General features: G+C 60.1%; 56 protein-coding genes (1 of these 56 only partly in view). 36 read left to right on the top strand and 20 right to left on the bottom strand.

The annotated features are described in order from the left end of the window. The 3 genes in view from GAL01_RS03270 to GAL01_RS03260 are tightly spaced (at most 40 nt apart) and all read right to left on the bottom strand, a layout consistent with a single transcriptional unit that may run on beyond the window. Positions 1–1,056 carry the 5' portion of a M20 family metallopeptidase gene (locus GAL01_RS03270; RefSeq protein WP_062029724.1) on the bottom strand. The gene continues 81 nt to the left of window position 1, outside the view, so 1,056 of the gene's 1,137 nt are visible here — the first part of the coding sequence; the start codon lies at positions 1,054–1,056; its stop codon lies off the left edge, out of view. Between the two features lie 27 nt (positions 1,057–1,083). Next, complete coding sequence (locus tag GAL01_RS03265; protein ID WP_062029726.1) at positions 1,084–2,370, bottom strand: MFS transporter; 1,287 nt, start codon at positions 2,368–2,370, stop codon at positions 1,084–1,086. 40 nt (positions 2,371–2,410) lie between these two features. Further along, positions 2,411–4,744 carry a TonB-dependent receptor gene (locus GAL01_RS03260; RefSeq protein WP_099253079.1) on the bottom strand — a complete coding sequence of 778 codons (2,334 nt, stop codon included), beginning with the start codon at positions 4,742–4,744 and terminating at the stop codon, positions 2,411–2,413. Between the two features lie 168 nt (positions 4,745–4,912). On the opposite strand from GAL01_RS03260, the gene GAL01_RS03255 reads away from it, so the two are divergent. From GAL01_RS03255 to GAL01_RS03230, 6 genes are all read left to right on the top strand, one after another. After that, entirely contained in the window at positions 4,913–5,839 is a 927-nt protein-coding gene (locus GAL01_RS03255) for a LysR family transcriptional regulator (RefSeq protein WP_099253077.1), read from the top strand. Between the two features lie 137 nt (positions 5,840–5,976). After that, complete coding sequence (locus tag GAL01_RS03250) at positions 5,977–6,528, top strand: sorbitol dehydrogenase family protein (RefSeq protein ID WP_062029733.1); 552 nt, start codon at positions 5,977–5,979, stop codon at positions 6,526–6,528. Positions 6,529–6,547: 19 nt separating this feature from the next. Further along, positions 6,548–8,011: a c-type cytochrome gene (locus tag GAL01_RS03245; RefSeq protein ID WP_062029735.1), complete on the top strand. Its 1,464-nt coding sequence runs from the start codon at positions 6,548–6,550 to the stop codon at positions 8,009–8,011. Positions 8,012–8,028: 17 nt separating this feature from the next. Continuing rightward, positions 8,029–9,663 (top strand): GMC family oxidoreductase, encoded by a 1,635-nt coding sequence (locus GAL01_RS03240; protein WP_062029737.1) that lies wholly within the window; start codon positions 8,029–8,031, stop codon positions 9,661–9,663. 14 nt (positions 9,664–9,677) lie between these two features. Then, complete coding sequence (locus GAL01_RS03235; protein ID WP_231865312.1) at positions 9,678–10,178, top strand: GlcG/HbpS family heme-binding protein; 501 nt, start codon at positions 9,678–9,680, stop codon at positions 10,176–10,178. Next, the gene (locus GAL01_RS03230; protein WP_099253073.1) at positions 10,175–11,632 is read left to right on the top strand and encodes a carbohydrate porin; all 1,458 of its coding nucleotides are present in this window, start codon (positions 10,175–10,177) and stop codon (positions 11,630–11,632) included. The genes GAL01_RS03235 and GAL01_RS03230 overlap by 4 nt, the downstream gene beginning before the upstream one ends. 34 nt (positions 11,633–11,666) lie before the next feature. On the opposite strand, the gene GAL01_RS03225 is transcribed toward GAL01_RS03230, so the two are convergent. The 8 genes from GAL01_RS03225 to GAL01_RS03190 all read right to left on the bottom strand — a co-directional run bounded on the left by GAL01_RS03225 (position 11,667) and on the right by GAL01_RS03190 (position 20,004). Continuing rightward, complete coding sequence (locus tag GAL01_RS03225; protein WP_231865313.1) at positions 11,667–13,001, bottom strand: cytochrome-c peroxidase; 1,335 nt, start codon at positions 12,999–13,001, stop codon at positions 11,667–11,669. Between the two features lie 5 nt (positions 13,002–13,006). Then, the gene (locus GAL01_RS03220) at positions 13,007–14,683 is read right to left on the bottom strand and encodes a phospholipase C (protein ID WP_231865316.1); all 1,677 of its coding nucleotides are present in this window, start codon (positions 14,681–14,683) and stop codon (positions 13,007–13,009) included. A gap of 349 nt (positions 14,684–15,032) precedes the next feature. Then, a complete protein-coding gene (locus GAL01_RS03215; RefSeq protein WP_145995601.1) occupies positions 15,033–15,554 on the bottom strand; it encodes a hypothetical protein in 522 nt (173 codons plus the stop codon). Between the two features lie 49 nt (positions 15,555–15,603). Continuing rightward, positions 15,604–16,215 carry a prepilin-type N-terminal cleavage/methylation domain-containing protein gene (locus GAL01_RS03210; RefSeq protein WP_062029741.1) on the bottom strand — a complete coding sequence of 204 codons (612 nt, stop codon included), beginning with the start codon at positions 16,213–16,215 and terminating at the stop codon, positions 15,604–15,606. Then, on the bottom strand, positions 16,212–16,625 hold the full coding sequence (locus GAL01_RS03205; RefSeq protein WP_062029743.1) for a type IV pilus modification PilV family protein: 414 nt from the start codon (positions 16,623–16,625) through the stop codon (positions 16,212–16,214). Before GAL01_RS03205 ends, GAL01_RS03210 begins: the two co-directional genes overlap by 4 nt. After that, the gene (locus GAL01_RS03200) at positions 16,615–17,082 is read right to left on the bottom strand and encodes a pilus assembly FimT family protein (protein WP_062029745.1); all 468 of its coding nucleotides are present in this window, start codon (positions 17,080–17,082) and stop codon (positions 16,615–16,617) included. The genes GAL01_RS03205 and GAL01_RS03200 overlap by 11 nt, the downstream gene beginning before the upstream one ends. Further along, the gene (locus tag GAL01_RS03195; RefSeq protein ID WP_062029748.1) at positions 17,066–18,316 is read right to left on the bottom strand and encodes a type II secretion system F family protein; all 1,251 of its coding nucleotides are present in this window, start codon (positions 18,314–18,316) and stop codon (positions 17,066–17,068) included. The genes GAL01_RS03200 and GAL01_RS03195 overlap by 17 nt, the downstream gene beginning before the upstream one ends. Next, positions 18,313–20,004, bottom strand: a complete 1,692-nt coding sequence (locus tag GAL01_RS03190; protein ID WP_062029750.1) for a GspE/PulE family protein — start codon at positions 20,002–20,004, stop codon at positions 18,313–18,315. Before GAL01_RS03190 ends, GAL01_RS03195 begins: the two co-directional genes overlap by 4 nt. 85 nt (positions 20,005–20,089) lie before the next feature. On the opposite strand from GAL01_RS03190, the gene GAL01_RS03185 reads away from it, so the two are divergent. The 5 genes from GAL01_RS03185 (at position 20,090) to GAL01_RS03165 (ending at position 25,908) form a co-directional block, all read left to right on the top strand. After that, positions 20,090–20,884 carry a prepilin peptidase gene (locus GAL01_RS03185; RefSeq protein ID WP_082790712.1) on the top strand — a complete coding sequence of 265 codons (795 nt, stop codon included), beginning with the start codon at positions 20,090–20,092 and terminating at the stop codon, positions 20,882–20,884. A 204-nt stretch (positions 20,885–21,088) separates the two neighbouring features. Continuing rightward, a complete protein-coding gene (locus GAL01_RS03180) occupies positions 21,089–22,069 on the top strand; it encodes a PilN domain-containing protein (RefSeq protein ID WP_145995600.1) in 981 nt (326 codons plus the stop codon). Positions 22,070–22,074: 5 nt separating this feature from the next. Beyond that, positions 22,075–22,704 carry a type II secretion system protein GspM gene (gspM, locus tag GAL01_RS03175; RefSeq protein ID WP_062029756.1) on the top strand — a complete coding sequence of 210 codons (630 nt, stop codon included), beginning with the start codon at positions 22,075–22,077 and terminating at the stop codon, positions 22,702–22,704. 35 nt (positions 22,705–22,739) lie between these two features. After that, positions 22,740–25,049 (top strand): type II secretion system secretin GspD, encoded by a 2,310-nt coding sequence (gspD, locus tag GAL01_RS03170; protein ID WP_062029758.1) that lies wholly within the window; start codon positions 22,740–22,742, stop codon positions 25,047–25,049. A 1-nt stretch (position 25,050) separates the two neighbouring features. Then, on the top strand, positions 25,051–25,908 hold the full coding sequence (locus tag GAL01_RS03165; protein ID WP_062029760.1) for a type II secretion system protein GspK: 858 nt from the start codon (positions 25,051–25,053) through the stop codon (positions 25,906–25,908). On the opposite strand, the gene gspG is transcribed toward GAL01_RS03165, so the two are convergent. Further along, positions 25,885–26,328 (bottom strand): type II secretion system major pseudopilin GspG, encoded by a 444-nt coding sequence (gene gspG, locus GAL01_RS03160; protein WP_062029762.1) that lies wholly within the window; start codon positions 26,326–26,328, stop codon positions 25,885–25,887. The genes GAL01_RS03165 and gspG overlap by 24 nt on opposite strands. A 137-nt stretch (positions 26,329–26,465) precedes the next feature. Here gspG and GAL01_RS03155 point away from each other — a divergent pair, with 137 nt between their 5' ends. The 10 genes from GAL01_RS03155 (at position 26,466) to GAL01_RS03110 (ending at position 35,024) form a co-directional block, all read left to right on the top strand. Beyond that, the gene (locus tag GAL01_RS03155; protein WP_062029764.1) at positions 26,466–26,885 is read left to right on the top strand and encodes a lytic transglycosylase domain-containing protein; all 420 of its coding nucleotides are present in this window, start codon (positions 26,466–26,468) and stop codon (positions 26,883–26,885) included. 261 nt (positions 26,886–27,146) lie between these two features. Continuing rightward, positions 27,147–27,827: a hypothetical protein gene (locus tag GAL01_RS03150; RefSeq protein ID WP_062029766.1), complete on the top strand. Its 681-nt coding sequence runs from the start codon at positions 27,147–27,149 to the stop codon at positions 27,825–27,827. 166 nt (positions 27,828–27,993) lie between these two features. Next, on the top strand, positions 27,994–28,182 hold the full coding sequence (locus GAL01_RS03145) for a hypothetical protein (protein WP_141306867.1): 189 nt from the start codon (positions 27,994–27,996) through the stop codon (positions 28,180–28,182). Between the two features lie 108 nt (positions 28,183–28,290). Beyond that, positions 28,291–29,196 (top strand): SctD/MshK family protein, encoded by a 906-nt coding sequence (locus GAL01_RS03140; protein ID WP_062029770.1) that lies wholly within the window; start codon positions 28,291–28,293, stop codon positions 29,194–29,196. A 37-nt stretch (positions 29,197–29,233) separates the two neighbouring features. After that, entirely contained in the window at positions 29,234–29,614 is a 381-nt protein-coding gene (locus tag GAL01_RS03135) for a hypothetical protein (protein ID WP_062029772.1), read from the top strand. A gap of 4 nt (positions 29,615–29,618) precedes the next feature. Continuing rightward, entirely contained in the window at positions 29,619–29,942 is a 324-nt protein-coding gene (locus GAL01_RS03130) for a hypothetical protein (protein ID WP_062029774.1), read from the top strand. After that, complete coding sequence (gene sctV, locus GAL01_RS03125) at positions 29,939–32,080, top strand: type III secretion system export apparatus subunit SctV (protein WP_082790708.1); 2,142 nt, start codon at positions 29,939–29,941, stop codon at positions 32,078–32,080. The genes GAL01_RS03130 and sctV overlap by 4 nt, the downstream gene beginning before the upstream one ends. A 31-nt stretch (positions 32,081–32,111) precedes the next feature. Next, a complete protein-coding gene (locus GAL01_RS03120; protein WP_062029778.1) occupies positions 32,112–32,831 on the top strand; it encodes a winged helix-turn-helix domain-containing protein in 720 nt (239 codons plus the stop codon). A 22-nt stretch (positions 32,832–32,853) separates the two neighbouring features. Then, positions 32,854–34,296 carry a type II and III secretion system protein family protein gene (locus tag GAL01_RS03115; protein ID WP_062029780.1) on the top strand — a complete coding sequence of 481 codons (1,443 nt, stop codon included), beginning with the start codon at positions 32,854–32,856 and terminating at the stop codon, positions 34,294–34,296. Beyond that, entirely contained in the window at positions 34,293–35,024 is a 732-nt protein-coding gene (locus GAL01_RS03110) for a hypothetical protein (protein ID WP_062029782.1), read from the top strand. Before GAL01_RS03115 ends, GAL01_RS03110 begins: the two co-directional genes overlap by 4 nt. Here GAL01_RS03110 and GAL01_RS03105 read toward each other — a convergent pair. Further along, on the bottom strand, positions 34,985–35,830 hold the full coding sequence (locus tag GAL01_RS03105; protein ID WP_062029784.1) for a tetratricopeptide repeat protein: 846 nt from the start codon (positions 35,828–35,830) through the stop codon (positions 34,985–34,987). The genes GAL01_RS03110 and GAL01_RS03105 overlap by 40 nt on opposite strands. Positions 35,831–36,138: 308 nt before the next feature. Between GAL01_RS03105 and GAL01_RS03100 the strand changes: the two genes are divergently transcribed. Then, on the top strand, positions 36,139–36,672 hold the full coding sequence (locus tag GAL01_RS03100; RefSeq protein WP_062029786.1) for a hypothetical protein: 534 nt from the start codon (positions 36,139–36,141) through the stop codon (positions 36,670–36,672). Positions 36,673–36,752: 80 nt separating this feature from the next. On the opposite strand, the gene GAL01_RS03095 is transcribed toward GAL01_RS03100, so the two are convergent. Further along, entirely contained in the window at positions 36,753–37,376 is a 624-nt protein-coding gene (locus GAL01_RS03095; protein ID WP_062029788.1) for a hypothetical protein, read from the bottom strand. A gap of 164 nt (positions 37,377–37,540) precedes the next feature. Between GAL01_RS03095 and GAL01_RS03090 the strand changes: the two genes are divergently transcribed. From GAL01_RS03090 to GAL01_RS03035, 12 genes are all read left to right on the top strand, one after another. After that, positions 37,541–38,077 (top strand): hypothetical protein, encoded by a 537-nt coding sequence (locus tag GAL01_RS03090; RefSeq protein WP_062029790.1) that lies wholly within the window; start codon positions 37,541–37,543, stop codon positions 38,075–38,077. 4 nt (positions 38,078–38,081) lie between these two features. Further along, positions 38,082–38,840 carry a type III secretion system inner membrane ring lipoprotein SctJ gene (gene sctJ / locus GAL01_RS03085; protein ID WP_062029792.1) on the top strand — a complete coding sequence of 253 codons (759 nt, stop codon included), beginning with the start codon at positions 38,082–38,084 and terminating at the stop codon, positions 38,838–38,840. Next, positions 38,837–39,472, top strand: a complete 636-nt coding sequence (locus tag GAL01_RS03080; protein ID WP_145995598.1) for a hypothetical protein — start codon at positions 38,837–38,839, stop codon at positions 39,470–39,472. The genes sctJ and GAL01_RS03080 overlap by 4 nt, the downstream gene beginning before the upstream one ends. Beyond that, the gene (locus GAL01_RS03075; RefSeq protein ID WP_062029796.1) at positions 39,465–40,064 is read left to right on the top strand and encodes a hypothetical protein; all 600 of its coding nucleotides are present in this window, start codon (positions 39,465–39,467) and stop codon (positions 40,062–40,064) included. Before GAL01_RS03080 ends, GAL01_RS03075 begins: the two co-directional genes overlap by 8 nt. Continuing rightward, positions 40,057–41,775 carry a FliI/YscN family ATPase gene (locus GAL01_RS03070; protein WP_231865314.1) on the top strand — a complete coding sequence of 573 codons (1,719 nt, stop codon included), beginning with the start codon at positions 40,057–40,059 and terminating at the stop codon, positions 41,773–41,775. Before GAL01_RS03075 ends, GAL01_RS03070 begins: the two co-directional genes overlap by 8 nt. Further along, positions 41,751–42,302 carry a hypothetical protein gene (locus tag GAL01_RS03065; protein ID WP_145995597.1) on the top strand — a complete coding sequence of 184 codons (552 nt, stop codon included), beginning with the start codon at positions 41,751–41,753 and terminating at the stop codon, positions 42,300–42,302. The genes GAL01_RS03070 and GAL01_RS03065 overlap by 25 nt, the downstream gene beginning before the upstream one ends. Beyond that, the gene (locus tag GAL01_RS03060; protein ID WP_082790709.1) at positions 42,299–43,369 is read left to right on the top strand and encodes a FliM/FliN family flagellar motor switch protein; all 1,071 of its coding nucleotides are present in this window, start codon (positions 42,299–42,301) and stop codon (positions 43,367–43,369) included. The genes GAL01_RS03065 and GAL01_RS03060 overlap by 4 nt, the downstream gene beginning before the upstream one ends. Beyond that, the gene (gene sctR / locus GAL01_RS03055) at positions 43,366–44,016 is read left to right on the top strand and encodes a type III secretion system export apparatus subunit SctR (protein ID WP_062029803.1); all 651 of its coding nucleotides are present in this window, start codon (positions 43,366–43,368) and stop codon (positions 44,014–44,016) included. Before GAL01_RS03060 ends, sctR begins: the two co-directional genes overlap by 4 nt. Before the next feature lie 38 nt (positions 44,017–44,054). Continuing rightward, positions 44,055–44,327 (top strand): EscS/YscS/HrcS family type III secretion system export apparatus protein, encoded by a 273-nt coding sequence (locus GAL01_RS03050; protein WP_062029805.1) that lies wholly within the window; start codon positions 44,055–44,057, stop codon positions 44,325–44,327. A gap of 3 nt (positions 44,328–44,330) precedes the next feature. After that, the gene (gene sctT, locus GAL01_RS03045; protein ID WP_062029807.1) at positions 44,331–45,137 is read left to right on the top strand and encodes a type III secretion system export apparatus subunit SctT; all 807 of its coding nucleotides are present in this window, start codon (positions 44,331–44,333) and stop codon (positions 45,135–45,137) included. Continuing rightward, positions 45,134–46,174 carry an EscU/YscU/HrcU family type III secretion system export apparatus switch protein gene (locus GAL01_RS03040; protein ID WP_062029809.1) on the top strand — a complete coding sequence of 347 codons (1,041 nt, stop codon included), beginning with the start codon at positions 45,134–45,136 and terminating at the stop codon, positions 46,172–46,174. Before sctT ends, GAL01_RS03040 begins: the two co-directional genes overlap by 4 nt. 117 nt (positions 46,175–46,291) lie before the next feature. Further along, the gene (locus GAL01_RS03035; RefSeq protein WP_062029811.1) at positions 46,292–47,251 is read left to right on the top strand and encodes a hypothetical protein; all 960 of its coding nucleotides are present in this window, start codon (positions 46,292–46,294) and stop codon (positions 47,249–47,251) included. Positions 47,252–47,363: 112 nt separating this feature from the next. Here GAL01_RS03035 and GAL01_RS03030 read toward each other — a convergent pair whose 3' ends face one another. Both GAL01_RS03030 and GAL01_RS03025 read right to left on the bottom strand, forming a co-directional pair. Beyond that, positions 47,364–48,605, bottom strand: coding sequence for a hypothetical protein (locus GAL01_RS03030; protein ID WP_062029814.1), 1,242 nt, complete (start codon positions 48,603–48,605; stop codon positions 47,364–47,366). A gap of 203 nt (positions 48,606–48,808) precedes the next feature. After that, positions 48,809–49,708 (bottom strand): LysR family transcriptional regulator, encoded by a 900-nt coding sequence (locus GAL01_RS03025; RefSeq protein ID WP_062029816.1) that lies wholly within the window; start codon positions 49,706–49,708, stop codon positions 48,809–48,811. A 148-nt stretch (positions 49,709–49,856) separates the two neighbouring features. On the opposite strand from GAL01_RS03025, the gene GAL01_RS03020 reads away from it, so the two are divergent. Then, entirely contained in the window at positions 49,857–50,684 is an 828-nt protein-coding gene (locus GAL01_RS03020) for an oxidoreductase (RefSeq protein WP_062029818.1), read from the top strand. Between the two features lie 36 nt (positions 50,685–50,720). Continuing rightward, on the top strand, positions 50,721–51,719 hold the full coding sequence (locus tag GAL01_RS03015; RefSeq protein ID WP_456303471.1) for an aldo/keto reductase: 999 nt from the start codon (positions 50,721–50,723) through the stop codon (positions 51,717–51,719). A gap of 110 nt (positions 51,720–51,829) precedes the next feature. Here the strand turns inward: GAL01_RS03015 and GAL01_RS03010 are convergent, their stop codons facing one another. The 4 genes from GAL01_RS03010 to GAL01_RS02995 form a co-directional block, all read right to left on the bottom strand. Next, entirely contained in the window at positions 51,830–54,058 is a 2,229-nt protein-coding gene (locus tag GAL01_RS03010; RefSeq protein WP_231865315.1) for a TonB-dependent receptor, read from the bottom strand. 263 nt (positions 54,059–54,321) lie between these two features. Continuing rightward, entirely contained in the window at positions 54,322–55,119 is a 798-nt protein-coding gene (locus GAL01_RS03005; protein ID WP_062029824.1) for an alpha/beta fold hydrolase, read from the bottom strand. A gap of 28 nt (positions 55,120–55,147) precedes the next feature. Next, positions 55,148–55,783, bottom strand: a complete 636-nt coding sequence (locus GAL01_RS03000) for an N-carbamoylsarcosine amidohydrolase (protein ID WP_062029826.1) — start codon at positions 55,781–55,783, stop codon at positions 55,148–55,150. Beyond that, the gene (locus GAL01_RS02995) at positions 55,783–56,820 is read right to left on the bottom strand and encodes a M29 family metallopeptidase (RefSeq protein WP_062029828.1); all 1,038 of its coding nucleotides are present in this window, start codon (positions 56,818–56,820) and stop codon (positions 55,783–55,785) included. The genes GAL01_RS03000 and GAL01_RS02995 overlap by 1 nt, the downstream gene beginning before the upstream one ends. Between the last annotated feature and the right edge of the window lie 33 nt (positions 56,821–56,853).

The following is a 56,853-nucleotide window of genomic DNA, read 5'->3' as shown; positions in this document are numbered from 1 at the left end:
GGCTCCGTCCCCCACAATACCGAGTGCATCAAGGGTCGGAACTCCCATCGCGGCAGAGAAATTGCCGTCCGAACCGCCACCGGTAGACAGATCAAACAGGGTCTGGCCGTCCGCAATGGAAATGGCTTTCGCTTTTTCAACCAGCGCGGCAATTCCGTCGTTTTTCACATACCCAGGGCGGTTGATCCCGCCTTCAACAACGAAACCAACATCCGGATCCACAGCCTCAAGACCCAGAATACGCTCATTCATTTCCGTCCCGGTCGCACCATCCGGAACGCGCAGATCAACGACCGCCGAGGCGTGCTCTGCCACGACATTGGCACCTGTCCCTCCGGAAATAAGACCGACATTGACCGTGATGCCCCGGCTTTCATCCGTCATGGCTTCAAGCGCCAGAATCTGGTGAGCAAGTTCGCGGATTGCACTCCGCCCTTCGGCATGCGCCCGACCGGAATGAGCCGGACGGCCGTGACAAGACAGGAAGTACCGCCCAACGCCTTTTCGGCCGCTCACGATGCCGTTCCCCGGTCGCCCCGGTTCCGTCACGAGCACATACCGGGCTCTGGAAGCTTCGTCTTCAATCAACGACCGGGATGACGGACTACCGATTTCCTCATCCGACACAACCAGCATTCGTATTGGCAACGGCGACTGCCGGGACAGTCTGGCCAGCGCCCTGAAAGCCAGCAGAACGCCCGCTTTCATGTCAGCAATGCCCGGCCCATACAGCCTGTCCCCTTCCTGTTTCCACGGCAATCCATGGGCGAGCGTTCCGACGGGATGGACCGTATCAATATGGCAGAGCAGCAGGATACCCTTCTCATTCGACATCCGTTCGGGATCGAAAAGAACAAAATGATCCCCCAGCGCCGCCCCGCGCGTGTCCATGTTGCCGCCGTGCACCTCGGCTGCCAGCCCGGCATCCTTGGCACTGGACATGATCAGCCGCCCCAGTTCATCCACCTTGTCGGGACTGGTGGTCGGCGTTTCGATACTGACCCAGTCCTTGAGTTCCGCAAGAAACGACGACAGGTCTTCAGATGACATCTTCATAAAGAAAACTTTCAGAGAACTGGAAAATCAGGGCGTATGAAGGCCGGTGGCCAAAGAGGCAGGCGTATCGCGCAGGCGTTTTCTCATCCACAGGAACGGAACCGTGGACAGCAGGGCCATGACCACCACATAAAAACACCATGAGACAGAACTGCCTGTCCGGTTGATAATCACGGTGAAAATGGGCTGGGCCGAACCGCCAAACACAGTCACGGCCAGAGAATAGGCGCAGCCCACACCCACGGTTCTGACCGGCATCGGAAACAGCCGCGTGAGAATACCGGTACCCGTTCCCGAGGCCGCGCCATGGAAAATGGCCAGAAATCCCAGAAGCGAAAAAACAACCGGAAACCCTGCGCCATGAGAAAACAGCATGAAAACCGGAACAATCGTACAGGCCAGAATGACACGGCAGGTCACGACGATCGCCGTCTGCCCGAAAGCTGAAACCAGATACCCACTGGCAATCGCTCCGAATGCCGTACCAGCACCGATCGCAATATTCACCGACAGGGCCGGAAGCGCATGGAAATGCAGGTTTTTCCCGGCAAACAGGGCACAGTAGAGAAAGAAATACTGAAGCACCGTCCCACCCGCCGTAATCAGCATGCCTGACAGAACCTCCACAGGCATTCCGGTGAAAACGGACAGGATATGGGGCGGCTTCTGCTGCCCCGGTTCGGGAACAAGGGTTTCCTCCAGCGCACCCCGCAGCCAGAGCCCGATCGGCCCGATCATGGCCCCGATCGCAAACGGAATGCGCCACCCCCAGCTGGCAAGCTCATGATGGGTCAGCACAAGGCTCAGCAACGCCCCCAGAAGTCCGGAAGCGATAGTCGCAAAGGACTGGCTCGCAAGTTGCCAGGACGCCGCTCGCCACGAGGTTTTCGTATCCGGTGCGGACTCCACCAGAAACGCCGTGGCAGGTCCCATCTCCCCTCCGACCGAAAACCCCTGAAGCAGCCGCGCCACAAGAAGCAGGGCCGGCGCGGCAATCCCGATCGTTCTGTAGCCCGGCAGAATGGCAATCAGCAGAGACCCGATGCACATCGAAAGCAGCGTCAGAGTCATGGCGGCTTTCCGCCCGCGCGTATCGGCATAATAGCCGATCAGCAGAGCCCCCAACGGCCGTGCGACGAAACCAAGACCGAACACGGAAACCGCCTGCAAAACGCGGACGTAATCATCCGTGCTGCCGAAGAAATAATCACCAATATAGGCCGCATACGCCGTAAAGACCGTAAAGTCGAAAAACTCCAGCGCATTGCCGACAGTCGCGGCAGCGATCGTCCGGGCGGTTTTCCTGCCTGTCATGCATGCTGTCCCTTCTGGCCTGTAACGACGTTCGGCATCATCAGAAATTGTAATTCAAACGGCCACCGATAAACCGGGGCGGCCCTGAAATCGCTGTCTGCACGTTCGTGGCCTGAGAGCGCGTCAGATCATATTTCCGGTCGGCCAGATTGGTCGCATAAACCGTGGCAGACCATTTTCTCGAATTGGGCTCAAACGTCAGGAACGAGTTCAGAAGGAAATAGGCCGGGACGGTCCGGTAAGGCGGATTACCGGGAATTAGACCTTCTGCCCCACGGTAAGAATAATCAACATCGAAGAGAACATGATAATGCGGAAGCACATGAATGGTATAAACAGCAGATCCGTTCATTGAAATCTTGGGAATGCCGCTGTCAACACCATGATAGTTGCTGTAAAACGCCTGCCATATACCGGTCTTGGCGTAATAGGCATTCACCTGTGCCGCATTGATGGAATGAAACTGATCATAAACGCCCCGCTGATATCCCACGACCTGCGTGAGGGTCAGATCCCGCGTGGGATGCGCCTCCATGGAGCCTTCAACGCCCCAGATGGTCGAGCGCGGCACGCTGACATAAGACCCCACAGACCCATAACTGGGGACAACAATGTTTCCGAGCACCTGCTGGTCGCGATAATCATAATAGAAGGCCGCAGCATTCAGGCGCAGACGGTGAGAGAAGAAATCGTTCTTCGTCCCGATCTCATAGGCCAGGATTGTTTCCGGCTTGATGGGCTGTGCCTGCTGCGGCACGACCGTATTATTGGCCGTAAACCCTCCGGGCTTCATGCCTTTGCGAATATCCGCATAAAACAGACTGGTCGGCGTCGCCTGATATTCAATCCCGACCTTCCCGGTAAACTGGTTGGCGAGCGCACCATGCGTTCCAAAATTGAGGTCGTTGTGCCCGAAGTGAATTGTCGTGAGATCGACAAGCTGCCGGGAATCCGATTCATGTGAAATACTGCCGACAAAACGCAGGTTTTTCAGAACCTTGTACCCCAGCGTAACATACTGGTTGAACGTCTCCTGCGGCGAACTGAACCTCGTCTCGGACATGTACCCACGCAGGGCATAATCCGAGAAATCATAGTAGTTGTTCTGCTTCTGCATGATCCGGTTGTAATAAAGACCGGCATCCCAGCTGAATCGGCTCGCACTGTCTTTCAGGTTGTGAAAACTGACTTCCTGCGTGAAGGAATTCGCAACCTGGGTGCGATAGTCGTCTGCCGTGGCATACGGCATTCCGTCCTGATCCTGGTATTCATGAAGCTGAACGGCGTCATAGGCGCTCGAAACATCAAGCTCTCCAAACCGGAAGCGATGCGCCATGGCCAGATGAAAGCCCCAGTTCAGATCATTGAACTGGGGTTTGGTATCATGATAGCCGATCAGTTTCGCAAACGCCGGCTTGATGTCCCAGCCCGTCTGGTAATAGCCAAGATCACGTCCATACTGTCCCGCAAAGGCCGAGAGGTTGTTGTTGATCCTGAAACCCGGAGCTTCCGAGCGGTTCAGGGACCAGTATCCGGTCAGATCCACATCCGTATCTTCATCCGGCTGCCAGGCCAGCTTGCCGCGGATCGCCCCGGTATGCTGGTCCCCGAGAGACTGCCCGGTCTCACGGTTGGTATAGTACCCGCCCCCTTCAAGAAGCTCCGCCGCCAGACGGTACTGAAGATTATGCGTGATGGAGCCGGTGACGAACGCATCGGTCTTGCTCCTGTTGTACGACGCGAAATCTTCGGCAATCCCGGCATGAAACTGCTTTTCCGGCGCCTTGGTCGTAATACGGACCTCACCGCCTGTCGTGGTCTGTCCATGTGTAAAGCCGGACGGTCCGGGATCGACCCCGATACTGTCGATATCGAACAGAGGCCCGGATGTCATGGACGAAATCGGATACGCCACACCATCAATATAGGGCATGACGGAAGGCGTATTGTTCATGGTCAGATCGTTAAAACCGACGCCCCGAAGATGAAAATTCAGCGCACTCGAACCGTACTGGCTTTCAATCTGAAGGTTCGGCGCCAGCTTCTGAATATCCGTCGTGGTGATAACCGCGCGTTGCTGCAGCGTTTCCGAGCTAATCATTGTGGTCGATGAGCCCACATGCTGCTCTGTGTTGAACCGCGTCGGAAGTTTGCGCACCGAAACCTTGATGGTCTCCGCATCCGTGGCTGTCCGGGATGTTGCATGGCCCGCATTCCTGTGACGCACCGAAGCGCCCCCCAGAGGCGCCGCATGTTTGACGGAATGCGCCGAATGCGTGGGCGCAGCTTCGGCAGAACCAAGCGTTGCGCCCACCGTACCGAATGCCAGTGCCGTTGTCAGTTTACAGCTCCGGGAAAGAACGCGCAGCACCATGAAAAGCTTCCTTATAGAGGCCTGTCTATACGCAAGGGCGGATTGCAGGACGCCCCTGATGACAGCCGGAAAGCCCTACTCGTTTCTTAAATGAAATATTAAAAAAACGATTGAATCCATGCCGTAACATCGACAAGAATGTTGCGTTCAATGCAACGGAGTAACGAAATGTTTGGGGGGCATGAATTAAGCGAACGAACCCTGCAATATCTGGACGCAGTCGCGCGCTTTGGCAGCATTCGCTCCGCTGCAACGGCCATCGGCGTTAATGCGTCCACAATCAGCCGCCAGATTGCAGCCCTTGAAGACCAGCTGGCCCTCAGCCTTCTGATGAAACGCGGGCGCGTCACGGCCCTGACGGAAATGGGAGAAGTCGTCTGTAATTATGGACGCGAACGGGCCCGCCTGACCCGGCGCTTCCAGAACAGCCTCCAGGAATATCGCACGCTGGAACGCGGACATGTCACGATCGGGAGCGGCGAAGGAATTGTCAGCGTTCTGATCAAGGCCGTTCTGCACCGGTTCGTCGCCAGTCATCCCGGCATCACCATCGAAATCCGCACCGCCCCCCTGCCCCAGCTTGTCCAGATGGTGCGTGATGACGAAGTCGATGTCTGTATTTACGCTGGCACAGCGCGCGACCCCATCCTGAACGCCCGCCCGTTCCAGACCGAACCGTTATGCGCGATTTTGCCGGCCACACACCCGCTGGCTACGAGAGACACCGTGACCATGGAAGACATCGCGAGCAGCCCACTCATCTTCTTTCAGTCCCACTTTGCCGCCCAAACCTATGTCGATGCCATTCTGGAAGACCGGCAGCTCAACTGTTTCCCGGCCTACCGTTGCGACCTGTTCGGAACGGCACTCTCCCTCGTCGCGCACAATCTGGGCGTCGCCTTCATGACCAAAGGCGCGGCACAGGATTATGTCGATCTCAATCGTGTCTGCGCCGTTCCTCTGGATCATCCTATTGCGAAATCCTTCGAACGTTACGCCGCAGTTCGCGCCGGTCGGCGCCTGATGCCGGCGGCATTCGATCTGTGGCGGGACATTCTCAGTACCAATTCAGGGCTGTTCCAGACGCCTGCCTGACTCGCAGTTGTTACGGTTAAAAAACGCTCCACATCACCATTTTGTCAGAGCGAACAAGAAATAGTCATTTCCATTATTGGCGAAAAATCCGGAAGAAAGCGCATCACATATCACGCTATTCCTCAAGGAGAGCGCCATTGGACACATTATCTGATCCCAATCCGGTTTCGGCCATGCTTTCGCGCAGGCGACTCCTGGCCCTTTCCGGAGCCTGCCTGACAGCCGTCGCCGTAGGAACGGCAAAAAAAGGTTCTGCTCAAGAAATAGTGTCTTCAAACCGTGATGGCATTTCCGATTTCATGCAGCTTTCCGCCTTTGCAACCGGTCATAAAAACCTGGATCTCGGCATTGGATCTGCCCTTTTCCTGGCTTTCGAGGCGCAGAAACACGATTTCCCCGATCAGGTCGCCGCTCTTCGCGAGCGTATCGCCAAAAACGGATATCCGGATGTCGAAGCGCTGGAGGCAGCCCTCACCGGTGACCCTCTGCACGCCACGCTCCTCCAGATTATCCGCGGCTGGTACTCGGGCGTCATTGAAAGCGGAACGAATGCCAAGGTTTACGCCTTCGAAAAAGCGCTGATGTACCAGACATCCCGCGATGTCGTCGTCATCCCGACATATGCCCATAACGGGCCGAATTACTGGGTTGCAGAGCCCGCTTCCGTCGCTGTCATGCCGGAATTCTAAGGGAATTATCTCAGTGATCATGCGATATTTTCGTCCCCTGTCCGGCACGGCCCTGACGACTGTCTTCCTTCTCGCCGGAACGTCCGCCCAGGCACAACCGACAGAGCCGACACCCGCCTCAGCCCATCGTCCTTCCATCAGTCGCGGTCACTATCTCGCGATCGCCGCGGACTGCGCGGCCTGTCATACAAATGGACGCGACGGTCAGTTTCTGGCTGGCGGTTATGCCATTTCCTCTCCTATGGGAAATATTTACTCTACAAACATTACGCCATCGAAAACATACGGTATCGGGAACTATACTCTCGAGCAGTTCTCGCAGGCCCTGAGACACGGCATCCGCGCCGATGGAGCCCAGCTTTATCCAGCCATGCCGTATGACGCCTATAACCGCCTGACGGATGAAGACGTCAAATCGCTCTACGCTTACATCATGAATGAAGTGAAGCCCGTAGACGCCCCGTCGCCCAAAACGCAGCTTCCCTTCCCGTTTTCCATCCGCGCATCTCTGGGGATCTGGAAAATTGCCGCACGGATCGAAGGTAAGCCTTATGTCTTCGACCACACCCACAACGACGACTGGAACCGCGGCCGTTATCTGGTCGATGAACTGGCCCATTGCGGCGAATGCCACACGCCTCGCAATTTCCTCCTCGCGCCGGACCAGTCCGCCTATCTCGCCGGTGCGGACATAGGCTCCTGGCGCGCACCAAATATTACCAATGATCCCCAGAGCGGCATTGGCGGCTGGTCCGATCAGGACCTCTATCAGTATCTGAAAACCGGCCAGACGGCGCATGCCCGTGCTGCAGGACCAATGGCCGAGGCGGTCGAGCACAGCCTGCAATATCTGCCGGATGCGGATATTTCGGCAATCGTGACCTATCTCCGTTCCGTTCCGCCCAAGGCCGAAGCAGGAGAAACCGTCGCCAATTTCGCACATTCCGGCCGTCCGTCCAGCTACAGCGTGGCGGACGCCAATGCGCGCCGAAACAACAGCACCCTGGCCAAAACCACGGACGGCGCAGCCCTCTATGAAGCGGTTTGCGCGAGTTGCCATCAATCCAACGGCAAAGGATCGCCCGATGGATATTATCCCTCTCTCGTAGGAAACACGACGACGGGGCAACGCAATCCGAACGACCTGATCGCCAGCATCCTGTATGGCGTGGACCGTACCACGGATCATCACGAAATCCTGATGCCAGCCTTCGGTCCCGGCTCTCTGGTTCAGCCCCTGACGGATGAACAGATCGCGACAGTCGCGGATTACGTTTTGAGTCATTTTGGTAACGCACAGGCCACGGTTTCCGCAGATGCAGTCAAACAGGTCCGCATGGGCGGCAAGCAGGTTCCGCTCGCCCAGCTCGCAAATCCGGGCGTGATGCTCCTGCTCGGGGCTGGTGGTGTCCTTGGCGCCATCATCGTGGTGGGTGGCATCTGGTGGCTGGTCAGCCGTCGGAAACAGCGTGTCGCTCAATAGAATTCAAGGATCATATCATGTCTGGTGAAACGCTTTCGGCTGATGTCGTCATCATTGGAGCAGGAATCTGTGGCTCCCTGCTTGCCCATAAACTCGTCCGCAACGGGCTTTCCGTTCTACTGCTGGATGCCGGTCCACGCCGCGACCGCTCCCAGATCGTTGAGAACTGGCGGAACATGCCGCCCGACAACAAATCCCAGTACGACTACGCAACGCCTTATCCCAGCGTTCCATGGGCACCGCATACCAACTATTTTCCTGACAACAATTACCTGATCGTCAAAGGCCCGGACCAGACAGCCTACAAACAGGGCATCATCAAGGGCGTTGGCGGCACGACATGGCACTGGGCCGCGTCAAGCTGGCGCTATCTGCCCAACGATTTCAAACTGCATTCCACCTATGGCGTCGGACGCGACTACGCCGTGAGCTATGACGAACTCGAGCCCTATTATTACGAGGCCGAGTGCGAAATGGGCGTCATGGGGCCGAATGGCGAAGAAATCACGCCCTCCGCACCGCGCAAAAACCCCTGGCCCATGACCTCCATGCCTTATGGCTACGGAGACCGCACCTTTACCGAGGTGGTCAGCAAGCTCGGCTTTTCGAACACGCCCGTTCCGCAGGCCCGCAACAGCCGGCCCTATGACGGCCGCCCCCAGTGCTGCGGCAACAACAACTGCATGCCAATCTGCCCGATTGGCGCGATGTATAATGGCGTCTATGCCGCACTGAAGGCCGAAAAGCTCGGCGCAAAAATCATTCCGAACGCCGTCGTCTATGCGATGGAAACGGACGCGAAAAACAAGATCACCGCCATCCGCTTCTACGATCCCGAAAAACAGTCCCATCGTGTCGTTGCAAAAACATTCGTCGTCGCAGCCAACGGAATCGAAACCCCGAAACTGCTGCTTCTCGCCGCAAACGACCGCAATCCCAACGGCATTGCAAACTCGTCCGACCTCGTCGGCCGGAACATGATGGACCATCCGGGCATCGGCATGAGCTTCCAGTCCGCAGAACCCATCTGGGCTGGTGGCGGATCGGTCCAGATGAGCTCCATCACCAACTTCCGGGACGGCGATTTCCGTTCGGAATACGCCGCCACACAGATTGGTTACAACAATACGGCCCAGAATTCCCGCGCCGGCATGAAGGCCCTGTCCATGGGGCTGGTGGGCAAGAAGCTGGATGAGGAAATCCGCCGCCGCACGGCGCATGGCGTGGACATCTATGCCAATCATGAAGTCCTGCCCGATCCGAACAACCGCCTCGTTCTTTCAAAGGACCACAAGGACGCCCTGGGCATTCCACACCCCGAAGTGACTTATGATGTAGGCGAATATGTGCGTAAATCGGCCGTCATTTCCCGGCAGCGTCTCATGGACATTGCCAAGGCCCTTGGAGGAACGGAAATCGAGATGAGCCCGTACTTCACTCCCAACAATCACATTACCGGGGGCACCATCATGGGCCATGACCCACGCGATTCCGTCGTGGACAAGTGGCTCAGAACCCACGATCACGCCAATCTGTTTCTTGCAACAGGTGCCACAATGGCCGCCTCGGGAACGGTGAATTCGACTTTGACAATGGCCGCGCTCTCACTGCGCGCCGCAGACGCCATTCTCAATGATCTGAAACAGGGATAGGTCTTTTGAAAACAATGTCTAAACGCCGGAGCACGGGCGCCGTCCTCAGTCTTCTCATCGCCGCAACAGGCCTTACGGGGTTTGCCTCAGCGAAGGATCTGACAGTGAATCTGACAACTTCCAATACCCTGATCGAACAGGCCAAAAAACTGGCAGCCGCCAGTCATAACCGCGTCGCCATTGCCATTGTCGATGCAGGGGGGAATCTGGTGTCCTTCCAGAAAATGGACGGCACACAGCTCGGCAGCATCGAACTGGCCATCCGCAAGGCCAAGACAGCCCTGTCTTTCGCCCGCCCGACCGCAGACATGGAACATGCCCTCAATAGCGGGAACTACATGATCAGCACGCTGCCCAACGCTCTTCCCGCAGGCGGCGGATATCCGATCATGGTGAACAACCAACTCGTGGGCGCCCTTGGTCTGAGCGGCGGTGAGGGCGATACCGACGCCCATCTCGCCCAGTCCACAGTCACCACCTTCCTGCAGGCTTCAAAGGCAAAGAGCACTGAATGAAAACCCGACGTCTCCTGCACAGGAAAAAACTCGCCGGGTTTTTCCTGTGCGCGGTTCTGGGGATCATTGGCCCCGGCCGTCAGGCACTCGCACAGAGCGAGACCTCCCAGAACCTTGCGACACCTGACTCCTACAAAGCCCGCGCCTTTGCGATGGAAGGCGTGGGCACCTTCGCAGTTGGCCCGCTCGTCCCATCGCTGTACGGCAACCCTCACCTGTTCGGGGACTGGGGGGGCGCCCAGACATGGCTGACAAAGCACGGCATGTATCTCAATGTCGCGCTCAACGAAGAATACATGGCCAACGTCACCGGCGGCCGCACAAAAGACAACGTGCTAGCCGGTCAGGTGGCGGCCGAACTGGATGTGGATTGGCAGCAGCTTGCAGGCGTCAAGGGGCTGTGGACGCATCTCCTCGTGATTAACGGACACGGGCGCAGCTTCAGCCATACACTGGGTGATTCAGTTACGAATCCGGAACAGATTTATGGTGGACGTGGTAACGTCGTCGCACATCTTGTCGCGATGTATGCGGATAAATCCTTCCTGAACGACCGCATCATCCTGTCCCTTGGCGATATTCCGACAGGCAGTTTCTTCGCCTTTGATTACGTCGCCTGCTCCTTCATGAACGTTTCGGTGTGCAGTAACTTCGCTCCCGGAAAATATGTTCCCGGTGGGCGCGACTGGCCATCAGGCAACCTGGGTGGCGTACTGCGTCTGCGCCCCACAGAGCAGACCTACATCATGGCGGGCGTCTTCGCGGTCTCTCCCCACAGCTACAATGGTGGCATTTCAGGCTGGGCCATGGCCCAGAGCGGGCTCGGGAAAGTCTCGTCGCAGATCGAAATCGGCTGGATGCCCTCTTTCGGCAAAGACAAACTGCGCGGCAATTACAAGATCGGCGCCTGGTACGATAATTCGCGCTATCCGAACCTTTATGAAGACATCCACGGCAACTCCTTTCAGGCTACGGGACTGGACCGGCGCTATGAAGCCGGGATGACCTCAGCCTGGTTCATGTTCGACCAGATGCTTGTCCGCAACGGACCGGGCGTAACAGACGGGCTGATCGTGATTGGTGGCGTCGGATATGCGCAGGGCAATCTCGTTGCCATGCGGGACCACGAATGGATCGGCCTCGTCGATAGCGGAACCGCCTGGCACCGGAGCGGCGATCAGGCCGGTATCATGTTCCAGCACATGGACATGAGCCATACCGTGACCCTTCAGCAGGAATCCTCACTCGCGCTCGGACTGCCCTATCTGGCCAATCAGTGGGGGCCTGTTTACGGGGTGCAGCACTGGGAAAATGTCTATGAGGCGTTCTACAGCACCCACATCATGCGGGGCACAACCCTGCAGGCTGATTTCCAGTACCTTCAGCGTCCGGGTGCAACGACGACGTTCAAGGACGCCGCAGTTATCGGCGGGCAGTTGACGGCGAATTTCTGAGATCCTCCACCAAGGGAGGATCCAAAGAGTTCGCTCAGCGGTCCGTCAGGGTTTTGAGAAACGCAATAATGGCCTCGCGATCATGCGGGGTCATGGCGGGCTGCTCGCCGGGCTTGCGGTCAAACGGAGCGTCAGTCGTGTCCAGATTGGCGCGATACTGGACCGGGATATCGTTATACGCCTCGACATGTCCCGTCTTTGAAACCGGATAGAAGCGCTTGGGTTCGAGGTCGCGGAGGGCGTAGAAATCAAGCACGTCCTCCAGCGAACGAAAAACCCCGTTATGGAAAAAAACCTTGCGTGTGGCCACATTCCGCAGCGTCGGCGTGGTGAACATCCCGCAATAAAGGCTCAGAGCGGTTCGCCCATCCGCCTGACGGTCACAGACCCCCAGATCATAGGAATTCGGGTCATGATTCGCCTTGAGCGCCATGTTACGCGGCGCGCCCAGGGCTTCATACTGGTGATCCGTAAAAAGCGGCGGCAGGCGCGTGCTGGCGACCGTATCGACATGGCACGCCGCACAATTGCCTTTTGCGGGATCGTTAAAGGCCAGATACCCCTCCCGTTCCAGAGGGGAGAATTTTTCATGCCCTTCGAGCCAGCCATCGAATTTACTGTTGTAGCGATGAAAGGCCGGGTCTTCGATCTGATACCGGGCCATGGCAAAAATCGCTTCAGCCAGCAGAAGTGAAGAAGACGCATTGGCGCCAGCACCCGCAAGCTGTTTCAGTGTGTCCGAATAGGGCGCATGAATGACGCGCTCCGTCACCTTTTCAGGCGTCGAGGCCATTTCTGCGGGATCATAAAGCGGGCCGAGCGCCTGCTCCTGCAGGGTGTCGGCACGGCCATCCCAGAACAGCCCTCCCTGCGGCACCATATTTGCTGATGCAGCACCCGGATTGGCAGCATTTTTGCCGCCACGCTGTGTAGCCGCCGCATTGGCCACGATGGCTGGCGCGGCTTCGCTGGTCGGATTATCGGGACCGATGCTGAAATTGGGGTTCCGCTCGGCATAGGTCAGGGTCGGAATGGAGCGCCGTCCCTGAAGATCCAGATGCGCACCACCCAGAAAAACAGGTGTTGCAGCCGAGGATGCGTAATGATTTCCGGGTTCATGACACGACGCGCAGGACAGTCGTCCAGACCCGGAAATCAGAGGATCGTGAAAGATCTGTTTCCCGATTTCCGCCATCTGCGAGAGCGGATGAACATCCGGTCGCCGCAACGGCACAGGACAGGGATTGCTGCCATCCTCTGCGGGAAGGCAGGAGCCCGTCTGCTGCGCCAGGGCGCTTCCCGTCCAGAGAAGCGCCAGAAGAGTGATGCGACCCAGAACGGGCCGCATCCGATGGTGAAAATCAGGCATAAAGATCAGAGGTAGCGTGAAAACATGGAGAAGATCGAGGACAGCAGGGAGGAGAAATAACCCTGCGCGTTGTCGTTGGAAGCCGTGTCACCCGAGTGATGGCCAAACGGTGAGTCATCATGCCCGGAAGACTGATGGCCACCGCCATGGTGGGGGTGACGGGTTGCAACGATATCACCCGTGTTGTCGTCGAGTTCAAGCGTTTCCGTGTTGGGGTCATGACGGAAATCGAACAGATCGTCGATCTTGCCAGCCGTGGCGTCAAAGGACCCCTGCCCCAGACGCTTGCCGCCGAGCCAGTTGTCTTCGATGAAGCGCGCGATGGAAGCCTGGGTCGTCAGGGTATGGCTGACGAAGTTCTGCTTGGCCCAGGGTGAAATCACGATCAGCGGGATACGCGTGCCGGGTCCGCAACGACCATTGACCGGCTTTCCGCCAACGCCTGTCGGAGCCGTACCGGTACCGCAGATTCCCGCGCCACCCAGCTGGTCCGCAGCAGCATCGAAAGAGCCGTGTGTCGGCGCGACATAGGCATGGTCATACCAGCCGTCGGAGTCATCATAAGCGATCAGAATCGCCGTATCCTGCCATTCCGGTAGCTTCTGAACGGCATTGACCACATCAACCACACCAACCTGCTCGTCCAGCGGGTCGGAATAGCCGGCGTGACCGTCCTGATAGGCGGGGAGCTTCACGAAAGACACGGCAGGCAGGTTGCCGGCTTTCACGGCGGCGTAGAAATCCTTCAGATCATATTCATGATTTGCCGGTTCCTTTTTCGCCGTCCCAGGAACGTAGCTGTATCCGATGGAACTGACCGAGGCCGGGCGGGCATGGGTCGGGTTGGACGTGCTGAGGTAATACTGGAACCAGTTGTGATGCGGGATGTAGTCCGCAACGTTTTCGGACACGATGCTGGAATATGTCGTGCGCGAGCAACCCGTTGACCCATCCGTATTGGAGGCGGTGAGGTCAAAGCCTCCCATGAAGCCGCCCCAGGTGATGCCACGCTCGTTCAGCAGATCGCCGATATTACGACCCGTCATCATGCCCTGATTGGTCGTGGAGGAGCAGGCATCGTAGCCGGGGTCGATGTCATTAACCATCGTCCAGCCACCCTGTCCGTCAGCCACATAGGCGGACGACTTGGCAACGGTGGACGGCTTCTGCGTGGTCGCCAGAAGCTTCAAACCGTTCGTCTGGCCGGAAACGACTTCAAGCGCACCCGGCGTCGAAGGACCATAGGTGTCGGTATAGGCATTGTCGCTCATCGCAAAGCGCTGTGCATAACGCCAGTACGCCGTGACCGTGTTGCCATCGTAATAGCCGAGAACCTGCCCCTTGGTGCCGAAAGCGCCAACGCCGCCGGATGTTCCACGACCGGTATAAAGCGGGAAAAGGTCCGCCTTGCCGTTGTCATAGGCCATCTGTTCGGCCGTATAGGCATGATTCTGGTCAGCCGTGCTGGCCTGCGTGCGATCCAGACGGAACGGAAGCGCTGCGTCAGATCCGTTGGCCGCATTGGTGTTGGGGTTCTGCTCCAGCAGTCCCTGCGAAAGCAGGTTGTTGACCGTCGGCGTACCGGGGCGCGCCCTGAAGCCCGGCTCTCCCGTAGGGTTCGCAGCCTTCGGATAGGTGGCGAAGTAATGATCGAAGGAGACGTTCTCCTGATAGATCACCACCAGATGGCGAATGGGCGTCCGCGTCTCGGACCCATGCTGGAATGAACCCTGATTCTGGTTCTGTCCCTGATCATTCCAGGGATTCCAGCCACGGGCCTGGCTGAGGGCAGGAGCGGCAACGGACAGGGAGAGAAGAACAGACAGTGCAATTTTGGTGCGCTTCGCAGACACGTCGCGGAATCTTTCATGATGCACGGCATGACCGGAGCAGGGTGCCAGAGGTTCAGGTGAACACCGCCTTGACCGGCTCACGCCAACACAGTGGATGAGACAGTGCGTTAACTAAATGAAAGCCTTTGAAAGAAGTGTTATGGTTTCGTGAAAAACGATATCCTTTGACACATCAGTGTCACGGAGCCTCTCCCGACGCCGGATCGAAATGAAACGTCGGCTTTAACTGGCCCGAAACAGGGGCCGCCGGCGGGGCAGGCACCGGCATCACCGGCGCCGTTGCCCCCTGCGGCTGGGACTGCAGCTGGGGGACAGTCTGAACAGGATGTTTTACAAAAACCGGAGCGAGACGCCGCACACTTTGCCCGCGCCGGAGAATCACCCCGGTCGCGCTGATCTCCGCAACATTCCAGTCGCCCACACGCTCTCCCACACCCACAACCCTGCCGCGACTGCCAGCGGCGCCGGTCCGGATGATCGCCCGCCATCCTCCCGGACGACCGGAAATCCCCACAACCTGCGGCTCCCCCGCCTGCACAGCGCCCCTGCCCCGGGGCTGCCGGTCAGGCTCAAACAGGGGACGCCCCAGAATAGAGTCGACATCAACCTTCTGCGGTTCCTTTGACGGTTGGGCACAGGCCTGCCCCATCAGCAGGAGGCTCGCGAACAGACCGACCTGAGACCATCGACCCAACATCATTCTGAAACGCCTCTTCTCCGAACCGGCCGCATTTTCCGCCCTCATCTCCTCACTCCCCCGCCGGAGCGGCGAGCAGCGGGCGCACCAGAATGGCGGGCCAGAGCGCCCCTCCGTCGACGCGCTCCATCCGGATGCGGACCAGCATGGGAAGCCCCCGGCTTTCCCATGTTTTCTGCCAGACATAATGTCCCTCAACGACGCCGTAATAGGAAAATTCAACGCGCCCTACGTCGCGGGCCAGCGTTTCTTCATGCGGAATTTCAGGTTGCAGAGCGCAGTCCGCCCGGCGGAACCGCCGCCAGCGCAGAACCAGCCGTTTGCCCGCATCCACGCCCAACCCCACCTGAACCTGCCTGCCATAACCGCCCTGCTCCGGCAGCCACGACACGAAACCAAGCCGCTCCGCATCACCGGAAAAAAGAGAGGCGCCCCGGCCATCAGGCGTCTCCGCACGCTCGATCAGACGACGCAGGGCCTCTTCCGCCCCCTGAAACGTCGCTTCGTCGCCATAGCGTCGCTCCGCCTGTGACCAGCCCCGCGTTCCCACACCCACACCCTGCCAGAGGGCGACGGACAGCAGCCCGAACACGACCGTCACGACCAGAATTTCCAGCAGCGTAAAACCGTCTTCTCCCGAATCAGACCCCAGACCTAGCTTCATTCCTGCACCGCAGCCCCCACTGCCCTCCCCGACAGAGACACAGACCGCGCCGCGCCGTCTTCCCACACCCGCACCTCCACCGAAAACAGCCCCAGTGACGCCCGCTCCCCCCGCGCCGGAGAAACCGCAATCTGGCGGATATCCACACTGGAATGATAATGCGGCGGGATGTCATAGGTCTGCGAACCCGGCCGGAAAGACGGCATGGCCAGCGCACCCTCCAACTGCGACCTGGCCACAGAAAGCAGACGCAGACCATGATCCGCCCGTCCCCCACCCGCCAGCCCCGCTTCGATCGAGCCTAGCATGGCAGCCAGGGCAAAACCCGCGATCATCAGGGCCACGATGACTTCCAGCAGAGTGAAGCCCTGATCCTGGCGCAAAGTGCGGACCGGTCGTTCAGCGCTCATCAATCTGGATCCGTCCCGTCACGTCGCTGAAGCGGACAAGGGCAGCATGATGCCCCAGAACAACCATCAGCGGCTCCCCCGTCACGCGCCCATCCGCCATGAACCGGTAAGACGCCCGCGCCATCATCCCGCCAGAGACCGTCGGAACAAACACCCGCGCAGGCTTGTGAATGCGCGTCGTCCGGAGTGTGTGCCCCTCAACCGTCAGGAACGTCCCCTCCGCGCTGTCCAGCAGAACCGTCACGGTTTCACCGCGGGTTTCAGACAGATCCTGCGCCTGATGCAGAAGATCCACGACCTGTCGCCGCGCCACGGAAAACGACAGTGCCTCACTCCGCAGCGGTCCCCGCTCCAGCGCAACACCCAGCAGGATTCCGGCAATGGCCAGCACCACCATGATTTCCAGAAGGGTAAAACCGGCCTCCCCCCGGCTCTGTGCGTCAATGTGCAAGATCATTGAGGCTCAGCATCGCCAGAAGCAGCGCGGAAACAATTCCAGCCACCAGAACGCCCATGATGATGGTAATCGCCGGGACGAGAATGGCCAGAAGACGCTGGATGATGACGCGGCTTGCATCCTCGTGAATATCCGCAGACCGCAGTGCAATGGCCGAAAGCTGTGCCGTTTCTTCACCCACGCGCAGAAAATGGATCATGGCTTCGGGAAAAACCTTCGTCCGCTCCAGAGAATAGGCCAGGCCCCGCCCCTCGCGCATGTCCCGCGTGGCCTCGCTCACACACGCCGCGCCCGCCGTATTGCCAATCACCCCTTCCGTGATCCTCAGAGCCCCCACAATAGGCACACCGTTCTGCATCAGCGTGCCGAGCGTGCGGGTAAACTGGGCGGCCATGATCTCCAGCAACAACGATCCGAGGATCGGAACCCGCAGCAGAAAACGGTCAAAGACAAGCCGCCGCTCAGGCTTCCGAAGCGCTGCGTGAATACTGACGCCCGCAATTCCGAAAGCGACCAGCAGCACCAGCCCCCAATGCGTCAGGAAACTGCCCGTCGCAATCACGATCCGCGTTGCAAGCGGCAGGGTGGCGCCATTTTCCTCAAACAGAGGCACGAACTGCGGCAGCACCTGCGTCAGCAGAAGCACGATCGAAAACACGGACGCCACGACCAGAACCGCCGGATAGATCATCGCGGACTGGATGGTCGCCCGCAGCTTTCTCTCCCGTTCGAGCAACTCCGAAAGATGCAGCAAAGCCTCTCCCAGCGCGCCCCCCGCTTCCCCGGCCCGGACCATGCCCACATAGAGTTTCGGAAAGACGGAGGGCATGGTCTCAAGGGCCTCGGCAAAGGCCTCACCATCCCTGACCCGGTCCCGCAACGCTCCGATGACCCGACCATTGCGCGGCCCCACGGCCGTTTCCCCCAGAAACCTGAGGGCACGGTCCAGATCGAGCCCGGCGGTCAGCATGGTTGCCAGTTTGCGGGTAAAATCCGCAACCTCCGCAGGCCGCAGCCGAAGCGTATGGCGTCGCCCCAGCAGCACCCGCACACCACCCTGCACTGCGCCCCGCCGCGTTGCGGGCGCAACCTGCACGACCATCAGTTTCTGGCGTTGCAGCCGCTGCATCACCTGCTGTTCCGTGCTGGCAAGCATATCGCCATGCACCAGCCGCCCGTCCGGACCAACCGCGCTGTAGTGCCACGTCTCGGAAGGACCCGATGCCGCACTCATCCGTCATGCCCGATGATGCGCGAAACCTCTTCAAGGGACGTCTCGCCTTCAAGCGCCAGTCTCAGGCCCGCCTGAAACAGCGTTTCCATTCCTGCCGCAACGGCTGCCTGTTCGATCTCGGAATGGTCCGCCCCAGCCATGATGAGGCGGGAGATCTCCCGCGATGTCGGAAGAAATTCCGCCACGGCACTGCGGCCGCTATAGCCGGTCTGACGACACTCCGCACAGCCGACCGGATGCCACAGCGTGTGCGACGCCCCCGGATCAAGACCCAGACGATGCGCCAGTGCCGGATCGACAGCTTCGGGACGGCGACAGTGTCCACACAGCCGCCGCACAAGCCTCTGCGCCAGAATACCGCGCAGAACGGCCGTCATGAGATAGTCTTCCAGCCCCATGTCCCGCAGTCGCGTCACCGCCGCCGCAGCCGAATTCGTATGCAGCGTGGACAGCACGAGATGCCCGGTCAAAGCTGCCTGAACGGCAATCTGGACGGTCTCGATATCGCGGATCTCGCCGACCATGATGACATCAGGGTCCTGACGCAGAATGGCGCGGAGCAGACTGGCAAATGTCAGCCCAATGGCCGGCCTGATCTGAAGCTGGTTGATCCCCGAGAGCTGATACTCCACCGGGTCCTCGACCGTCATGACATTGCGTTCGGTCGCATTGAGCCCGGCCAGCCCCGTATAAAGGGTGGTGGTCTTGCCCGAACCTGTTGGCCCCGTCACCAGAACAATCCCGTTGGGCATCTCCAGCGCAGAGCGGAACGCCGCGATGACGGAGGGCGCGAGGCCCAGACGGCTGTAGTCGAAACTGACGGTCGTCCGGTCCAGAACGCGCAGGACAACTGTCTCCCCATGCAGCGACGGAACGGTCGAGACCCGGAAATCCACCTCATGCCCGCGCACGGCCAGCTTGATGCGCCCGTCCTGCGGCAACCTGCGCTCCGCAATATCCAGCTTTGCCATGATCTTGATGCGCGACACGATCGCCGCGGCCAGACGCGGGCTCTGGCTGTCCACCTCATGCAGAACGCCGTCATAACGATACCGGACCACAAGCCGGTCCTCGAAGGGTTCGATATGAATATCCGACGCCCGCGTTTCCACCGCCTGGAAAATCAGCTGGTTCACCAGCCGGATAATCGGCGCCTCGCTGGCAAGATCCTTCAGCCGGTCCGTATCGTCCTCCGCGGCAGACCCTTCCGCATCGAAAGCACCCTGCCCTTCGGAGCCGTCCGCGCCGTCCTCAGGATAAAGCCGGTTCAAAATCGCCGAAATATCCGACGGCCGTCCCACCTCACGCCGGACCTCACAGCCCGTGGCGAGTTGAACAGCAGCCGACGTATAATCATCCAGCGGATCTGCCATGGCCAGACGCAGCGTGCCGTGTGCGCAGTCCAGCGGAACGGCCCGTGCCTGATGCAGGAACCGTGACCCCAGATCGTCGGGCAGGACCGGTTCCTGAACGGTGGCCAGATCCTCCGGCGTCAGAACCGTTACGTCCAGCGTGGCCGCATAGGTTGCGGCCAGATCGCCCTCGCTGACCAGACCGAGCTGGAGCAGAACAAGCGCCAGAGACTGTCCGGTCTCGGTCGCGACATTGCGGGCCCGCTCCAGCGCGCGACCTTCGCAGACGCCACGCTCGCTCAGCGCGGCCTCAAGGCGCGTGTCAGCCGGGAGCATGGCGAACTCCGGTTGCCGGGCCGGGCGGACGCCCGCTTCTCACGTGCTTGTCGTGCGATTGCAAATCCGCCAGTGTCCCATCGCCATGACCGTTTCCCTGCTTGTTGCCGTTTTCCTTCTGGCCCCAGTTGCGGGGAGTTTCCTGGGCGTGCTCATACGCCGGATCCCGAGGGGGGAAACCGTGGTCTCCGGCCGCTCGCATTGTGAAAGCTGCCATGTTCCGCTGTCTGCCCGCGACCTGATCCCGATCCTGTCCTATGCGGCGCAGAAGGGGCGATGCCGTCACTGCAAGAGCCGGATTACCCCAGACCATCTCTGGATCGAACTTGCAGCGCTCACCGTGCCCGCCATGGCCCTTTTGACCCGCGTGATCGCCGGTCATTTTCAGGATCTCCCCTTCCGGCTGGCCGACTGGGACGCGTTGTCCTTTGTGGGAGACTGCATCCTCGGCTGGGGGTTGCTGGCCCTCTCCGTGATCGACCTCACCTGCCTGCGGCTTCCCGACATGCTGACGCTGCCGCTGCTTCTGATGGGGCTTGTGGAAGGATATGCCACAGCCGGAACGGACGGCGTGCTCGACCGTGCGCTCGGGAGTGCGGCGGGGTGGCTGATCTTTGCACTCATTGCCGCCGGATACCGGATGATCCGTCACAGGCAGGGTCTCGGAGGTGGGGACGTCAAGCTGCTGGCCATGGGCGGAGCCTGGGTCGGGCTGGGCGCGCTGCCTGTCGTCATCGGTGCGGGTTCGGCCTTGGGTATCGTGCTGGCTCTGGCAACGGCCATGCGCTCGGGGCGCTTCAACATGACGATCCTTGTTCCCTTTGGCCCGTGCCTTGCCGCGGCGATCTGGCTGGCGCGTCTCATGCTATGCCGTTCGTGATCCTGACATGATCCTGCGATGACTTACCCGATGCCCTGATGCAGGGGCAGAGAGGTTTTCGAACTGTCATGAATTTATAATATTCCAACCCTGTCATCGTGCAGGGGTGCAATGATATTGCCTCGCGAAGCTTTTCATTGCCTTTCATGTGGACCGTTTCATCAGGTGGCCCCTCCCCGCTTTTCCCATGTTCTGTCTTAACGCATGATCCTGTCGATACCGGGGCCTGAGGCTGTTTTCCGCTGGTGGGTGAGCCGTATGGCGGAGCTCCTGCCTGCCGCCCTGAGGCGGGACCAGCGGCAGGATCTGCGCCTCCCGGTCCGGCGGGACGGAACCCTCGAGCCCGGCAGCCTGTCCCGCCTTCCGCGCCCGGCCTCCCGCAAGAAGAGCCTTCTTTCAGCCCGTCCCGCGCCGGTCTGCCTTGTCCTGCCTGCCGGTGCCATCCTTTCGCGTGAACTCACTTTACCCCGCGCAGCCGCCCCCCATGCGGTGCAGACCATCGGCTACGATCTGGACAGGCTGACCCCGTTCCGCCCCGAAGACGTCGTCTGGACTGTCACGCCAACGGGGAAAGCCTTCCCCCTGCGTAACGGTCAGGTGGGCTTCCGCCTTCTCGTGGCACCACGCCGTACCTTTGAAGCGGCGATGCAGGAACTGGCAGAGCATGCCGTTATCCCGACACATCTGCGGTGCGAAGGGATGGAAGGCGTCCTTCCACTTGGCACGCCCTCGAAAGTCAGGAAAATCCGGCCTTCCCTGCTCGTCCTGCTGGGTCTTGCCCTGATCGCAGCTCCCTTCATCCGTCAGGAGATCTCGCGTCTGCGGCTCGATCACGCCCTTTCCGCGCTGTCCACAGAAAAGCAGCAGGCCGAGGCGCTGCGACGGGACATCGCCGGTTTCACACAGGGGCCGGCCGCCATCCGCCGGGAAGAACACAGGCTGGGATCGTCCCTCCTCGTGTTGCAGACGCTCACGCAGGCCTTGCCGGAAGATACGTTCCTGACGGAACTGCATCTCCATGAGCGTCATGTCTCCCTGGAAGGACAGTCCGCACAGGCCACGCAACTGATCGGTATTCTGGAGCATCGCGCCGCGTTTTCGAACGCAGCTTTCTCGGGGCCGATCACACGCTCCGAAGACCGTCGGCAGGATCTCTTCACCCTTCATGCTGACGCTCCGGGCTGATCCTGATGTCCGCTTCAGCCTCACCCCCCATGTCCGGTCTGCCCGACGGACGAAAAGGACGTCTCCTCGCCCTCGGCATGACGTTCGTCCTGCTCGTGCTGGTCGCATCCGGCGCATCCCTTCTGCTGAACCAGTATGCCGAGGGACAGGCCGATCTGGCCGAACAGCAGGACATCCTCGCCCATACGCAGATCCTCGTGGACACCCTGCCCGATCTTGAAAAACGGGCCCGGACGGCATCGCTTCAGGCCCGTGGCAGCACGCTCCTGATCAGTGAAACCTCGCAGGAAACGGCCCTTGCCCGCCTCCAGCAGATCGTGCACGACGCCGCCCTCGAGGGGCAGGCCCTGCCGACGAGCATGGAACCGCTCCCCGTCTCGCGCACCGGAGCGTTCGAGCGGCTCGGCGTGAGGGTTTCCCTCACCACATCCTATGCCGTACTGGTCCGTCTTCTGGACGCCCTGGACCACAGTACCGCTCCGCGCCTGCTGGTCGATGATCTCCGGATCGACGTGTCCGGCAACCCGCAGGCGATTGACGAAACGGCTGAAGGGCGCGCCCTGGATGCGTCCTTCACCATCCTTGCGCTGCGCGACCCCCGTTCCATCGCGGCGTCCACCGCCCCCCGGCCATGATCCCTTTCCGCCGACAGAACAGACTGAGAGACAACGTGCCTGCTTCCCTGTCCCCTGCCATCTCCGGGATGTCCCGCCGTTTCCTCCTCATGGCAGCGCTCCCGCCGCTGGCTCTGCTGGCGGGCTGTTCGTCCACGCCACCACACCTGACACCCCTGCCGGTCTCGAAACATCTGTACGGCCAGACGGCCACGCCCCGCGTTGACGGTCCGGTCGGGAGCATGGAATCCGCCCGGGGCGGCATGCTGAGTTATGGCCGGGCCTCCGGCACCCGCCAGACGGGCGGTGGCGCCTCTGAAAATGGAACCCTGACCCTCAATTTCGTGGATGCCGATATCCAGTCGGTTACGGACGAAATTCTCGGGCGGCTGCTTCAGGCCAACTATCTCGTTGATTCAAACGTCCACGGCACCATCACCCTGCGTACGCCGCATCCGCTGCGTCAGGACCAGCTTCTGCCGGTTTTCCGGACCGCACTCGCGGGCGCAGGCGCGGCGCTGGTCGAGGAAAACGGCATTTACCGCGTGACCACCCTTGCGGGCACGGCGGGAACCGGCGGTGGAACGGCAGGCAACACGATCGTTCCGCTGCGCTACACTTCGGCTGAAAGTCTGGTGAAGGCGCTTCAGCCCATCCTCAAGGGCGGGGACCACATCGTTGCGGCCCCGGCGGGAAATGCCGTCGTGATTTCGGGCGATCCCGCCACGCGGGCCTCTCTGGAAGAACTGGTCCGGACATTCGATTCCGATGTGCTGGCCGGACAGTCCTATGCCCTGTTCCCCGCAACCAGCGGCAATGCCAGCGAAGTCTCGCAGGCCCTTCAGGCTGCTCTGGGCAGCAAAAAGGAACAGGCGCTGGCAGGCCGGATGCAGGTCGTGCCCATGCCACATATCGAAGCGGTGATGGTCATTGCCGCAACCCCCGCCCTTCTGGATCAGGCCCGTCGTGCCTTTTCCGTCATCGAGGCGCAGCGTCGCAGAACCGTGCGGAAATGGAATGTGTTCTACATCCAGAACAGTCGGGCGAACGACGTGGCCTATGTTCTGCAACAGGCCTTCACCCCAGGCCATGTCACGGCCGTCCCCACGGCAAAAGCCCAGCCCTCCTCTTCAGGCTTCCAGAGTTCCTCGTCCGGTTCCGGGAGTTCGGGAAGTTTCGGCAGCGGGATGGGCTTCGGGTCTTCAGGCGGCGGCACATCCCAGCAGGGCAACCAGCTCTCCGGTTCCGGTCAGAACAGCCCGTCTTCGGACGGCCAGTCCGGCCAGACGCAGACCGCACAGGATGGAATTTCAAATAATCCCCTGCTCGGGGGGCTGGGTCTGGGCAGTTCGGGCAACAGTTCCGAAACGTCGGAAATCCGCATCATTCCCGACAGCCAGAACAATGCCGTTCTGGTCTATGGCACGGCCAACGAGATGGAAACCGTGGCCTCCATGCTCCGCAAGGTGGACATCATGCCCCTTCAGGTTCGCGTGGATGCCACGGTCGCCGAAGTGACGCTGAATGACTCGCTCAATTACGGCACGCAGTTCTTTTTCAAGTCGGGCGGAATAAACGGTATTCTCAGCAATGCGTCCCAGTCCCTTGGAAGTGCCAATCTGGTGTCGTCGCAGCTCTCCAGTTCGTTCCCCGGTTTCGTTCTCGGCGGGTCGGGACAGGGGGGCGCGCCCTTCGTCATCAATGCGCTCCAAGCCGTCACGAAAGTGCGCGTCCTGTCCTCGCCTGAACTGATGGTCGTGGACAACCAGGCCGCCTCCCTGATGGTGGGCGACATGGTGCCGTATCTGACCGGCTCGACCACCGGGGTTCTGACGTCGAATTCCACCATCACGAATTCGATCAACTATCAGCCCACGGGCGTGATTCTTCAGGTCACCCCCCATGTCAGCAATGGCGGGACGGTCACGCTCGACATCTCCCAGCAGGTCAGCTCCGTGGCTTCCAGCACGACGACAACCGGCAGCGGGTCCATCAACAGCCCGACCTTCTCACAGCGTCAGGTCACGTCGCGCGTGGTCATCGCGGACGGTCAGACGGTCGGACTGGCCGGGCTGATCTCGGACACGTCCAACCGCAACAACAGCGGAATGCCCTGGCTGAAGGATATTCCGCTCCTTGGAATGCTGGGCGGAAACCAGACCAACACGCGAAACCGCACGGAACTCCTGATCCTCATTACGCCCCATATCATTCACAGCCAGAGCGAAGCCTACGCCCTGACGGAAGATCTGCGCGAACAGCTTCTTCACGCAGCACTCCTGCCGGCTGAAATGAACGGCATGCCCCCGACCGGCTCGGCAGATCCGCAGCACCGCATTCTCAAAGCGGTCGGACTGCACGACTGACATGCCGGCCGGCACCCCATCGCTCCCCTTGCCTCCACGCGGCCCGCTGCGCGGACGGGAGGCGGGGTTTGCGCTGCTACTGGTGCTCTGGACGCTTGCTTTTCTGGCCCTGATCGGCACGCAGGCCCTGATGCTGGGCCGCGCGTCCCTGAACCTCGAAAGCACGGCACTCTGGAAAGCGCGACTCCAGACAACGGCAGACGCCGCCATCACGACGGAACTCTACGCCGTCGCCACGGGGCGCACGCGCCCGAAGGGCCAATGGTCTTCCAGTCCTGAGGCCACCGAGTTTCAGGTCAGAACGCGCAGTCAGATCCGACGGGACAGGATCAATCCCAACATTGCCAGTCAGCCGCTGATGGCAGCGCTCCTGATGACGCAGGGTTTTTCATCCGATCAGGCCGCCTCTCTGGCAGCCACACTTCTCGGGTGGCGCAGTGAAGGGTTTCATGTGGCGGACAGAGCCTCGGGCTGTGTGTCACAGGGGCTGCCGTTTCATGATCTGGATGATCTTTCGGCCGTTCCTGGCATGACGCCCCTGTTGCTTGAGGGGCTGGAGCCGCATCTGTCCTTTGCCCAGCAGGAGTTGCCCGATCTCCACACCGGCGATCCGTCCGTCCGGAAGGCTCTGCTGAAATCCGGGATTTCAAGTGGCGCGGATCAGACGGATCCGAACAGCGAAGGAAACGGCGGCGTCCTTGTTTCCGTGGACGCCTTCGTCTTCCATGGCGCTTTCAGGATGTGGCGTCATGCCGAGGCTGTTATGCTTCCTGATGAACGCCCCATTCCCTGGCGTCTGGTCCGTCTGGAAACCATGACGCCAGACAGCACTCCCTCAGGGATTGCAGATCATTCCTGATCCCGCCTCGCCCCGGCCGTTCGGTCCGTGGGAACAGAGGTCATAGTCATGCCCCTCCCGCTCCGAAGGGGCATGGTAGACATAGGCATGGTTCCAGGGATCGGACGGAACAGCGCCGCCCTTCAGATAAGGGCCGTTCCAGTTCTCCACCGATGACGGGCGATGGACCAGCGCGTCCAGACCTTCCTCCGTGGAGGGATAATCGCCCGTATCGAGCTTATACATGTCCAGAACCGTACCGATCCGAGCGATCGACTGCTTGACGACGGACTGGCGGGCCCCCCCCAGCTGGCGCAGTGCGGCCGGTGCCACAAGCCCGACCAGCAGGCCCAGAATGGCCAGAACCACAAGAATTTCCAGAAGGGTAAAACCGGCATCATCGCGACGCTCGGCACGGGAGACCTGTCTGGGACATGACATTTTGATGACGTACCTTTTTTAACCGTTCGTCAAACGGTACTAAAGCTTCGGACCTTCTCTGCCCAGCGCATGATGGGGGTCACGGTGCTGTCTTCATAATTTCTTCATTCCGGACAGAGTGTCCCGACAGGTCTGCCATGCCCGCTCCCCTTCTGGCCTGCATGCTCGCGGCCGCCATCCGGTACGATCTTCCTCCGCGGGTTCTGCCTGCCATATGGGAAGTCGAACGCGGCGCCATTGGCCTCGTGCATCACAACACGAACGGTTCCGACGATCTGGGGCTGATGCAGATCAACACGCAGTGGGTCGGACTTCTCTCCCAGATCACCCGCATGCCGGCCACCCAGACGGCTGCGCGTCTTGTGTCGGACGGATGCTTCAATATCGCCGCTTCGGCTCTTATCCTGCGAAGTTACCTCAACGAAACGCACGGAGACCTTCTTGAGGCCGTAGGAGATTATCATTCCCACACGCCCCAGCTGAATTCCGCTTATCAGAAGCGGGTTCTCCAGCAGGCCAGGCGCCTGTTTGCGGCTGGAAACAGCCCTCAGGAATGATCTCTGCCTGAACATTCAGGCGCGGGAACCGGGACGCGCCGTTCCTGTCTCTTTGATTGCAATTCAGTGAATATTGACGTGTTTTAACCGGAAATGAGTGTTGGCGGATTTTACGTCAGGTTCCGGTCAGACTGCTCAAATATCTCTTTCTTCAGGCCGAAACGACCATGAGAACTGCAACCGCAGAGGGTGGAAAGTTCGGACAAGAGGGTAAGTAACACCTTGCTCTCTGATCGCAGATTTTCTGATGTGGAGAGCAGCATGTCCACGGTTGACAGTTACAACACAACATTTAGCCCGACGAGCACGGGCGACCTCAACACTTCAGCGACCGGCCAGAACCTGAGCATGGAAACGGCACAGGAAATGGAGCAGGCCCTGATCCAGCTCCTGCAGGAAATGGAAGCCAGCGGCAACGCCTCAGGTACGGGTTCGTCCGACACAGGGTCTTCGACGCCCACACCTGTTGGAAACACGGGCCTGTCCCTGACCGGCAATCTCAGCGATGACATGAAAACGCTGAAGACGCTCGTCGACATGAACGGCACGAACGGCAACACCCTGCAGCAGTACGCTCAGGCTGTTTCGTCGGAAGCCAGCCAGCAGGGTAACGGCCTCGATTCTTCCGTTGCGGGCAATATCGGCCGTAGCCTGTCAGATGGCACCTACGACCAAGGTGGCAGCAGCAATGCCATCAAGCAGGCTCTTCAGGGCAACAGCGTCGATGCGCTGAGCAACAACGTCGACACGATTGCGGACGCCCTGCAGTCCGGCAAGTCCGGATCGGATGAGTTCAACAATCTCAATGCCCTGGCCCGCGAAGCCTCGAACGCCGGCAACAGCAACCTTGCCGATGTCGCGAAGATGCTCGCCAGCGAAATTCAGTCCGGCACGTTCAACGGTAGCTCTGCTGCATCCGAACTGAAGTCCGCACTGGGTTGACGCCCGGCATTCTGCCCGGCGCGCCTTCGGGGCGGCGGGAGAATGCAGAGCGTGTACAGGCGTTCGTTACGAACGTCACGGTTTTCGGGAGTTCATGTGGGCTTCCGGATGGCGCCAGGAGAAAACGGCGCTGTTTTCAGTCACCAACAACGTCATGGAGAATAAAATGAGCGGTTCCATCTCTGCCAGCAGCGACTCAACCATGCAGCAGATCATGCAGGAGTCCGAAGCCATGGAAGACCAGAACCTGCAGAAGCAGGAACAGATGTCTGAAATCTCCAACGCCCAGACATTTGCAAACGACTTTGCCCAGACGATGGAAAGCAACGCGAAGTCCGCCTTCACGAAGGACTGATTTCCGCATCGTCGGACATGGCCTGCATGCCGGGGGCAGACCCCGTCGTGCAGGCCATTTTCCGTTTTTGCCACCAGGAGGATCTGTCCTCCCAAGCCGGGATGCATCATGCTGGTTGTTCAGAACGGATTGCACAGCGATGCCGTCATGACGCTTGGCACGGAGCCTGTCATCATCGGTTCCGGCCTGCAGGCGACCATGGCGCTGCTCGATGAGGGCATCGCAGCGCAGCATGTTTCGATAAAGCCGCAGCCTGAAAGCGCGTATCTGCTTCAGGCCCTCGCACCGGATGTTGTTGTGAATATGGTGCCTCTCCCGTCTGGCGAGAGCACGATCGTCACAGCCCCTGCGACGCTACGGCTTGGGCCTGTTTCCCTTCATCTGGGTTCTGATGGCACCCTCGCGTCTTCGCCAGAAACGTTTACGCACGCTGCCGAAGATATTCCCGCCACAAAACGGAAAATCAATCCCACCCTCATGGTTGTGGGGGGAATGGCAACAGCCCTGATGCTTGTTGTGATACAGGCGCTGTCGCATTCGGCGACACCCGCACGCAGGACAGACATGGCCTCCGTGTCCCACACGCCGGATCCGTCAGCAGCCCAGCCCGTCCCACAGTTGGTCAGCGATGCGGAACTGGGCCGTCTCGTCGTGCAAGAGCTGACAAAAAACAATCTTCCCGAACTGAGGGTCAGTGCCTCTTCCGGCGTCATCATCATTGACGGAAGCCTCTCGGCTCAGGAAATGAAGACGTTCCACGAGGTTGAAAAATGGTTCGATGCCTCCTTCGGAACACAGGCCGTATGGGTTTCGAACGTCTCTCCCGCCCCGGCCACACCGCCGGTTGATGTGCCCATTCAGGCCGTCTGGACGGGGAAAAATCCCAATATCGTCGTACATTCTCAGCGCTACCGGGTGGGCACTGAAATTGTCACAGGATTGTCGCTTTTCGAGATACGGAAACATACCGTAATAATGCGCAAGGGTTTACGACCTATTAACTTTAATTACTGATCTGCGGCCCCCCGCAGATGAGGCGGAGACAGGACAGATGGTTCAGAGAGTCTGGTCCGAAGGGACTGTCCGTCTCGACCGCGCTCTGCAGGACCTGTCGCTCCAGCATGATGACAGTCTGCTGAACGACGAAGTTGCCGCCCTTCGCCAGACACTGGCGCCTGAGAACGCGCTGTCTGAAACCATCGACCCACCCACCGTTATCGGCGCGGTCTATGCCCATATCATGCCGCATCTCCGTAACCCCGCGGTTCTTCTGCCGTCGCGCAGGCAGGACCTGCTGCGACGGCTGGAAGAACAGGCCTCCTCGCGCTCAAGCTCGGCTCCTGTCGTCCCCGGGGGACTGGAAACGCTCAGACATGAACTCGCGGCTCTGGAGCAGTTGCTCAAGGCGTCCAACAGTCTGATCGGCGGCTGAAATCGTGGAAAGCGATCAACGCGATCTTTTGCTGTCCCTGGCCTATCTCTACATCTGCTGCGGACGGCCCTGGCGGGCTCTGCCCATGTTGCTGCTGGTGCTCGCCCAGCGCACGGGAGACCATGAATGTCTGCGGATGCTGGCGCATGTCTATACCGTCATCCGCCGCAGTGAACTCGCCCTTGTTGTGCTCGACTGTCTCGACAGGCTTGAGACCACTCCCGATGCGGGCAATGCCCTTCTGAGAGCGCGGGCGCTGCATCAGCTTGGTCGGCTCGACGAAGCGCGCACCTGTTTTGCGCACTATACGCGGCACGCTGCGGCATGAAGCATCTCACGCCCTTTTTCCGGGTCATGAGCCAGCGGCAGGATCTGGCCCTCGTTCTGGTGCTGGTCCTGACGATCGGCATGCTCATCATGCCGCTGCCCGCGGCCTTTGCGGATGTGCTGATCGGATGCAATCTCAGCCTGTCGGTCCTGCTTCTGATGGTGGCCGTCTATCTGCGGTCGCCGCTGGATCTGACAGCGCTTCCCGGCATGATCCTCGTCTCGACCGTGTTCCGGCTGGCGCTTGAAGTCACGGTCACGCGGCTGATTCTCACGACGGCGGATGCCGGGGCGATTGTTGAAACGTTCGGCGAATTCGTCATCGGCGGAAACATCGTCGTCGGTCTCGTCGTTTTCGCCATCGTCACCACGGTCCAGTTCATCGTCGTCACAAAAGGCACCGAACGCGTTGCCGAAGTGGGCGCACGCTTTACGCTTGATGCCATGCCCGGCAAGCAGATGAGCATCGACAGCGATCTGCGGTCGGGCGATATCGACGCAATCGAGGCCCGGCGCCGTCGCACGGAACTGGCCAGCGAAAGTGCCCTGCACGGCGCAATGGATGGCGCCCTGAAATTCGTGAAGGGCGATGCGATCGCCGGGCTGATCATCATCGTGGTCAATCTGGTCGGGGGGATCGGCATCGGTGTGGCGCAGCACGGTATGGCGATCGGCCAGGCCATGCAGACCTACACGCTGCTGACGGTTGGCGATGCTCTGATCTCGCAGATTCCGGCCCTTCTGCTGTCCATCACGGCGGCCGTCGTGGTCACGCGCGTGGGCGGTCATGGCATGGATCTGGGCCGCGATATGGCGACCCAGCTGACGGCCAACAGCAGCGCCCTGCGCGTGGCGTCGGTCGTTCTTCTGGCGATGGGACTTATTCCCGGCTTTCCCAAACCCGTCTTCCTCATTTTGGCGGCAATTTTCTTCTGCGGCAGCCGCCCGGACTGGAAGGGCCTGACGAGCCGCGTTTTCCGACGCTCCGCCGAACCGCATCCCGGCGCGCAGGACGATGTCTTCTCCGACGCCTCACCGGCGGGACAGGCCAGCACGACCCTTCAGGAAAATTTCACCCCCCTGATGGCGATTACTCTCAGCCAGAAGCTGAACGCCACTCTGGACCAGGGACGTCTGACCCGTCTTCTGGCGCGCGTCAGCATGGAAATCGGCAACGATCTGGGCTTCCAGTTTCCCCCGCCCACCCTCCGTCAGCACGACGGCAGCGGGGAGCTGCGGTTTTCAATTGATCTGGAAGACGTTCCCATCGAGGAGCATGAACTGCGCAGGGATTTTCTACTGCTGCACGACGATCCGGTTCATCTGGACCTTGCCGGGATAGAGGGCGAGGAAGGCGTTGCTCTGCTGACCAATGATCCGTCCCTCTGGGTTCCCTCCGTCAGTGAAGGGCGGCTCCGGGCAGCGGGGATCGGGTTTTACGATCATGCCGGGATCATTGCTTTCCGCTTCCGTGCTGCGTTGCGTCGCCATGCCGGGCGTTTCCTCGGGCTTCAGGAAACGCGCCAGATCGTCCAGCGCGTGGAGGCACAATATGCCGATCTGACGCGCGAGGCCACGAAACTGGTGCCCGTCCAGCGTCTCGCCGAAGTTCTCAGGCGTCTCGTGGAAGAAGACGTGTCGCTGCGCAACATGCGCCTTATTCTGGAAACGCTCGTGGAGTGGGGCGAGACCGAAAACAAGGTGCCGATGCTGGCTGAACATGTCCGCAATGCCCTGTCCCGTCAGATCTGCCACCGTTATGCGACGAACCACAGGGCGATCCCCGCGATCGTTCTGTCGCAGGCAACGGACCAGCTTCTGCGGCAGTCCGTCCGCGAGACGCCTGCCGGCTCGTTTCTGGCGCTGGAAGTGGATGCATCCCAAAAACTTCTGGAGGCCGTCCGCGAGCGTCTGGCCAACGCGCCCGGAAAATCCGGCGCGGAAGCGGAAACCACCAAACCCATCATCGTGTGTTCGGTCGACACGCGACGGTTCGTCAGGGGATTCCTGATCCGGAACGGCTTCGACAACCCCGTTCTCTCGTATCAGGACCTTGCCGACGAATTCCCCGTCCATCCCATCGCGTCCATTGGAACGGACGTGTTCGGGGCCGATGCAGTCATTGCCAGACAGCAATGACGGATCAACGGATTTTGCAGGAGAAACGCACATGAGACTGATGATCATGTCCCCCGATAGCGGGTATGCCGACGGCCTTGCCAAAAACCTTCAGAGCGCCGGTTTCGGCGCGGATGTTTTTACGACACTCGACGATGCAAACGAGGCCCTGACGGCTTCGAATTACAGTCTTGTCCTGCTTGATTCCACAAGTGGCGATGGCGTCTACAGCGTCTGGTGGCAGGCGCGCTGTCGCTGCCGGCGACATGACGGCGACGAATTCCTCGTGCTCATCGCCAATTGTCAGGACGAGCGGATCGCAGCTCTCGAAGCGGGCGCGGATGACAGCGTAACGCGTGATGTGAGCCCGCGGGAACTGGTTGCGCGTGTTCGCACCATCATGCGTCGCCCGCGCATCCGTTCGGCAGAGCAGCACCAGTTCAGCGACCTCACCCTCTGTACCGCCACACGCGAAGTGCGGGTCGGCAATCTTGAGCTCACACTCCAGCGCCGGGAGACGCTTATCCTGGAATCACTGATGCGCCGCCGTGGTCATGTTGTGCCCCGGGCCGGGCTTGAGCACGACGTCTATGGCGCGCAGGCCGAGTACTGTCCGAACTCCCTCGAGGTGCGTGTCAGCCGGATCCGGCGGCAGCTTGCAAAGGCACGCTCTCTCGTGACGATCGAATCCGTCCGCGGGGTGGGCTACCGCCTTGCGGCAAGGCTCGACAAGGACATGGGGATGGCACAGTCGCAGGAACTCACGGCATGACGAACGGGGACAGTTTTTCAGTATGATTTCAGGCCGTTCAACACATCGCGCATGGTTCTGGCGAATTACCCGCACAGGCGCCGCATTGCAGGGATCTTTTCTGCTCATGGGCACGGCCGGCATCGGGCTGGCCACGCAAGACGCAGCCGCGCAGGTACAGGCCGCCCGGCACAGCGGGACCATGACGCTGGCTGTCGGAGGAGCGCAGCTGATCCAGCTTCCCCGTGCGGCAGGCAATGTCATGATCGCCGATCCGACGATTATGGACGTGCAGTACACCGATAATGACGGCCTGTTCATCTTCGGCAAAAAGCCCGGCCATACGACGCTCATTGTGCTGGACCAGAGCGGCCAGAAAATGATTTCCGGCGATGTGACGGTAACATTCAACATGGACGCGATGCGCACCATGATTGCAAAGGAAGGCGGCCGGAATGTTCAGGTCCAGATGTCGCCTGAAGGCGTTGTCCTGTCCGGCTCCGTTCCGGATGCCAAAGCCGCCGCCCATCTTGAAGCGCTTGCCAGGCAATACGGCGGAAACGGCGCGAAACTGATCAACCGTCTGACAATCGGCGAGCCGGTCCAGGTCAATCTTGTGGTGCGGGTCGCAGAAGTGCAACGGCAGCTCTCGCAGGATCTGGGCTTTAACTGGACAACGGTTTTCAACGGTGTGGGCTCTTTCGCCATCGGTGCCGCAACGGGCGGACTGAGTGGCGTCCCCAGCGCCATCAAGGCCCTGTCGAGCGCAACCAATGCGCTTTCGGGAAGCTATACGAGTGGAGGGTCTTCCGTGACGGGCACACTGGACGCCATGGCGACGGAGGGGCTTGCGACCATGCTGGCGGAGCCCAACCTCACCACCATGTCCGGCGAGACAGCCAAGTTCCTGTCCGGCGGGCAGTTCCCGGTTCCGATCCCGCAGGGTCTGGGTACTGTCGGGATCACCTACAAAAATTATGGTGTCAGCGTCGATTTTACGCCAACGGTCCTGTCTGACGGGACCATCAGCATGCATGTCGCACCGGAAGTCAGCTCCGTTTCTACCGAAGCGTCGGAAGGCGCGTATTCCATTTCCGGCAGCAGCGTCGTTCCCGCCATCCGCACCAACCGGGCCGATACGACCATCCAGCTTGCATCGGGTCAGAGTTTTGCCATTGGCGGCCTGATTTCAAACGACGCCAGTAATACCATCTCCAAGGTGCCGGGGCTGGCGGATATTCCGGTGCTCGGATCGCTGTTTCGCTCCACGTCGTTCCAGCGCAACGAGAGCGAACTGCTGATCGTCGTCACGGCCTATATCGTTCACCCGTCCGATCGTGTCCCGGCGCTGCCGACCGACTATATCCGTCCGACATCCGCCATCGAGGCGCTGCTGCTCCGACGCTCGGCGGCCGCGGCAACGGATGGGCCCGACCCCACACGCATGCCCCATCTTCAGGGTGCGGCCGGGTTTCTTTACGAATGAGACACGCGCTTTCCGCCCTTCTTGCACTGTCGCTGACCGGCTGCACATTCAGCGGCACCCGTTCGTCCGGCTCGCCGCCTCCGCTTCTGCTGGGCGTCAACCAGCATCGCATTCCTCTTGATGCCGCCAACGCAGACAGTGCGCTCGATACCGCGCTCAGCAGGCTGGGCGATCCCAGCACCGTCCACGCCACGATCAACGGTGCGGACCCGCAGATTACGGCTCTGGTGACGCATGCGCTTGTCCGCGCCGGGGTGGAACCGGCACGGATCCGCGTCGTTCATGATGTGTCGGACACGCTCGTCCTCAGGGCGTATGTCGTAGCCCAACCCGATTGTCGTCAGGCCATCCGACCGTCCTGGACCGGAGACACGTCCGACAGCCTTTATCCCCTTGGACAGTGCCTTCAGGCGGCAGCGCTCGCTGCGGAAATCGCCAATCCGGGAGATCTGCTGGAGCCTGCACATCTGCAACCGGCCAATGGCGCGCGGTTTGGCCGTGTTGTGGAATTGTGGGAGGCGGGGATGGATCGCAATTCGCAGAACAGAACGCCTGCGACGTCGACCTTCCCATCGGCCATGAGCAGTGGCAGCACGGGGGGGAGCACCGGGGGCAGCAGTTCCACACCGACGACCGGAAGCGACAGCCCGGCAGTCCCCTCAGACGCCACGACACAGAGCGATGCGTCTCAGTCCCCCGTTGCGGACGAGGCGGCGTCCACGCCCTGAGCGGCGTGCAGGAGCGTATAGAACCGCATGTTCTGCTGGATCTGTTCGCTGCTGAGGGCGGCCGAACGTGCGGATTGCCGCGCGTCCGACAATTTGCCTTCAAGGGCGTAAACAATCGCCAGATTTCCGTCGATCGTGGAGAGCGAGACGGCTGACGCCCCGCGCTCGACGGCCTGTGTCCGGAGGGTCAGAAGCTCGGCGCGCGCCTGCTGCGGCTGCCCTCCGAGGGCTTCCGAAAGGGCGAGATCATTGGCGGCGGCGATATTGGCGGGGTCGATCCGCAGCGCATCGCGATAACTCTGGCGGGCGCCCTGTGCATCTCCGGAAATTTCATAGGAAATTCCCAGCGCCACACGCAAAGGAGCGGAATTGGGGTTCTGCTGGATCACGGGGAGGAGAACCCCGATCGCTTCCTGTGACCGCTGTGCGGTATTGAGCAACTGGGCGAGCAGCAGCGCAAGACGCACACGCTCGGCAGACGTCGCGTTGGCCTCTGCACCATGAATGGCTTCGATTGCCTCGTTCGTCCGCCCCTGATGCATGAGCGCTTCGGCATAAGGCCCGACATAATCCGGCTGTCCGGGGCGCAGTGCAACGGCCCGGCCGTAAAAGGCTGCGGCGGTGGTCCAGTCTCCGCGTGCGCGTGCGCTGTCGCCGACTTTCATCATGGTCTCGGGGTTTCGCGCCGCCTGCCGCTCCCGCGCGACATCCTGTGCGTTATGCGAAGCGTTTGAAACACAGCCGGCAAGAGGAACCGTCAGCGTGAAAGCAAGGACCACAGCACGTGACGGAAAAGAAACCCGCATGAAAAAACTTTCGTAACGAAGCGCAGACCAGGTTTGGAGGGCGCAATTTACCAAATCTATCAGACGCTGACGATTTCAGGACACATCCTGAAATATGGATTTTTTTTGACAGGTGGCAGGAAGCGGGATTTTCGTCAGACTGTTATGGTTACGTGAAAGCGGAACCGCGCTTTGCAAATGTCAAAACCAGATCAGGATAAAGACAGACTGCTCTCTTACAGAATGAAAGCACGCCGATTTGCCCCTCTGTCCCGGTCTTTCAGCATTTCGGTGATGAGCGCAACATTGAGTTATGGAGAGAGCCAGAGATGCCCGGTAGAATCGGATCCAGCGAAATTGAGCCGCATACGCCTGTAACCCACGCGGGCGGCAGCACCTCCACCCCGCAGAGCGAAATTACGGGTTTCAACGAGACCCTTCACAACACGGCGCCCCGACCCACCAGCTCCGTTTATTCGCAGAATTCGGAAATACATCCCACATCGGTCGCGTCCGAGCATGCGCCTGCTGCGCACACCCCTCATACTGAAGCCGACACCGTTACCGCAGAACCAAAAGCAAAGCCTGCCAAATCCAAAAGCGACACGGCGAAGGATTTTGGCGATAAATTCGACAAGATCCTGAAGCCTCTCACGGTCACGCTGGGGTCTACCGCACAGATTGCCAGCCTGATTTCTTTCGGTCAGGCTCAGGAAGCCAGGAACAAGGACTCTTCCAGCAGCTCCAGCGCAACCAGCGCGAAGGACACGGGAACGAGCGGCGACGCTTCGGGAACCGATGCCTCCGGTACGACCGGACAACTGCCGGATCTGGCCCCCATTCCCTCGCAGCAGACGTCCTGAAACCTGCCCGCACTTCTCTTCCCGGTCAAAATTTCTGACTGGGAAGAGATTTCATATCCGTTCGTCAAAAATGTCCCGATCTATTTCGAGACTTCCTGAACGGCACTCCCCCGGAAAATCCTGATTGTCCGATGGCCTGCGCCCGGTCCGCTGAGGGACTGGATCGTCTGGCTGATGCGATCGCGCAGATCGGGTGGCCCGAAGACGCTGACGGAACGCCCGCGATCATCGGTGTGGACCGAATAATGGGGCTCGAGCATTTTCTTCGCGTCCACAACCCGCATCAATGCCGCATAAGACACACCACCCAGCGGAAAAGACTGTGTCGTCGTCGCGGATGATGGCGTGACGTGCAGTGTGTTGCCGTCATAGTACCAGTCCAGCCTGTATTCGGCGGACAGCGCATTCAGGAATGCCAGCGGCGTCTCGGCGGTAAAGCCGGAGCGTACATTCCCCTGAATGGACGGGTCCACGACGACGCGCAGGTTCACGTCTTCACAGAACTGGGTCAGGACATCGGGCAAAGTCTGATGGATGACAGTATAGCGTCCCTGATCGGGCAGCGGGAGCGGCTCTGCCCGGACGCTGTGCGGCAGTGCCAGCACCACAGAGGCCAGCACCGCAGAGGCCAGCAGAACGCCGGAAAGAAATCGCCGGTGCGGCATCGCCGTCTTTTCCGAACTGCAATTGGAGTTCTGCTTCATCTTTTCTTCTATAGACCGCGCGTAGAGGCCCGACAATTCTTGCCGGACGCCTGAAGACACTTTCGGACAGCCCGTTTGAAGGTCAGGTTCAGATCAGCTTTCGCCCCTAGGCTTGATCCCGATAGGTCCGGGCCTGTTGCAGGATATTGTTCGGGGTCGCAGGTATGACAGGCATTACGGGATTGGATGCGACAGCGCTGGCCCAGCGCTCCCTCACCGACCAGACAGGCGGCATGGCCGCAGGAGCGCCTGCGCCCGGCGACGATCAGGTTGCCTTCCTGCAAAGTACACCTGTCCGCCAGACATACGAGACGCAGTCCCTCTCCACGACAGACACACTGGGGGATCAGATCCTGTCCGGGCTGGGGCGGATCAGCAGCGCTTTTTCCACGCTCAATACGCTGGCGCCGACTGTTATTCCCACGACGGGAACGGAACACCTGGCTCTCCCGCAAGGCAGCGTCGGAACAGCGGGACTTTCAGGCGCTTCCAGTGTCGCTTCCGCAGGCAAGACGGATGGAAAAACCGCCCCTTTGAACAGTCTGTTCGAGAAAGTCGAGCAGGAGGGGATTGCGATGTACAACGAGGCCCTGACGCGACAGATGGCATTCACCAACTCCGAATTCGAAACCCATATCATCACCGTGTCGTCACAGAACATGACCTCCACGCTGAAGAGCCTCCTCACACAGGGAGGCTGAGATCATGTTCCGTATCCGGCGTCTGTTTCTCACCCTTCCCGCCCTGCTCCTTCTCCTCTCCCTCACTGCGTGTCAGACCGTGCTCTACACGGAGCTTTCGGAACGTGATGCGATGGAGATGATCGCCATCCTTCTGCAGCATGGGATTTCCGCCACCCGTCTGATCGCCAAGGACGGCAGTTCCACTGTGGAAGTGTCGGAACGGCATGTGGCGGATGCCGTCTCCATCCTGCGCAGCAGTCATTATCCCCGCAACGGATATGACAGCATGGACAAGATCTTCCAGCAGCAGGGCATGATCAGCACCCCAACGGCCGAGCGCGCCAAGCTGTATTACGGCATCAGTCAGGAGCTTGGGCACACGCTCAATGACATTGATGGCGTGATTGATGCGCGTGTTCATATTGCGCCTGCCGCGAGCGATCCGGTGACGGGTGTGGACAAACCGGCGACGGCATCGGTTGTCATCCGGTACGATTCCGGAACGGCTGTATCGGGGCTGCTGCCCAAGATCAAGCTGATGGTCGCCAATGCCGTTCAGGATCTGGCCTATGACCGGGTGTCCGTCATTCTTCTGCCGGTCGCGGTTCCCCATCTTGCGCCGGTTCAGACGGAATGGATGAGTCCGCTCGGCTGGACCGGATGGTTTTTCGCTTTCGCCTTCCCTGCCGGATATGGCGCCAGCCTCCTGTGGCGACGCTTTCGCAGGAAAGCGGTTCCGACCACGACGGAACTGGCCATCGTGCCGCGTGAGGCTGCGTGAGTACACCACACGGCACGGGCGCGTCTTCTGGGCCAGACTACAGTCAGATGCTGGCGAGTATTCATCCGTCCCATCTGCAATTGCGCCTGCCGATGCTGCAACGTGATACGGTCCGGAAACTCCAGACCTGTTCAAGGCTTTCGAACCGCCTGCTTGAGATGCTGGACTGTCAGGACCTGTCGCCGGCTCATCCGCCCCAGGACGCGCTGGAAGCCCTGGCGCTTCAACCCGATGACGTCCTGCAGAAAGCGGGACGACGTATGGGGGCTGTCGTTCACTGGCGCAGTCTGTCCAAACAGGTGGACCGGCAGGCGATTACGGTCCTTGATGCCACGTTGGGCGAAGACGTCAGGCTGTTTGGTATCCGTAACGGCGCTCACTGGGCGCAGGCCGGTCTGTCAATCCCGTCCGCAGGAACACCGACCGACCCCGACACGGACCTTCCCGGCCTCGCAAGAGCCGTCACCGACTGCGGCTGGTCCTGCCTGATCCGCTGGCGCGACAGTCTGGCCGGCGATTACGGGCGCTTCGCCGCGCTGAAACTGCCCGCAAGGACCCTTCTGCCCGCGGCATCCGGCACGTACGACCCGATCATCCTGAAGGTCGCGGAAGGGATTGCCACGCATGTCTGAGCGGATGTTTTCGCGGATGCGACCCTCCACGACGGTCTTGCGCCCCGAGGAAATGAGCGCCTGGTGCGACGCGTCCCTGGCCTATGACACCGCCATCCGAAACGCCACGATGCTGCTCTGCGCCACGCGGAACGCCTATGATGCGGAATGTCGGCGTGGCTATCAGACCGGGCATGACAAAGCCTCCGCAGAAATGGCGCGTCGTCTTCTCGTGACCGATGAGGCAGTCGCAAAAGTACTCAGGGATCTGGAAACGAGCCTTCCGGCCATTGTGACGGATGTCGTGACGGATCTGTTCGGTCGGCTTGATATCGGGAGCGCTCTTCCAGCCGCCATCAGGCATACATTGGGGAAAATCCGGCATGGCACGCTCGCCACGCTGCGGGTGGCGTCCGACTGCGCCGACATCCTGCGCCCGGTCGTGGAAGACCTGACGGTCCATAATCCCGGCCTGCGTCTTGAGATCGACCCGATGCTGTCGCCCGGACGGTGTGTGCTGGAGAGCGAACTGGGCGTGGCGGAACTGGGCGTGGACGCCCAGCTTGCCGTGCTACGGGAGCATCTCAGCGCACAGTGGATGCAGCATGACTGACATCCCGCTCATGCCGTCCTCTCAGGCTCCAGACGACACGGTTTCCGCGGACGGCCTCATGGATGTCGCGCGTCCGGCTGTGTCTCTCGCCAGTGCGCTGGAAGCAGATTTCGTCCGCCTGCACATGTTTCAGCGGACGGACAACACGCAACCCGAGCAGGACCTGCCTCCCGAAGACGCGGAACAGGCCGCCTCCCGTCCCAGTCCCGAAACACAAGACGCCCGGACCGATCAGTCCGGAGCGTCTCTCATCAAACGCGATCCGGCTTCTGAAAACCCGGCCCCGAAAGACATGTCCCGTCTTTCCGGCGCGCCCGTGACGCAGAACCGGCAGGCTGACCCTCTGTCCCGGATGCAGGTGAGCCGCGATCCGTCGCAGACAGCCGATCATGTCATCGCGCGGATGAAAACCCTTCTGCCCATGCTTCGCTCACGGGCGGCGGGGATCGACACACATCCGATGCAGGGACGCGTCGTGAGCGCCACCGGAACCATCATCCGTGCCATTCTGCCGAATGTGGCCGTGGGCGATCTGTGCCGGTTGCAGAACCGCGATCGCGACTGGTCCCTGAATGCCGAGGTGGTGGGGCTGGACGGAAACGAAGTCCTCATGACGCCTATGGGCGGTCTCGAAGGGGTTTCGGCGGACACGGAAGTCGTCACAACCGGAGGGCGACGCAGCTTCCCGGTCGGCGAACGGCTGCTGGGCCGGGTGCTCGATGCACTCGGCACGCCGATTGATGGTCTGGGACCATTGCCAGCCGGACCATCACGCTCCGTCCAGGCTGCACCGCCCCCCGCGATGGAACGTCAGCCGATCGCCCGGCCGCTGCCCGTCGGGCTGCGTGCTCTGGACGGGTTGCTGACCTGTGGCGAAGGGCAGAGGCTCGGGGTGTATGGCGAGGCCGGGGCGGGCAAATCCACGCTGATGTCCGCCATCGTCAAGGGCAGTTCCGCCGATGTCGCAGTCGTGGCGCTGGTGGGCGAACGTGGCCGCGAAGTGCGCGAGTTCGTCGAGCATAATCTGGGGGCGGACGGGCTGAAAAATGCTGTCCTGATCGTCGCCACCTCCGACCGGCCCGCTGCCGAGCGCGTCGTCTGTGCACAGGCTGCCACGACAGTTGCGGAATATTTCCGCGACCAGGGGCTTAAGGTTCTGCTCTTCGTGGACAATGTCACCCGATATGCCCGCGCCCTGCGCGAGATCGGGCTGGCTGCCGGGGAACCGCCCACGCGCCGCGGCTTTCCCCCTTCGGTTTTCGCAGCCCTGCCCCAGCTCATGGAGCGCGCGGGCATGGGCGTAAGGGGGTCGATCACAGCGTTTTATACGGTGCTGGTCGAGGACGGAATGGATGATCCGATTGCTGAAGAAACACGCGGCATTCTGGACGGCCATGTCATTCTGTCGCGCGCACTGGCGGCGGCGGGGCACTATCCGGCGATTGACGTCCTGACCAGCCGGTCGCGCGTGATGTGTCTCGTGACCGATCCCCGACATCAGGCGGCGGCCACGAAAATCCGGAGCCTGTGGGCGAAATATCAGGAGGTCGAATTTCTGTTACAGGTCGGCGAATACAAGCCCGGCGGTGACGCACTGGCGGATGAGGCGATTGCCAAAATCGGCGCGCTGCGGGGTTTCCTGCGTCAGGGCAACGACGAGCGTACGTCCTTTGCGGAGATGCTGGAATGGCTGAACCGTCTTTGCGCCTGAGCCCGCAGGCAGCGAAACAGCTTGTGACGCTGCGCCAGCGCCGTGCCGCAGAGGCGCGGCAGCTTCTGTCGGCGGCAACGTCGCAGGCCGATCAGCGTCTGACGCGTCTCAACCACGCCAGCCAGACCCTGTCCGACCATCAAACACATCAGCTTCGGGTTCAGACGGAGATTGCCGTACGCGCACAGAATGCGCCGGTCAGCGCCGTGCTCCTGCGTCGGGATCATGAGCATATCGAAGAGCTCGCCCGTCACGAAAAGCGCCTGAAAGACGGGATCGCTCAGGCCGAACGGGACGTCGAAAAAGCCCGGCAGCTCGCCGCCGCCACACGTCGCCTCCTGATGCAGTACGAACAGCGCGAAAAACAGGCGCGCGACCTGCTGGAGCGCGTTCTGACCGAACAACGCACGGCGCAGGAGCAGCGCGAGGAGCAGGACATTGCAGAGATCGCCATGATGCGCCAGAGCAACGCGCGACTCACACGCCTGCGCCAGCGCGGCACGACATCGCGGTTCAGCGTTCCATGACGCTGTCTCTACCGCGCGCGATACATCGCCTTACACCGAGACCGCTGGGCTATGACGCTGCGACGGCAGGTCTGCTCGGGCGGCACGACTTCGTCCTGCCCGTGGGCGAAGAGCGACTTTCGGTGCGCTTTACGCCGCCGGTCGTCGTCACAGGACAGCGGGCCTCAGGGCAGTGGAGTGCGATCAGTTTTCGGATCGGTGACAGGGAGGGGCAATGTGTTCTCCCTCACGAGATCCTTCAAAGGCTGGTTTCGCTGGCGGAGCCGAAGCCTCGCGCCCCGATGGAAGCGCTGTCGGCCCTGCTGCTGCTTGAGATGTTGCTGGATCAGGGCCTGACCGCACTGGAAGCTGCGACAGGCGCGCCGATCCGGTTTACGCGGATCGAACCCGCGCAGCAGGCCCTGCCCCACATGCCCGCGCTTGGCGAGATCGGGTTTGAGGCCCGTTTTGGAAATTCGGACAGTTTCTGCGGCCTCGTGCGCCTGCCTTTGGCGCTGATGCCTGTGCTGCACCGTCTGGCACCGCCGCTTGTGCGCCGGTTTCCCGATCCGCCGGTGATGCTGTCGCTGAGGGTTGGCAGCGTTCTGGTCTCGCCCGCAGAACTCATGGCGCTCGGCCCCGGTTTCGGACTGGTCCTGGGGACGGCGGCACAGGTCCGGCACGTCATCGTTGCGGGCGAGGTGCTGGGCGCAGTGGTCCGCCATGACGGCAGCAGGATTGTCTTTGAGGGCGGGTTTGTGCCTCTCGCCCGGATTTGGCCAGCAGATTGGAACAGCATGACTGAAACACACCCCTCCTCCGCGACCAGCCCGCGCCCGGCCACCCCAGTTGAGGCCGAAGCCTCCGCCATCGAACAGCTTCAGATCCCCCTGACTTTTGAACTGGCGCGGATGCCGGTCTCGCTGGCCGAACTGAGGACGATCGGAGAAGGACATGTGATTGATATTGGCGCGCTCACCGAGCGTTCCGTGTCGATCATGGCCAATGGCCGCCGCATTGGTGAAGGCGAACTCGTGGATCTCGGGTCCTCCGTCGCCATCCGGGTGACGCGGATCATCACCGCATGATCGGCTCGACCAATCTCGTCACGGCCCTTGTCCTGACCCTTGGGTTCGGCGTCCTGATCCTCGCGGTCATCACCACCACGTCGTTCGTGAAAATCTCGGTCGTCCTGTTCCTGCTGCGCACCGCGCTCGGCATCCAGCAGTCTCCGCCGAATATCGTGCTCTATGCCATCTCGCTGATCCTCACGCTTTTCATTTCCGCGCCTCTTGGCCACGACATCTACAAGGCGGCCATGGAGAGCGACCAGAAATACGAGACGCTGACGGATTATGTGGATGCCTATGAACGCGTGCAGGCCCCCGTCGCCCAGCATCTGCTCCGCTTCACACAGGCTCCCGAGCGCAATTTCTTCATGAACGCCACCCAGCGCCTGTGGCCCGAGGACATGCGCGACAGCCTGACGCCGGAATCGCTCCCGATCCTTCTCCCCTCCTTCCTGACGGGAGAGCTCAAACGCGCGTTTGAAATCGGCTTCCTGATCTATCTGCCGTTCATTACCATTGACCTCGTCGTCACCACGATTCTGATCGCGATGGGCCTGTCCCAGGTGCAGCCCAACACGATTTCGGTTCCGCTCAAGCTGCTTCTGTTCGTTCTGGCCAGCGGCTGGACACGCCTGCTGCACGGGCTGGTGATGAGCTATGCATAGGCCCTCGAGGCGCACACATCTGCGGGAGAACACTGCCTGTGGATGATGCGGCCCTTACGCAGGAACTCTCTTCCGCGCTTTTCCTGTTCGCCTCGATCGCGGGACCGCCGCTGGCGATTGCGCTGGTGGTCGGGCTTCTGATCGGGCTTCTGCAGGCCGTAACGCAGCTTCAGGACCAGACGATGCCGCTGACCTTCAAGGTCGTCGCAGTCTGCGCGACGCTGGTGCTTATGGCCTCGACACTCTTTCCGCCCCTGCTGGCCTTTACCGAACACGTTCTGACCGATTTTCCGGCCATGACGCGCTTCTGAGCCGTGCCTGCCACTGACGCCCTTGTTGTCCTGCAACAGATGCTGCCCTGGCTGAGCTCCATCGCGCTTGCGATGAGCCGCCCTGCAGGGGCGGCCATCGTGTTGCCGGTCTTTACACGCATGCAACTTGGCGGCCCCATCACGGGGGCCATTGCTTTCGCGCTGGGTATTCCGGCAACCCCCATGATCCATGCCGGATTGCTCACCGAACCACGATCCCTGATGGCGCTTGGTATGCTCGGGGCCAAGGAAATGGTGATCGGCGTCATCATCGGTTTGCTCATCGGTCTGCCGATCTGGGGCGTGCAATGCGCGGGCGAACTGCTCGACACCCAGCGCAGCGCAACGCAGGGTCAGGCCGAAGATCCGGGGAGCGGCAATCAGGAGTCCACAACCGCCGGTTTTTTTGCCCTTGCCGTCACGACGCTGTTTGTCCTGTCAGGGGGGCTCAATCTTCTGGCCGATACGCTGCTGTCGTCTGAAACGCTCTGGCCTCCGCTCGCTCTGGCGCTGGCGCCGCAGCCGGGGTTCGGCATGGTCCTGCTGGGTCTGCTTGACCGGCTGGAAACCGTGAGCCTTTCAATCGGCGCTCCCGTCATGCTGGCGATGCTGCTGTGTGAGGCGAGCGTCATTCTGCTGATGCGCGCCATCCCGAAACTGCATCTTTATGATCTTGCCCCGAACCTGCGCAATCTGGTCTTCATCCTGATGATGTTCGGCTACTGCGCCTGGCTCGTGTCGTACATGAAGCATGATCTTGTCGCCTCGCGGGATGTTCTTGGCACCATGCGCCAGTTGCTGAAGCCATGAGCGGTAGCAGCGAGGAAAAATCACTCCCGGCCTCTGCCAAGAAACTCGCGGATGAACGTCGCAAAGGCCATATCGCCAAGGCTCCGGATCTTCAGTCCGGAGTGGTGACCATCATCCTGATCGGCTGGCTTCTGCTGCGGCGAAACGCGATTGCCGTTCATCTGCAAACGATGATGGATGCGGTCGGAAACGCTCTTGCGATGGATTTCAGATCCGGGGTCGCAAGCGTGGGTCAGGCCCTTAGAACCATCTGCCTCGAAGATGCCCTGACCCCTCTCGCTCTGGCCGTCGTCACGGGAATTCTCGTCAGGCTGCTGACCAATGGCGGGTTTGTTTTCGCACTCGACCCTGTGATGCCGAAATTCGAGAAGATCAATCCGGTTTCGGGGTTCGCAAACCTCTTCAAGGCCCGGACTTTCGTGGATCTGGGGATGTCACTGATGAAGGTCCTGTTTTTCGGCGGCGCACTGGCGCTTATCATTCATGGTGCGATCGGCGGTCTCGTCCGTGTGCCCGAGGCCGGGATTACTGAACTGCCCCGCATCCTTTCAGCGCTGCTGATGCCGATTTTCGGTGCCGCCTGTGTTTTCTACATGGTTGCCGGCGTGATCGACCTGCTGATCCAGCGGCAGATGTTCCTCAAGGAAATGCGGATGACGCCCACTGAGGCGAAGAACGAACGCAAGGAAAGCCAGGGCAACCCACTCATCAAGCGCCAGCAGCGTCGCCTCCAGAGCCAGGCCCGTCGCAATACCGCACCGCTTGGCCCGAAGCAGGCCAGCGTCATGATCTGCGGAGACGGGATTTGCATCGGTCTGCGCTACAAACCGCCCCAGACGCCTCTTCCGCGTATTGTCTGTCGGGCACATGGAGAACAGGCTGGGATCTATCGCACAATCGCTCAGGAGAGCCGCATTCCTGTCGTCTGGGATTATGAACTTGCGCGAAACCTTGCGGAGAAATTCAAGCCCGGCACAACGATCACGCCTGAATTCTTCCAGCCTGTTGCGCGTATCCTTCAGAATCTTCCGTCGTGACGTCATCTGGACGCAAATCAGGCTGACGTCAGCTTCCCATCGTAAACAGACCGTGCAGAAAAACGCGGCCATGAATCCGTTTGCCATGCCCGCTTTCAGCCGCACGATGAGGACGACATGAGCACTTCAATCACGCCCGACACCCAGAGCCTGATCCAGGAACTGATGGCCGCAATGCAGTCCGGAAGCCTCTCTTCCGGGACTGGAAGCGCGACCGGCGCAAGCCAGAGCAGCGGGACCCAGAATTCGCAAGAAGAGGCCAAACTTGCGGAAGTCTTTCAGGAACTCATGGCCCTGCTGAAGCAGGGAAACCAGGAAACTTCGACAAACCCCGGCTCCGATACGGCAAGCCCGGCCATTTCTCCGGCTGCCTCTCCGGCAGCTGGATCTTCGGCCTCTGCGACACCCGCCACAGGATCCACGTCGTCCGCCACTCCGGCTTCAAGCGACACGTCCAGCCCCGCAGCCACAGCCGTGACGTCCGGCACCTCGGGCGTCAGTGCGGGAGACGGTCCCAACACGACCACCATCACAAACACCAGCAATCACGACGAGAAGATCGGCCAGTTTCTCAACGGTGGGTCCACGACCCAGCCCACAGCCGAGATCGACCTCAAACCCGGCCAGACCGGCACGCTAAAATACGAGAATGGCCAGGGCGGCTATGACGCCGAAGCAGACTCGTCCGGCAATTTCCAGTCCACCGCCAGCCGCCTCGAATTCTATGCGGATGCCAAGGGCGTCAATAACGACGATGTCAGCTACATCGACGGACGCAACGCCTCCATCAAGGTTTCCGACGGCAACGGCAAAACCGCAGGCGATAGCCAGAGCATTGCCAGCGACGCCCCCTCCAATGCGGTCACGAAAGACGCAGCTGGCCGTGCGACCGTGACCGGATGGTATGACGGCTCAACGCAGGACATGAAAGACGGTGGCGCTTATATGGAGTCAAAGCTGGGCACCGGGAACGCCTATATCCACCCGGATGATGATCGCAACGCGACCAGCTCCAATCCGATGACCATGGCACAGGATACAAGCCAGCATTACACGGCAGACTTCGGAGACGCCTGATCCGGCATCAGACAAAATAGCCATGAGCCGGGGCAATATTGCCCCGGCTCATGGCTTCTGCTTTCAGAACATCAAACCGGAACGCCACCGGGGTGGCGTAAGCCGGCACCTCTCAGGCTTCGCCTGTATTTTTGTGCTGCTGCACAATCGGGTCGCCCTGCCCCATGGTGTAAAGATTATAGCCATAATCCGCTGTATCCAGGCCAGTCAGAAGCCCGTTGCCGACTTTCCCGGCAGCACTCTTGAGAATGTCGCTAATGGAGGAAGCACCCTTTTCCGCACTTTCCGCAACACCTTCGGCCGTGCGGGCCGCTGCTTCCACTCCATCCACTTCGGGCGCGATTTCGGGAACAAAGAGCAGCGCGGCATCGCTGGCGACGCCTTCAAACATTCCGCCAAGATCTTTCAGACCCTGACTTTTGTTTCCCTTGGCGAACTGGTCGATCATACCGACACCGTCCGTCAGCGGAGAGACGACAGAAGACAGGAAATGACCAACCCCCGTCTCGAATTTATCCCATCCTTTGGCGCCCTTCGTGCTGCCACGATCAATTGTGCCTTCTCCGAATTCCGCCTCGAAATCCGCGGCGTCCTTCTTTGAGACCTTGCCTGCCCCCATCTGTCCGATCTGGCTTCCGAGCGCTGCTGCGTCAGCATCGGAAAACGCCCCCCCGGAGCTGACGGCTTCCTCGCCCGCAACTTCCAGATCCTGCGCCATGGCATTGCCATTCTTCTTGCTGGCATCGGTGGAAAACTGCTGGGCCAGAGAAGGATCTGTCTGCTCCAGGTCAGACATGGCCTGCTGTGTCGCGGTCGACAAAGCACCACTTCCCGCCTGAAGAACCGTTTCCTTCCCCGGTCCATCAGACGTCGTGGATTTGATGCCCTTTACGATCTGGGCAATCGGGGACGTATCTTCAAGAAATTTGAGGATCGCATGACCGGCACGGGTCTGGCCGCCCTTGATATAGCTTCCCCCCAGAACCTCTTTCGCCTCGGCCCGCTCCTTCTTGTTGATCCGTCCGCCGCCGTTGTTGTTTGCAAGTGACTGGGCACCGGAAATCGCCGCAATCGCCTGACTTTTGGTCAGGTCGCCGTTCTTGTACGCCTGAAGCTCGTCCTTGACGAGGCTGTTGCCGTTTCCAGACTCTCCCGCAGTCATGATTTTGGAAAACAGGGCCGGATCGCTCTGCTGGAGCGTATCCATTCCCTGTTCCAGATTCTCGTTATAGGCCGCGTTCTTGTCCGACTTTTTTCCCGTTTTGGTACTGTCCGTGCCAGCCTGCTCCAGTTCAGTACCAGTAACCTGCCCTCCGGATGCCGTGCCTCCCGCCGCAATAGTCCCAGTCAGCATATCCACACTCCATCAAGACAGAGAAAAATCATTCTGTCCCGGACGCTAAAAGCAGATGCTGACGTCAACCTGTCTGTACGGAACGATAGCTGGAGAAGTGCATCAAAATCCTCCGCTACATCCCCCCTTTCCGGCGCTGGTATTTCCAGAATGATGCGCGGCTATCCTGGCAAAGAGGGAAGAGAGCCTGGCTCCGGTCATGCTCAATCCTGTTTGCCACGATAGCGAAGCCTGTCGATCAGAAGGGACAGGGCCGGCGTATGCTTCCGGCTGGGATAATACAGATGATAGCCGGAAAACATTGGGCACCATTCTTCCAGCACGCGTGTCAGCCTCTTGGCCTTGATATGTGATACCACAGCACCTTCGGGGAGATAGGCTATTCCCAAACCATCAAGGGCAGACTGCACCCGAAGCGCCAGAGTGTTGAACACCAGCTGTCCTTCAACGCGTACATTCACTTCCTGCCCGTCTTTTTCCAGATCCCACGGGAAAATGCCTCCATACGTGGGCAGCCGAACATTGATGCAGTTATGCTCCATCAGATCATGAGGGGACTGCGGCAATGAACGGTTTTTGAAATATTTCGGAGACCCAACAACAGCCATTCGCATATCAGGACCGATCCGGACCGCCACCATATCCTTTGCGACCTGTCTGCCCATCCGGACACCTGCATCATATCCCTGAGCCACGATATCCGTCAGGCCGTAATCAACAACCAGTTCGACACTGACATCCGGATGATCCGGCAAGAAGTGCTTCAAAGCCGGCTGAAGGATGGAAAGAGCAGGATGCTCTCCGGCCGTGATTCGCACCTTACCGGCAGGTTTGTCCCGCAAAGCACTTAAATCGGCCAGTTGCGCCTCTATTTCTCTGAATCTTGGCCCAATCGTTTGAAACAGGCGCTCACCCGCCTCGGTCGGCGCAACGCTGCGGGTGGTACGCGTGAGCAGGCGCAATCCAAGCCGCTCTTCAAGAACCCGGATAGTCTGACTGAGCGCTGACTGGGACACCCCCATTTTAGCGGCTGCCCGGGTGAAGCTCCGCTCCTGCGCCACGGCGGCAAAGGCTGCCAGGTCATTGAAGTTCTCATGCGGCATTGATTAGCTCTTCTAATAACTACATCCGCTTTATAGCGCCTAATCGCCAGTCACAAGATCAGATAGCTTCTATCTTATCTTTTGTAAGGCATGCCCCTTCAGCACCTGAATGATCCGTAGTGACAGTCTTCGCGGATGGAGGAATAAAATGACCACATGGCTTATCACCGGATGCTCCAGCGGGTTGGGGAAAGATCTGGCACAGGCCGTGCTCAGACGCGGCCATAATGCCGTCATTACCGCCCGCAACTCCGACAGTCTGAAAGATCTTGTCGAAACCTACCCCGGCAAAGCCCTGGCCCAGACACTCGATGTGACGAACACGGATCAGATTGCGAAGGCCGTGCAGAGCGCTGAAACGCAATTCGGCGGGATCGACATACTGGTGAACAACGCAGGTTATGGTTACCGCGCCGCCATAGAGGAAGGTGAGGAAGTCGATGTCGCGGCCCTGTTCGCCACCAATGTCTTCGGGCCGGTTTCTGTCATGAAAGCCGTCCTTCCCGGCATGCGTCAGCGCCGCGCCGGAACAATCGTAAACGTCTCTTCTGTCGCGCCCCGCATCGCGAGCCCGGGATCAGGCTACTACTCGGCCAGCAAACTGGCGCTCGAAGGAATTTCGGCCACACTCCGCAAAGAGGTCGCCCCCCTGGGCATCAGGGTCATGGTCGTACAGCCAGGGGCGTTCCGTACGGATTTTGCGGGTCGTTCCCTCCATGGCTCGAAAACAGTTATCGCAGATTACGATTCAACGGTCGGCCTTCGACGCAAGACAGCCGATAAAACCAGCGGCAAAGAAACAGGCGATCCCATCAAAGCTGCTCAGGTTCTGATTGATGTCATCAGCGGGGATAAACTGCCGGATAATCTTCTCCTTGGCAGTGACGCCGTGAGATGGGCCACGGATGCCATCAAGGCCGACCTTCAGGAAATTGAAGAGTGGAAAACCGTCAGTACAAGCACGGATTGCTCCTGACCGCCCTCCAGATTCGTAACCATGAAATCAGGATAAATGACAATGAGATACCGGACATTAGGAAAAGACCTCACAGTCTCCGCACTTGGCCTGGGCTGCATGGGAATGACCGGCGTTTATGGGGAAGCAGCGGATCGTTCCGCCATGATCAAACTGATCCACGATGCTTTTGATAGCGGCGTGACGTTTTTTGATACTGCCGAAGCCTACGGGCCGTTCACCAATGAAGAACTGGTCGGCGAAGCGCTTGAACCGATCCGCGACAAGGTCGTGATTGCCACCAAATTCGGTTTTGATATCAACCAGCAAACCGGCGAACGCTCCGGCGGTGTCAACAGCCGGCCGGAGCATATCCGCGTGGTGGCTGAAGCGGCACTCAAACGCCTGAAAACCGACCGGATTGATCTGTTCTATCAGCACCGCGTTGATCCCGATGTCCCGATGGAAGACGTTGCGGGCACAATCAAGGAGCTTGTCTGGGAAGGAAAAATCAAACATTTCGGACTGTCCGAAGCCAGCGTACAGACGATCCGCCGTGCCCATGCCGTTCATCCCGTGACAGCGGTGCAAAGCGAATATTCCCTGTTCTGGCGCGAGCCGGAGAAAGAGCTTCTCCCGGCACTTGAGGAACTTGGGATCGGTTTTGTGCCTTTCAGCCCGCTGGGAGCAGGCTTCCTGACCGGTCAGATCACGATGGACACAAAGTTTCCAGCAGGAGACTTCCGCAATTTCGTTCCGCGCTTTTCACCGGAAGCCCGCAAAGCCAATCTGGCTCTCGTGGATGTCGTGAAAGATGTTGCAAGCCGTAAAGAGACAACGCCGGCACAGGTCGCACTTGCCTGGCTGTTGGCGCAAAAGCCATGGATCGCGCCAATCCCGGGCACGACAAAACTCTCACGACTGGACGAAAACCTCGGGGCGGTCGATCTTGATCTTACACCTGCCGACCTTCAGGAGATTGATGATGCAACCGCGCAGATCATCGTGCAGGGCGACAGACTACCTGAGGCCATCCTGAAAATGACAGGTCTATGATAGACGCTTTGCGAATGAGGCTCCGGGTCAGTCAAGACCTGGAGCCTCAGGATGTCAGATGACGAAGTTGTCGCAAACGATCAGCTATGATCGGGAAGCAGGCCCTGTTTTCAGAAATCCGCGCGCACGCTTCCGAAGAACATCCGGGGGGCTCCGATCTGCATGGACTGGTCCGTCAGCGCGCCTGTCGCAATATCCGCCGGATTGCCGTTCTGGCCCATCGTGGAAATATAGCGTTTGTTCGTCAGGTTGGAGCCGTTGAACGCGACTGTCAGGTTCTTGATGGCGCCCAGATAGCGGTTGTACTTCTTCATGTTCCCGAAACTGTACTGCACACCGACATTCGTCAGCCAGTAGCCGGGGCTTTTGACGTCTCCCGTATAGCTGTAATTGCGTGTGCCAGTGTAACTTCCGTCGGCATAGGCCGTCATGCCCCGCCACTCGTATGACACCCGGCCTTTGTACATGAAGCGCGGATAATTCACGACCTGCTGGCCCTTGGTCGCATAGACAGTAGAGCCGCTGACAAGGTTCTGATCGTAGACACCATGGTTGTAGCTGATGGAATTGGTCAGCGCGAAGCCGCGGAATGGCATCAGGGTCAGCCCTGCATCCACGCCGTTCATCGTAACGCCCCCCACATTCGACACGGCGGAGATCGGGTTGACGACCGGCCCTTCCGTAATCTGCTGCAGACGGTTGTTATAGTTGGTCCGATACGCATAGACCGTCGCGGCGACCAGCCTACCCGTGTAGCGATAGCCGATTGCATAGGTCCAGGCCGTTTCGGGGCGGATTGAGGACTTCGTATCGTCATAGGCCGTCTGGGAGACGGCAAAAGGCGAGTTCGACAGTTTGTAGCCGGATTCCGCATAAGTCCGGGCGTTTTCCGAAATATCGAAATACAGCTCGTGGTCCTTCAGGAAATGCCAGTCCGCACTGATATGCGGCAGGAAGGGCTTGGCCACTGTCAGACTTTCGCCACTCGTGATCCGGGCTCCTGCTCCGTAATACTCCTGGTTCAGATACCCGTCCCCGACATTGGTCGTGCTCAGCAGGGACTTGAAGCCAAAATGCAGCGCCAGATTTGGCAGGACATTATACGTATCCTGCACGAAGGCCGTGAACGTGTTGGTATTGTAATTCTGGTTGAAAATCTGCGCGAACGGATCACGCCACTGGGTCAGGGGGTCATGCACCGTACCCTGAACAACCCCGTTCACCACCGCCGGCTGTGCATAGGCGTTCATCGGCGACATGTAGCTGTTGTTTTCATACCAGACCCCCGCGCCAAGATGATTGCGCGCAACATCATAATGCAAAGCCGAGACAATGCCGAAACGCCGGATTTCCGGTTCTTTCATCAACTCGCTGACGGGCGATCCTGTCGGCGATGGGAAATACGGCGTTGCCCAGGACGTCTGGTTGCGCTCGCCATGACCGTAGGCCGTGGTGTCCCAGGTCAGGCGGTCCGTCAGGCGCAGATCGGCCTTGATGCCGCCAAACGTATCGACCGTATTGGTGCTGCCATCGTAATAGGCCGCATCCGCCGGATCATCGAGCGTGCCGACCTTCCCCGGATAGATCCCGTTCGCCGCATTCACAGCCGCGATATAGCCGGAATTACTGCCATTCTCGTAGCTCGACAGACCGTAGCCCACCCGCTTGATGATCTGTGGAGAGATATCCGGATAGGTGTTCTGGTGCAGGTCGCTCCAGTCAAAAAACGCCGAAATCGAGCTGTCATGGCCGATCGGCTGCACCAGCTTGGCGTTCACCTGCTGCATGAACTGCTCGCCATAGCCCTTCCACATCCCGCTGTCGTTGCGCATGTAGGACGTATAGAACTTCGTACCGCTGGAATTGAGCTTGCCGCTCTCGAAACGCAGGAACGTGTGATAGGTGCTGTAGCTGCCGAAACCCGCCGCAGCCGTTCCCCCCATCTTGTCGGACGGCGTCATCGAAACATAGCTCAGGCCGCCACCCAGATTGTTACTCGCCGCCATGCTCTCCGCACCGGCGGACTGCGATACGTCAATGCGCGCCACGTTTTCCGACGAGATCGCCATGATCGGGTTCAAGCCGTTATAGTTCCGGTACGTCATCTCCCCGAGCGGCATCCCGTCCAGCGTCATGCCGATTTCCTGCTGCTGGAAACCATGCATGAAGATCTGCGCACTCCAGGTGTCGAGCCCCTGTGCATCGCCCGACTGGAACGTGATGCCCGGAAGCTGCGCGATCACCTTCATCGGATTGGTTCCGGCAGGCGCCTCCGACAGCATCTTCTGACTGACCGTCTCGACACTCCCCCGAGGCGGATGACGCGCCACAACTGCCATATTTTCCGCAGTTTTACTTACATACGGCCCTGAATGCCGATGCGGCGGGGTCCGTATACGAGACGTGGTTTTATGTGCAGCAGGAACCATCTTGTGCATCAGGGACGAATGTCTGCTGGCTGCCATGGCGGATGAAGAAAAGGCGGCCGACAGCATCGTCGTCACCGAGAGTGCAAGAGACAGGGAGCCGGGTCGTTTACACATATACAGTCTACCTCATCTGGCGTCCGTCCTGTAGCGGGACGGAAATTCGATCCTGAAAGTCAGTAGCGGCCGTGAAGCGCCTCGAAGAAACCATCGAAGTTGTCCCAGGGAATCATATGACCCGCATCCGGAACGGTGGCGATGGCAATCGCAGGATTGAGCTGAAGGATTTCTTCAATATCTTCCTGCTGGATCACCCCACCCCGCGTTGCCACGACAAGAGTGGCGGGGGTTTTGAGATGAGGCAGATCCTGATGGATGTCTTCCGTATGGAACTTCTCGAACGTGATCCGTGTCGCCAGTTCGTCACAGGTATGGAGCCACTGCGCCCGCAGCGTGCACTGCTCGTCCGTCCATGTCGGGCAGAAGCGCTTCATCTCCGTACCACTCATGCCTTTGCGCGCCATGCGGATTGATTCCGTGTACCAGTCGAGCTTGGCGGGATAAGCACGGCGGCCCGGCCCACTGACGGGCGGGTCGATCAGCGCCAGATGCGCCAGTCCCGCGTCATTTTGACGGGCCGTACGGATCGCAATCCGCGCGCCCATGGAGTGCCCCATCAGAACCACGTCCTTCAGGCCCAGCGCGTCAATGAATCCGCGAACATCCGCTGCATATGTGTCGAGGTCATAGTCCAGATCCGGCCCCGTCGAAGACAAGCCACGCCCGCGCACATCCAGCACATAGACATCATGCGTCTCGGCCAGACGGTCTGCGACGAACCCCCAGGTAATGGCCGGGCTCGTAATGCCGGGCACCAGTACCAGCGGCGTGCCCTTTCCGCCGTAACGCAGATAATGCTGCCGGATGCCGTTGGCATGGACATTCGCACCATAAAGCAGGCGTGTTTGCGTCATGAAATGGTCCTTCTGAAAAATCGTGAGGTCAGGCGTTGGGAAGACGGGACAGCAGGGTGTCGAGGTCCATGACGTCCCCGCATTTCTGAGCCATGTCGAACAGGTTGGCCTCGTGCGGCCCGATGGCGCGGTCACCCACACAATCGGAGACGATCACCGGACGGAACCCGTACTGCATCGCATCCAGCACGCTTGCCCGCACACAGCCGGACGTTACGCATCCGGCGACAACAACGGTCTGCACACCGTGCGTCACCAGCCAGGAAGCCAGTGGCGTGCCCGCGAATGCCGACGGCACCGTCTTGCGGACCACATATTCGCCCTGCTCCGGCGCCAGTTCGTCCACGATGGCAGACGCGGGGTTACTTTCCGTCAGCCCCAGCATCGTCGGCACTTTCAGCGAAAAGATGTTCGCATCCGCGCCATCATCCGCAAACACGATCCGCGTGTGTGCCACTTTCCAGCCCAGACGCCGCGCCGTTGCCAGCAGCGTTTTGGTCCGCTCGATCGCTTCGGGAATATTGCCGCCACCAAAGGCTTCCGGATCGGCAAAACCGTTGACGAAATCAACAATCAGGAGCGCAATGCGCCCCGTCATGCCCATTTCGTTTCCGAAACCCTGCTTCCTGTAGCGGTCTTCGTCGCGATTGCTCTGCACGCTCATCATGCGTTCTCCACAAGCCTGCCGTCTTTCACGACCGGCACATCATCAAGCGTGACCGTGCAGCCCCGCATCGGAATATCGATATGACACGCCGTATCACGCGTGCCGCCAGCTTCGTTGTTCGGCCCCGTGGACCACAGGAAGTTCCCCGAACAGGCGCGGGGGTCCATGCCGATGCTGGCCTCGCGGTCATAAAACCCCATGACCGACCAGTGCGCCCGGTCCTGCATCCCCCAGCCGATATGCGACACCGCATAGACTTCCGGATCGTTGAAACTTTCCATGTAGTTCCGCAGATGGTCGGCCTCGTAACCGCCCTCGATTGCCCGGACGAAACCTTTTTCAAGGTGGCAGGTGATGGGCGCCGTCACATAGGATTTCTGCGGCAGGAGAATGTCTCCCGGCGCCAGAACGATCTTTCCTTCCGCCGATCCTTCATTGGACCACGTCGCCAGAAAACCGCTCGGCCAGTGGTCCCAGCGCCCCGGCACGTCCACGAAGCCATATTCTTCCAGCATCGGATAATCTCCCAGCGCGAAGGACGCATCCGTGCCCGCCGCCGACGTCACCCGCATGATCTTCGCGGCCTGAAGCTTTTTCGAAGCCGCCAGCACACGCTCCCGGTCTTCCATCGTCGGCGTCATCCGCACCAGAACCTCCGGCGGCTCCACGGCCAGCAGAATGCGCCCGCCAGCCGCGAGGATCTCATGCTGCTCCGCCGAGAACAGCAGCGTCATCAGATCCAGCACCAGATCGCTGGCCTTGAGCATCTCGACCGCCGCCCGATTGTTCGTCAGCGGCGTCGTCCCGACAAAGGCCAGCGGATCACGCGAAAAGGACAGTGCGCCGTTCGTCGGCTGAAGATCCAGCCGGTTCGCAATCGCCCCCTTCTCACGCACGGCCAGCACCGCACAGCGCAGGGTCTGCTCATTGCTGCCCAGCGATGTCAGCAGCGTCACGGTCTGCCCCGCTTCCAGACGGCACAGCGTCAGCACCTGTCGCCAAGCCTGGACCAGTTCAAAATCACTTACGGGCATGAAGGTGGCTCCTTGGATTCCGATCCCGTCCTC

Source organism: Gluconobacter albidus, assembly GCF_002723915.1.
Lineage (GTDB): Bacteria > Pseudomonadota > Alphaproteobacteria > Acetobacterales > Acetobacteraceae > Gluconobacter > Gluconobacter albidus.
The sequence above is the reverse complement of the archived record's forward strand: the minus strand, read 5'-3'. Positions and strand labels throughout refer to the sequence as shown.

Excerpts from the sequence above, each read along its gene's own strand:
- GAL01_RS03030 (WP_062029814.1), bottom strand. The coding sequence starts at position 48,605 with ATGCTGACTGGGACTATTGCGGCGGGAGGCACGGCATCCGGAGGGCAG.
- GAL01_RS03180 (WP_145995600.1), top strand. The coding sequence starts at position 21,089 with ATGATCCTGTCGATACCGGGGCCTGAGGCTGTTTTCCGCTGGTGGGTG.
- GAL01_RS03010 (WP_231865315.1), bottom strand. The coding sequence starts at position 54,058 with ATGGCAGTTGTGGCGCGTCATCCGCCTCGGGGGAGTGTCGAGACGGTC.
- GAL01_RS03255 (WP_099253077.1), top strand. The coding sequence starts at position 4,913 with ATGTTTGGGGGGCATGAATTAAGCGAACGAACCCTGCAATATCTGGAC.
- GAL01_RS03200 (WP_062029745.1), bottom strand. The coding sequence starts at position 17,082 with ATGATCTTGCACATTGACGCACAGAGCCGGGGGGAGGCCGGTTTTACC.
- GAL01_RS03210 (WP_062029741.1), bottom strand. The coding sequence starts at position 16,215 with ATGAAGCTAGGTCTGGGGTCTGATTCGGGAGAAGACGGTTTTACGCTG.
- GAL01_RS03185 (WP_082790712.1), top strand. The coding sequence starts at position 20,090 with ATGACCGTTTCCCTGCTTGTTGCCGTTTTCCTTCTGGCCCCAGTTGCG.
- GAL01_RS03265 (WP_062029726.1), bottom strand. The coding sequence starts at position 2,370 with ATGACAGGCAGGAAAACCGCCCGGACGATCGCTGCCGCGACTGTCGGC.
- GAL01_RS03070 (WP_231865314.1), top strand. The coding sequence starts at position 40,057 with ATGACTGACATCCCGCTCATGCCGTCCTCTCAGGCTCCAGACGACACG.
- GAL01_RS03065 (WP_145995597.1), top strand. The coding sequence starts at position 41,751 with ATGGCTGAACCGTCTTTGCGCCTGAGCCCGCAGGCAGCGAAACAGCTT.
- GAL01_RS03100 (WP_062029786.1), top strand. The coding sequence starts at position 36,139 with ATGCCCGGTAGAATCGGATCCAGCGAAATTGAGCCGCATACGCCTGTA.
- GAL01_RS03195 (WP_062029748.1), bottom strand. The coding sequence starts at position 18,316 with ATGAGTGCGGCATCGGGTCCTTCCGAGACGTGGCACTACAGCGCGGTT.
- GAL01_RS02995 (WP_062029828.1), bottom strand. The coding sequence starts at position 56,820 with ATGCCCGTAAGTGATTTTGAACTGGTCCAGGCTTGGCGACAGGTGCTG.
- GAL01_RS03260 (WP_099253079.1), bottom strand. The coding sequence starts at position 4,744 with ATGGTGCTGCGCGTTCTTTCCCGGAGCTGTAAACTGACAACGGCACTG.
- sctV (WP_082790708.1), top strand. The coding sequence starts at position 29,939 with ATGAAGCATCTCACGCCCTTTTTCCGGGTCATGAGCCAGCGGCAGGAT.
- GAL01_RS03165 (WP_062029760.1), top strand. The coding sequence starts at position 25,051 with ATGCCGGCCGGCACCCCATCGCTCCCCTTGCCTCCACGCGGCCCGCTG.
- GAL01_RS03120 (WP_062029778.1), top strand. The coding sequence starts at position 32,112 with ATGAGACTGATGATCATGTCCCCCGATAGCGGGTATGCCGACGGCCTT.
- GAL01_RS03235 (WP_231865312.1), top strand. The coding sequence starts at position 9,678 with ATGTCTAAACGCCGGAGCACGGGCGCCGTCCTCAGTCTTCTCATCGCC.
- GAL01_RS03140 (WP_062029770.1), top strand. The coding sequence starts at position 28,291 with ATGCTGGTTGTTCAGAACGGATTGCACAGCGATGCCGTCATGACGCTT.
- GAL01_RS03240 (WP_062029737.1), top strand. The coding sequence starts at position 8,029 with ATGTCTGGTGAAACGCTTTCGGCTGATGTCGTCATCATTGGAGCAGGA.
- GAL01_RS03225 (WP_231865313.1), bottom strand. The coding sequence starts at position 13,001 with ATGCCTGATTTTCACCATCGGATGCGGCCCGTTCTGGGTCGCATCACT.
- gspM (WP_062029756.1), top strand. The coding sequence starts at position 22,075 with ATGTCCGCTTCAGCCTCACCCCCCATGTCCGGTCTGCCCGACGGACGA.
- GAL01_RS03190 (WP_062029750.1), bottom strand. The coding sequence starts at position 20,004 with ATGCTCCCGGCTGACACGCGCCTTGAGGCCGCGCTGAGCGAGCGTGGC.
- GAL01_RS03110 (WP_062029782.1), top strand. The coding sequence starts at position 34,293 with ATGAGACACGCGCTTTCCGCCCTTCTTGCACTGTCGCTGACCGGCTGC.
- GAL01_RS03155 (WP_062029764.1), top strand. The coding sequence starts at position 26,466 with ATGCCCGCTCCCCTTCTGGCCTGCATGCTCGCGGCCGCCATCCGGTAC.
- GAL01_RS03075 (WP_062029796.1), top strand. The coding sequence starts at position 39,465 with ATGTCTGAGCGGATGTTTTCGCGGATGCGACCCTCCACGACGGTCTTG.
- GAL01_RS03000 (WP_062029826.1), bottom strand. The coding sequence starts at position 55,783 with ATGAGCGTGCAGAGCAATCGCGACGAAGACCGCTACAGGAAGCAGGGT.
- GAL01_RS03060 (WP_082790709.1), top strand. The coding sequence starts at position 42,299 with ATGACGCTGTCTCTACCGCGCGCGATACATCGCCTTACACCGAGACCG.
- GAL01_RS03020 (WP_062029818.1), top strand. The coding sequence starts at position 49,857 with ATGACCACATGGCTTATCACCGGATGCTCCAGCGGGTTGGGGAAAGAT.
- GAL01_RS03005 (WP_062029824.1), bottom strand. The coding sequence starts at position 55,119 with ATGACGCAAACACGCCTGCTTTATGGTGCGAATGTCCATGCCAACGGC.
- GAL01_RS03090 (WP_062029790.1), top strand. The coding sequence starts at position 37,541 with ATGACAGGCATTACGGGATTGGATGCGACAGCGCTGGCCCAGCGCTCC.
- GAL01_RS03205 (WP_062029743.1), bottom strand. The coding sequence starts at position 16,625 with ATGAGCGCTGAACGACCGGTCCGCACTTTGCGCCAGGATCAGGGCTTC.
- sctR (WP_062029803.1), top strand. The coding sequence starts at position 43,366 with ATGATCGGCTCGACCAATCTCGTCACGGCCCTTGTCCTGACCCTTGGG.
- GAL01_RS03135 (WP_062029772.1), top strand. The coding sequence starts at position 29,234 with ATGGTTCAGAGAGTCTGGTCCGAAGGGACTGTCCGTCTCGACCGCGCT.
- GAL01_RS03105 (WP_062029784.1), bottom strand. The coding sequence starts at position 35,830 with ATGCGGGTTTCTTTTCCGTCACGTGCTGTGGTCCTTGCTTTCACGCTG.
- GAL01_RS03025 (WP_062029816.1), bottom strand. The coding sequence starts at position 49,708 with ATGCCGCATGAGAACTTCAATGACCTGGCAGCCTTTGCCGCCGTGGCG.
- sctJ (WP_062029792.1), top strand. The coding sequence starts at position 38,082 with ATGTTCCGTATCCGGCGTCTGTTTCTCACCCTTCCCGCCCTGCTCCTT.
- GAL01_RS03150 (WP_062029766.1), top strand. The coding sequence starts at position 27,147 with ATGTCCACGGTTGACAGTTACAACACAACATTTAGCCCGACGAGCACG.
- GAL01_RS03215 (WP_145995601.1), bottom strand. The coding sequence starts at position 15,554 with ATGATGTTGGGTCGATGGTCTCAGGTCGGTCTGTTCGCGAGCCTCCTG.
- GAL01_RS03035 (WP_062029811.1), top strand. The coding sequence starts at position 46,292 with ATGAGCACTTCAATCACGCCCGACACCCAGAGCCTGATCCAGGAACTG.
- GAL01_RS03245 (WP_062029735.1), top strand. The coding sequence starts at position 6,548 with ATGCGATATTTTCGTCCCCTGTCCGGCACGGCCCTGACGACTGTCTTC.
- GAL01_RS03115 (WP_062029780.1), top strand. The coding sequence starts at position 32,854 with ATGATTTCAGGCCGTTCAACACATCGCGCATGGTTCTGGCGAATTACC.
- GAL01_RS03230 (WP_099253073.1), top strand. The coding sequence starts at position 10,175 with ATGAAAACCCGACGTCTCCTGCACAGGAAAAAACTCGCCGGGTTTTTC.
- GAL01_RS03040 (WP_062029809.1), top strand. The coding sequence starts at position 45,134 with ATGAGCGGTAGCAGCGAGGAAAAATCACTCCCGGCCTCTGCCAAGAAA.
- GAL01_RS03015 (WP_456303471.1), top strand. The coding sequence starts at position 50,721 with ATGACAATGAGATACCGGACATTAGGAAAAGACCTCACAGTCTCCGCA.
- GAL01_RS03145 (WP_141306867.1), top strand. The coding sequence starts at position 27,994 with ATGAGCGGTTCCATCTCTGCCAGCAGCGACTCAACCATGCAGCAGATC.
- GAL01_RS03095 (WP_062029788.1), bottom strand. The coding sequence starts at position 37,376 with ATGAAGCAGAACTCCAATTGCAGTTCGGAAAAGACGGCGATGCCGCAC.
- gspG (WP_062029762.1), bottom strand. The coding sequence starts at position 26,328 with ATGTCATGTCCCAGACAGGTCTCCCGTGCCGAGCGTCGCGATGATGCC.